This is a genomic window from Pseudomonas sp. 86_A, assembly GCF_017491705.1.
GTDB lineage: Bacteria > Pseudomonadota > Gammaproteobacteria > Pseudomonadales > Pseudomonadaceae > Aquipseudomonas > Aquipseudomonas koreensis.
Genome location: NZ_JAFGYS010000009.1, coordinates 1 through 57,528, shown reverse-complemented (window position 1 = coordinate 57,528; position 57,528 = coordinate 1). Strand labels below are relative to the sequence as shown.

General features: G+C 59.7%; 48 protein-coding genes (1 of these 48 only partly in view). 37 read left to right on the top strand and 11 right to left on the bottom strand.

Annotated elements, in window-relative coordinates; all coding sequences use genetic code 11:
• From J5M57_RS15070 to J5M57_RS15060, 3 genes are all read left to right on the top strand, one after another.
• Positions 1–958 carry the 3' portion of a 5-(carboxyamino)imidazole ribonucleotide synthase gene (locus tag J5M57_RS15070; RefSeq protein WP_207848625.1) on the top strand. Its footprint begins 125 nt before the window's first position, so only the last 958 of its 1,083 coding nucleotides appear in the window; its start codon lies beyond the left edge, outside the window; its stop codon occupies positions 956–958.
• Positions 959–1,075: 117 nt separating this feature from the next.
• A complete protein-coding gene (locus J5M57_RS15065) occupies positions 1,076–1,321 on the top strand; it encodes a GlsB/YeaQ/YmgE family stress response membrane protein (RefSeq protein ID WP_003229635.1) in 246 nt (81 codons plus the stop codon).
• Between the two features lie 101 nt (positions 1,322–1,422).
• Positions 1,423–1,959, top strand: a complete 537-nt coding sequence (locus J5M57_RS15060) for a DUF3299 domain-containing protein (RefSeq protein ID WP_027610367.1) — start codon at positions 1,423–1,425, stop codon at positions 1,957–1,959.
• 83 nt (positions 1,960–2,042) lie between these two features.
• Here the strand turns inward: J5M57_RS15060 and J5M57_RS15055 are convergent, their stop codons facing one another.
• Positions 2,043–2,942 carry a D-hexose-6-phosphate mutarotase gene (locus tag J5M57_RS15055; protein WP_207848624.1) on the bottom strand — a complete coding sequence of 300 codons (900 nt, stop codon included), beginning with the start codon at positions 2,940–2,942 and terminating at the stop codon, positions 2,043–2,045.
• Between the two features lie 58 nt (positions 2,943–3,000).
• On the bottom strand, positions 3,001–3,405 hold the full coding sequence (locus tag J5M57_RS15050) for an acyl-CoA thioesterase (protein WP_003229628.1): 405 nt from the start codon (positions 3,403–3,405) through the stop codon (positions 3,001–3,003).
• A 375-nt stretch (positions 3,406–3,780) separates the two neighbouring features.
• Here J5M57_RS15050 and J5M57_RS15045 point away from each other — a divergent pair, with 375 nt between their 5' ends.
• From J5M57_RS15045 to J5M57_RS15010, 8 genes are all read left to right on the top strand, one after another.
• Entirely contained in the window at positions 3,781–5,079 is a 1,299-nt protein-coding gene (locus J5M57_RS15045) for an MFS transporter (protein WP_064589860.1), read from the top strand.
• 234 nt (positions 5,080–5,313) lie between these two features.
• Positions 5,314–6,318 (top strand): phosphate ABC transporter substrate-binding protein PstS, encoded by a 1,005-nt coding sequence (locus tag J5M57_RS15040; protein WP_207848623.1) that lies wholly within the window; start codon positions 5,314–5,316, stop codon positions 6,316–6,318.
• 425 nt (positions 6,319–6,743) lie between these two features.
• The gene (locus J5M57_RS15035; RefSeq protein WP_169844055.1) at positions 6,744–8,777 is read left to right on the top strand and encodes an ABC transporter permease subunit; all 2,034 of its coding nucleotides are present in this window, start codon (positions 6,744–6,746) and stop codon (positions 8,775–8,777) included.
• 15 nt (positions 8,778–8,792) lie between these two features.
• Positions 8,793–10,463, top strand: coding sequence for a phosphate ABC transporter permease PstA (gene pstA, locus J5M57_RS15030; protein ID WP_064589857.1), 1,671 nt, complete (start codon positions 8,793–8,795; stop codon positions 10,461–10,463).
• 184 nt (positions 10,464–10,647) lie between these two features.
• Complete coding sequence (gene pstB, locus J5M57_RS15025; protein WP_007962289.1) at positions 10,648–11,481, top strand: phosphate ABC transporter ATP-binding protein PstB; 834 nt, start codon at positions 10,648–10,650, stop codon at positions 11,479–11,481.
• A gap of 72 nt (positions 11,482–11,553) precedes the next feature.
• Positions 11,554–12,315 carry a phosphate signaling complex protein PhoU gene (gene phoU, locus J5M57_RS15020; RefSeq protein ID WP_003229617.1) on the top strand — a complete coding sequence of 254 codons (762 nt, stop codon included), beginning with the start codon at positions 11,554–11,556 and terminating at the stop codon, positions 12,313–12,315.
• 178 nt (positions 12,316–12,493) lie between these two features.
• Entirely contained in the window at positions 12,494–13,450 is a 957-nt protein-coding gene (locus J5M57_RS15015) for a response regulator (RefSeq protein WP_064589856.1), read from the top strand.
• A gap of 204 nt (positions 13,451–13,654) precedes the next feature.
• Entirely contained in the window at positions 13,655–14,551 is an 897-nt protein-coding gene (locus J5M57_RS15010) for a M23 family metallopeptidase (RefSeq protein WP_064589855.1), read from the top strand.
• A 172-nt stretch (positions 14,552–14,723) separates the two neighbouring features.
• Here the strand turns inward: J5M57_RS15010 and J5M57_RS15005 are convergent, their stop codons facing one another.
• From J5M57_RS15005 to phoB, 3 genes are all read right to left on the bottom strand, one after another.
• Positions 14,724–16,064, bottom strand: coding sequence for a hemolysin family protein (locus J5M57_RS15005; protein ID WP_064589854.1), 1,341 nt, complete (start codon positions 16,062–16,064; stop codon positions 14,724–14,726).
• 123 nt (positions 16,065–16,187) lie between these two features.
• A complete protein-coding gene (gene phoR / locus J5M57_RS15000; RefSeq protein WP_222934968.1) occupies positions 16,188–17,474 on the bottom strand; it encodes a phosphate regulon sensor histidine kinase PhoR in 1,287 nt (428 codons plus the stop codon).
• 74 nt (positions 17,475–17,548) lie between these two features.
• Positions 17,549–18,238 carry a phosphate regulon transcriptional regulator PhoB gene (gene phoB, locus J5M57_RS14995; protein WP_003229608.1) on the bottom strand — a complete coding sequence of 230 codons (690 nt, stop codon included), beginning with the start codon at positions 18,236–18,238 and terminating at the stop codon, positions 17,549–17,551.
• A 151-nt stretch (positions 18,239–18,389) separates the two neighbouring features.
• Between phoB and J5M57_RS14990 the strand changes: the two genes are divergently transcribed.
• A complete protein-coding gene (locus tag J5M57_RS14990) occupies positions 18,390–18,767 on the top strand; it encodes a hypothetical protein (protein WP_207848622.1) in 378 nt (125 codons plus the stop codon).
• A 119-nt stretch (positions 18,768–18,886) separates the two neighbouring features.
• On the opposite strand, the gene ubiA is transcribed toward J5M57_RS14990, so the two are convergent.
• Together ubiA and J5M57_RS14980 are read right to left on the bottom strand one after the other, a co-directional pair.
• Positions 18,887–19,777, bottom strand: a complete 891-nt coding sequence (gene ubiA / locus J5M57_RS14985) for a 4-hydroxybenzoate octaprenyltransferase (RefSeq protein WP_207848621.1) — start codon at positions 19,775–19,777, stop codon at positions 18,887–18,889.
• Complete coding sequence (locus J5M57_RS14980; RefSeq protein ID WP_207848620.1) at positions 19,777–20,337, bottom strand: chorismate lyase; 561 nt, start codon at positions 20,335–20,337, stop codon at positions 19,777–19,779. Before J5M57_RS14980 ends, ubiA begins: the two co-directional genes overlap by 1 nt.
• A 201-nt stretch (positions 20,338–20,538) precedes the next feature.
• Here J5M57_RS14980 and J5M57_RS14975 point away from each other — a divergent pair, with 201 nt between their 5' ends.
• The 3 genes from J5M57_RS14975 to J5M57_RS14965 all read left to right on the top strand — a co-directional run bounded on the left by J5M57_RS14975 (position 20,539) and on the right by J5M57_RS14965 (position 22,342).
• A complete protein-coding gene (locus tag J5M57_RS14975) occupies positions 20,539–20,706 on the top strand; it encodes a rubredoxin (RefSeq protein ID WP_064589849.1) in 168 nt (55 codons plus the stop codon).
• A gap of 21 nt (positions 20,707–20,727) precedes the next feature.
• Positions 20,728–21,876, top strand: a complete 1,149-nt coding sequence (locus J5M57_RS14970; RefSeq protein ID WP_169842914.1) for an FAD-dependent oxidoreductase — start codon at positions 20,728–20,730, stop codon at positions 21,874–21,876.
• A gap of 190 nt (positions 21,877–22,066) precedes the next feature.
• On the top strand, positions 22,067–22,342 hold the full coding sequence (locus J5M57_RS14965; protein WP_003213368.1) for an HU family DNA-binding protein: 276 nt from the start codon (positions 22,067–22,069) through the stop codon (positions 22,340–22,342).
• 95 nt (positions 22,343–22,437) lie between these two features.
• Here the strand turns inward: J5M57_RS14965 and J5M57_RS14960 are convergent, their stop codons facing one another.
• The 4 genes from J5M57_RS14960 to tssI are packed head-to-tail and all read right to left on the bottom strand — an operon-like array spanning position 22,438 to position 27,522.
• Positions 22,438–22,794 (bottom strand): hypothetical protein, encoded by a 357-nt coding sequence (locus tag J5M57_RS14960; RefSeq protein WP_110718151.1) that lies wholly within the window; start codon positions 22,792–22,794, stop codon positions 22,438–22,440.
• Positions 22,795–22,807: 13 nt separating this feature from the next.
• Positions 22,808–23,512: a DUF2931 family protein gene (locus J5M57_RS14955; RefSeq protein ID WP_169842915.1), complete on the bottom strand. Its 705-nt coding sequence runs from the start codon at positions 23,510–23,512 to the stop codon at positions 22,808–22,810.
• Positions 23,499–24,170, bottom strand: coding sequence for a DUF2931 family protein (locus J5M57_RS14950; protein ID WP_207848619.1), 672 nt, complete (start codon positions 24,168–24,170; stop codon positions 23,499–23,501). Before J5M57_RS14950 ends, J5M57_RS14955 begins: the two co-directional genes overlap by 14 nt.
• Positions 24,163–27,522 (bottom strand): type VI secretion system tip protein TssI/VgrG, encoded by a 3,360-nt coding sequence (gene tssI, locus J5M57_RS14945; RefSeq protein WP_207848618.1) that lies wholly within the window; start codon positions 27,520–27,522, stop codon positions 24,163–24,165. Before tssI ends, J5M57_RS14950 begins: the two co-directional genes overlap by 8 nt.
• A 715-nt stretch (positions 27,523–28,237) precedes the next feature.
• On the opposite strand from tssI, the gene tssA reads away from it, so the two are divergent.
• From tssA to J5M57_RS14835, 22 genes are all read left to right on the top strand, one after another.
• Positions 28,238–29,800, top strand: coding sequence for a type VI secretion system protein TssA (gene tssA, locus J5M57_RS14940; RefSeq protein ID WP_003229588.1), 1,563 nt, complete (start codon positions 28,238–28,240; stop codon positions 29,798–29,800).
• Positions 29,801–29,832: 32 nt separating this feature from the next.
• Complete coding sequence (gene tssB, locus J5M57_RS14935) at positions 29,833–30,336, top strand: type VI secretion system contractile sheath small subunit (protein ID WP_003229587.1); 504 nt, start codon at positions 29,833–29,835, stop codon at positions 30,334–30,336.
• Positions 30,337–30,361: 25 nt separating this feature from the next.
• Positions 30,362–31,837 (top strand): type VI secretion system contractile sheath large subunit, encoded by a 1,476-nt coding sequence (gene tssC, locus J5M57_RS14930; RefSeq protein WP_064589845.1) that lies wholly within the window; start codon positions 30,362–30,364, stop codon positions 31,835–31,837.
• A 9-nt stretch (positions 31,838–31,846) separates the two neighbouring features.
• Positions 31,847–32,254 carry a type VI secretion system baseplate subunit TssE gene (tssE, locus tag J5M57_RS14925; RefSeq protein WP_064589844.1) on the top strand — a complete coding sequence of 136 codons (408 nt, stop codon included), beginning with the start codon at positions 31,847–31,849 and terminating at the stop codon, positions 32,252–32,254.
• An 11-nt stretch (positions 32,255–32,265) separates the two neighbouring features.
• Positions 32,266–32,778 (top strand): PAAR domain-containing protein, encoded by a 513-nt coding sequence (locus J5M57_RS14920; protein ID WP_169842919.1) that lies wholly within the window; start codon positions 32,266–32,268, stop codon positions 32,776–32,778.
• Positions 32,775–33,578, top strand: a complete 804-nt coding sequence (locus tag J5M57_RS14915) for a hypothetical protein (RefSeq protein WP_169842920.1) — start codon at positions 32,775–32,777, stop codon at positions 33,576–33,578. The genes J5M57_RS14920 and J5M57_RS14915 overlap by 4 nt, the downstream gene beginning before the upstream one ends.
• Before the next feature lie 342 nt (positions 33,579–33,920).
• Positions 33,921–35,708: a type VI secretion system baseplate subunit TssF gene (gene tssF / locus J5M57_RS14910; RefSeq protein WP_207848617.1), complete on the top strand. Its 1,788-nt coding sequence runs from the start codon at positions 33,921–33,923 to the stop codon at positions 35,706–35,708.
• On the top strand, positions 35,672–36,679 hold the full coding sequence (gene tssG / locus J5M57_RS14905) for a type VI secretion system baseplate subunit TssG (protein ID WP_064589840.1): 1,008 nt from the start codon (positions 35,672–35,674) through the stop codon (positions 36,677–36,679). The genes tssF and tssG overlap by 37 nt, the downstream gene beginning before the upstream one ends.
• A gap of 11 nt (positions 36,680–36,690) precedes the next feature.
• Positions 36,691–39,348, top strand: coding sequence for a type VI secretion system ATPase TssH (tssH, locus tag J5M57_RS14900; RefSeq protein ID WP_207848616.1), 2,658 nt, complete (start codon positions 36,691–36,693; stop codon positions 39,346–39,348).
• Between the two features lie 10 nt (positions 39,349–39,358).
• Entirely contained in the window at positions 39,359–40,879 is a 1,521-nt protein-coding gene (locus J5M57_RS14895) for a sigma 54-interacting transcriptional regulator (RefSeq protein WP_064589838.1), read from the top strand.
• Positions 40,880–41,194: 315 nt separating this feature from the next.
• Entirely contained in the window at positions 41,195–41,335 is a 141-nt protein-coding gene (locus J5M57_RS14890; protein ID WP_003229566.1) for a hypothetical protein, read from the top strand.
• Between the two features lie 18 nt (positions 41,336–41,353).
• Positions 41,354–42,547 carry a type VI secretion system-associated FHA domain protein TagH gene (gene tagH / locus J5M57_RS14885; protein WP_083367533.1) on the top strand — a complete coding sequence of 398 codons (1,194 nt, stop codon included), beginning with the start codon at positions 41,354–41,356 and terminating at the stop codon, positions 42,545–42,547.
• A 5-nt stretch (positions 42,548–42,552) separates the two neighbouring features.
• On the top strand, positions 42,553–43,053 hold the full coding sequence (tssJ, locus tag J5M57_RS14880; RefSeq protein ID WP_007962325.1) for a type VI secretion system lipoprotein TssJ: 501 nt from the start codon (positions 42,553–42,555) through the stop codon (positions 43,051–43,053).
• 2 nt (positions 43,054–43,055) lie between these two features.
• Positions 43,056–44,387 (top strand): type VI secretion system baseplate subunit TssK, encoded by a 1,332-nt coding sequence (gene tssK, locus J5M57_RS14875; RefSeq protein ID WP_007962327.1) that lies wholly within the window; start codon positions 43,056–43,058, stop codon positions 44,385–44,387.
• 5 nt (positions 44,388–44,392) lie between these two features.
• Complete coding sequence (gene icmH, locus J5M57_RS14870; RefSeq protein ID WP_207848615.1) at positions 44,393–45,268, top strand: type IVB secretion system protein IcmH/DotU; 876 nt, start codon at positions 44,393–44,395, stop codon at positions 45,266–45,268.
• A gap of 12 nt (positions 45,269–45,280) precedes the next feature.
• Positions 45,281–48,820: a type VI secretion system membrane subunit TssM gene (tssM, locus tag J5M57_RS14865; protein WP_169842923.1), complete on the top strand. Its 3,540-nt coding sequence runs from the start codon at positions 45,281–45,283 to the stop codon at positions 48,818–48,820.
• Positions 48,820–49,548: a PP2C family serine/threonine-protein phosphatase gene (locus tag J5M57_RS14860; RefSeq protein ID WP_027610389.1), complete on the top strand. Its 729-nt coding sequence runs from the start codon at positions 48,820–48,822 to the stop codon at positions 49,546–49,548. The genes tssM and J5M57_RS14860 overlap by 1 nt, the downstream gene beginning before the upstream one ends.
• Positions 49,545–50,546, top strand: a complete 1,002-nt coding sequence (locus J5M57_RS14855; RefSeq protein WP_169842924.1) for a serine/threonine-protein kinase — start codon at positions 49,545–49,547, stop codon at positions 50,544–50,546. Before J5M57_RS14860 ends, J5M57_RS14855 begins: the two co-directional genes overlap by 4 nt.
• A gap of 28 nt (positions 50,547–50,574) precedes the next feature.
• Positions 50,575–52,617, top strand: coding sequence for a type VI secretion system tip protein VgrG (locus J5M57_RS14850; protein WP_207848614.1), 2,043 nt, complete (start codon positions 50,575–50,577; stop codon positions 52,615–52,617).
• 51 nt (positions 52,618–52,668) lie between these two features.
• Positions 52,669–55,374, top strand: coding sequence for a hypothetical protein (locus J5M57_RS14845; protein ID WP_207848613.1), 2,706 nt, complete (start codon positions 52,669–52,671; stop codon positions 55,372–55,374).
• Between the two features lie 13 nt (positions 55,375–55,387).
• Positions 55,388–55,924, top strand: a complete 537-nt coding sequence (locus J5M57_RS14840) for a hypothetical protein (RefSeq protein ID WP_169842927.1) — start codon at positions 55,388–55,390, stop codon at positions 55,922–55,924.
• A 114-nt stretch (positions 55,925–56,038) separates the two neighbouring features.
• On the top strand, positions 56,039–57,394 hold the full coding sequence (locus tag J5M57_RS14835) for a lysozyme inhibitor LprI family protein (protein ID WP_207848612.1): 1,356 nt from the start codon (positions 56,039–56,041) through the stop codon (positions 57,392–57,394).
• The last annotated feature ends 134 nt before the right edge of the window (positions 57,395–57,528 follow it).

Genomic DNA, 57,528 nt, shown 5'->3' with positions numbered 1-57,528 from the left:
ACACCTGCGGGCCGATTACGGCGATCAGGATCATCTGCGCCAACTGGCTGACGAAGTCGACCTGGTGACGTTCGAGTTCGAAAGCGTCCCGGCCGAAACCGTGGCGTTCCTCTCGCAATTCGTGCCGGTCTACCCGAGTGCCGAAGCCCTGCGCATCGCTCGCGACCGCTGGTTCGAGAAGAGCATGTTCAAGGACCTGGGGATTCCGACCCCGGCCTTCGCCGACATTCAATCGCAAGCCGACCTGGACGCCGCCGTGGCGTCGATCGGTCTGCCGGCCGTGCTGAAAACCCGCACCCTGGGGTATGACGGCAAGGGCCAGAAAGTCCTGCGCAAGCCGGAAGACGTGGTGGGTACGTTCGCCGAGCTGGGCAGCGTGGCCTGCCTGCTGGAAGGCTTCGTGCCGTTCACCGGCGAAGTCTCGCTGATCGCCGTGCGTGCCCGCGACGGTGAAACCAGGTTCTATCCGCTGGTGCACAACACCCACGACAGCGGCATTCTCAAGCTGTCGGTGGCCAGTACCGATCACCCATTGCAGGCGTTGGCTGAAGACTATTCCAGCCGCGTGCTCAAGCAACTGGATTACGTCGGCGTGATGGCGTTCGAGTTCTTTGAAGTCGGCGGTGGCCTCAAGGCCAACGAAATCGCCCCGCGCGTGCACAACTCCGGGCACTGGACCACCGAAGGCGCCGAGTGCAGCCAGTTCGAAAACCATCTGCGCGCCGTTGCCGGCCTGCCGCTGGGTTCGACGGCCAAGGTCGGCGAGAGCGCGATGCTCAACTTCATCGGCGTGGTTCCGCCGGTGGAGAAAGTCATCGCCATCGAAGACTGCCATCTGCACCACTACGGCAAAGCCTTCAAGGCCGGGCGCAAGGTTGGTCACGCCAACCTGCGCTGCGCCGACATGGCCACGCTGCAGGCGCAGATCGTCAAGGTCGAAGCGCTGATCGCCGAGTAACGACAGTTTCATGTGGCCGCGGCGGAACCATTCAGGGGCCGCCGTTCTCTCATTGCAGGATGCCAAAGTCTGACTAGGCTTTGGCATATCTACTATTTAGCGTCAGAGGGAAATGCCATGGGAATTATCGGAACCATCTTTATCGGCTTGATCGTCGGCCTGCTGGCACGCTTCCTGAAACCGGGCGATGACAGCATGGGCTGGATCATGACCATCCTGCTCGGTATCGGCGGTTCGCTGGCGGCCACTTACGGCGGCCAGGCCCTGGGTATCTATCAGGCCGGTCAAGGCGCAGGCTTCATCGGCGCACTGGTCGGTGCGATCGTGCTGCTGGTGATCTACGGCCTGATCAAAAAGAACTGATCCAAGCGACCAAGCCCTCTCTGCCAATGCGGCAGGGAGGGCTAGAATGCTCGGCGATTCAACGTCCTTTCTTATCCGAGCATCTTTTACCGAGCACCTCCATGCGCCGTCTTTTGTTGACTCTCCTTTTGCTGGGCAGCGGTCTCGCCCACGCCGGCGAACTGCCGGAAACCGATTGGCTGGAACTGATGCCCAAGTCGGACCAGAAAGCCCTCGAGGCCATGCCCGAAATCGATCACAACTCTCCGGAGGCCACCGGCACCTTCACCGAGAAGGGCGGGATGAAACAGGCCAAGGGCCTGCCGGCGGTGATGTATTCGACCAAGACCGTGGCGTCGATGAACGACAAACACATCCGCATCGGTGGCTACCCGGTGCCGCTGGAGTCCGACGCCAAGGGCCGCAGCACGCTGTTCTTCCTCGTGCCGTACCCGGGCGCCTGTATCCACGTGCCGCCACCACCACCGAATCAATTGGTGCTGGTGCGTTATCCGAAGGGTTTGAAGCTGGACGATATCTACACGCCGCTGTGGGTAACCGGCACGCTGAAGATCGAGAAGGTCAGCAATGACCTGGCCGATGCGGCGTATGCGCTGGAAGCGGACAAGGTGCGGGTGGTGCAGGAGTCGGATCTCTAAAGCAAAAGATCGCAGCCTTCGGCAGCTCCTACAGGAAAATGCATTCCACTGCAGGAGCTGCCGAAGGCTGCGATCTTTTGATCTTAAAGCGGTTTGCTGCCGATGCTGACACCCATGGTATGGCTCGCGCCCGAGGCCAGGTTCACCACGTCATCCATCACATTCGCCGTCTCGATGCAGAGCATGCGCTGCCAGCCATCGTTGTCCATGTCGCTGAACGCCGCTGCGCGGTCGATCCACGGGTTCCAGATCACCGCAGTGCGTGAACCGCTGGCCTTCAGCACGATGCGCCGTTCCCAGCTCGGGTCGACAATGCTCAGTTGCTGCGGAGCGTCGAGGTAGATGCGGTCGGTTTCCCCGGCAAAGCGCAGTTCGCCTTGCTGGCTGTGGGTGTTCCAGTTGTCCAGGGTCTCGATGTAGTCCAGACCTTCAACACCTTCGACGTGCACGTTGCGCACATCGCTGACCGCAAAGTAACTGTGCAGCGCCTGACTGAGGCTGACCGCCTCGGTGCCCCGGTTATGGCTGGTCAGGCTGATGTGCAGTTGATCGTTCAGGTGCAGGGTCAGTGTCAGGTCGACCTGATGCGGCCAGCCCGGGAAACCACCTTCGGGGTAGGGCAGCTTGAATTCGACCCTGATCCCATCGCCCTCGGCTTCGATGCCGCCCAGTTCCCAATCCATCGCTCGGACAAAACCGTGGGCCGACGCCGGCTCGGCGCTGACGCGCATGGCTTTGACGCTCTGCGGGTTGCGTTCGAAGACGCCGAACCACGGCCAGCACACCGGCACACCGGCACGGATGCTCTTGCCGGTCTTGAACACGGCCTTGTCGTTGAGCCAGATGATGGGCGGCTGGCCGTCGACCTGATAACTGAGGATGTGCGCGCCTTGCTGGGCCACCAGCACTTCAGCCTGACCGTGGCGGATGCGCCAGCAGTTCAGTTCATCCAGTTTCACGGCTTCAACGTTGGGCGTGTTCATGGGACAGCTCTCGATCAGACACTTGGGACGACTATCGACCGCAAAACCGCGGCGAGGTTTAACGCGCGCGGGGCGGTACCGAACGGGTGCGACCGCTGCCGTCGATGGCGACGAAGACGAACACCGCTTCGGTCACTTTACGCCACTCGCTGGACAGCGGATCGTCGCTCCACACCTCGACCATCATCTGGATCGAGCTGCGGCCGATTTCCAGGGTCTGGGTGTAAAAGGACAATTGCGCGCCCACCGCCACCGGCACCAGAAAGGCCATGCGGTCGATGGCCACGGTCGCCACACGGCCACCGGCAACGCGGCTGGCCATTGCGGTGCCTGCCAGGTCCATCTGCGCCACCAGCCAGCCGCCGAAAATATCGCCGAAGCCGTTGGTTTCGCGGGGAAGTGCGGTGATTTGCAGGGCCAGGTCGCCTTGCGGGATCGGATCTTCTTGTTCGAGCTCTATCATGCCGGGGGTGCCTCTGACCCGTGACTCTTCGTTGGTATTGCTGGTGGTAGCCGTCTTCAGGAAAAACGATTGAGCACCGAACATACTGCGTTCGTCACGTTTTCCATAAGGCGCCTGAAGGGAAACTCTGCGAAACCGGCTGCTCCGTTCAAGGGCGGGCCAACGACGTTTTCGCACAGCAACCCCCTACAAACCGGAGCAAGGTTGCGAGTATATCGGTCGGTAGACTCCACGACGACCATCCGGTTCTGATTTTGACCGTCAAATACGCGCCTCTATGTGCTTTTTCGAACAATTTGCTATGGTGCCGAACCTGCCCGAGCCACAGCCAGCGTTGTTGTGGCGGCAGATCCGCCTATAAGAGAAGCCCTTGCCATGACCACAGCGCCTTCGAGCCTCGCGCAGCCCGAGCAACCTGCACGACCCCTGACCCGCAATGACTACAAGACTCTGTCGCTATCGGCCCTGGGCGGTGCGCTGGAGTTCTACGATTTCATCATCTTCGTGTTCTTCGCCACCGTGGTCGGCAAGCTGTTCTTCCCGGCCGACATGCCCGAGTGGCTGCGCCTGATGCAGACCTTCGGCATTTTCGCCGCCGGTTATCTCGCGCGGCCGCTGGGCGGCATCGTCATGGCGCACTTCGGTGACCTGCTGGGGCGCAAGAAGATGTTCACCCTGAGCATTTTCATGATGGCTGTGCCGACCCTGATCATGGGCCTGCTGCCGACGTATGCGCAGATCGGCCTGTGGGCGCCGATCCTTCTTCTATTGATGCGGGTCATTCAGGGCGCGGCGATTGGCGGCGAAGTGCCGGGCGCGTGGGTCTTCGTTTCCGAACACGTGCCGCAAAAACACATCGGCTACGCCTGCGGCACGCTGACCAGCGGCCTGACGGCGGGCATCCTGCTCGGCTCGCTTGTCGCCACCGCGATCAACAGCATTTATACGCCGGTGGAAGTCGCGGATTACGCCTGGCGGATTCCGTTCCTGCTCGGCGGCGTGTTCGGCCTGTTCTCGGTCTACCTGCGTCGCTGGCTGCACGAGACCCCGGTGTTCGCCGAACTGCAACTGCGCAAGGCGCTGGCCGAAGAAGTGCCACTGCGCGCGGTGTTGCGAGACCATCGCGGGGCGATTGCGATCTCGATGCTGCTGACCTGGTTGCTGTCCGCCGGCATCGTCGTGGTGATCCTGATGACCCCGACCGTGCTGCAGACGGTCTATCACTTCTCGCCGACAGTGGCCCTGCAATCCAACAGCCTGGCGATCGTGTTTCTGAGCGTTGGCTGCATCATCTCCGGCGCCCTCGCGGATCGTTTTGGTGCCGGCCGCGTGTTTGTCTTCGGTTGCCTGGGCCTGCTGATCAGCTCCTGGACCTTCTATCACAGCCTCGCCGATCACCCGAACTGGCTGTTCCCGCTGTATGCCCTGACCGGTTTCCTGGTCGGCACCATCGGTGCGGTGCCGTACGTGATGGTCAAGGCGTTCCCGCCGGTGGTGCGCTTCAGCGGGCTATCCTTCTCCTATAACGTTGCCTACGCGATCTTCGGCGGGTTGACGCCGATGGTGGTCAGCCTGCTGCTCAAAGAAAGCGCGATGGGCCCGGCCTATTACGTAGCCGTTCTTTGCACGATGGGGGTTCTGGTGGGGGCGTGGCTCTGGAAGAAGGGCCGCTGATCGGCAATTTCCTTCAGCACTATCGGCCCCTTCGCGAGCAGGCTCGCTCCCACATTTGCAATACATTTCAATTGTAGGAGCGAGCCTGCTCGCGAATCGGGGCGACTCGAATCATCCAGCAAAAACCCGAATGCTGGCCTTTCATCCAATTGTCATATTTCAGCCATAGAGTGTTCACACGGCCTGCTGATACTTGGCCCCGACTTAACACACCCTATCTGCTAGGAGTAAGGCATGAAACTGAAGCGTTTGATGGCGGCAATGACTTTTGTCGCTGCTGGCGTTGCGACTGCCCACGCGGTAGCCGCTGGCGTTGACCCGGCAATTCCGGCTTACACCAAGGTCACCGGTGTATCGGGCAACTTGTCCAGCGTTGGTTCCGATACTCTGGCCAACCTCATGACCCTGTGGGCTGAGAACTACAAAAAAGAATACCCGAACGTAAACATCCAGATTCAGGCCGCTGGCTCCGCCACTGCGCCACCTGCGCTGACTGAAGGCACCTCCAACCTGGGCCCGATGAGCCGCAAGATGAAGGACACCGAACTGGCGGCCTTCGAACAGAAATACGGCTACAAGCCAACCGCTATCCCGGTTGCCGTGGACGCCCTGGCTGTATTCGTACACAAGGACAACCCGATCCAGCACCTGACCATGGAACAGGTTGACGCGATCTTCTCGTCCACCCGTCTGTGCGGCGCCAAAACCGACGTGAAAACCTGGGGCGACCTGGGCGTGACCGGCGACTTGGCCAACAAGCCAGTGCAACTGTTCGGCCGTAACTCGGTATCCGGCACCTATGGCTACTTCAAAGAAGAAGCCCTGTGCAAAGGCGACTACAAACCAAACGTCAACGAACAACCAGGTTCGGCGTCGGTTGTGCAGTCGATCAGCTCCTCGCTGAACGGCATCGGTTACTCGGGCATCGGCTACAAAACCGCCAGCGTGAAGACTGTTGCCCTGTCGAAGAAAGGCAGCACCGAGTTCATCGAAGACACCGAAGAAAACGCCCTGAACGGCAAGTACCCGCTGTCGCGTTTCCTCTACGTGTACGTCAACAAAGCCCCGAACAAGCCTCTGGCCCCGCTGGAAGCCGAGTTCGTGAAACTGGTTCTGTCGAAACAGGGTCAGGAAGTGGTAGTGAAAGACGGCTACATCCCACTGCCAGCCAAGGTTGCTGCAAAAGCACTGGCTGACCTGGGTCTGCAGGAAGGCGGCGCTGAAGTCGCAAAAAAGTAACAAATTGAGTCCAGAGTGAACCCCACCGGACTCTTGTAAAAGGCCGGATCTGCCAGCAGACCGGCCTTTTACACACCTCAAATTTTCGATCCTCTGCCAGTCCCGCTGGCGGTGGATTTGCTGCGTCACTGCACTGTCATCTTTCTGTCATACAGGATCGCTAGGGTGAGCGCATGAATGATCTGGCCAATTCCCCAATGACTACGACTTCCCCTCCCAAGCGCATTGATTTCAATACGCCTGAGCTGCAACGCAAGCGCCGCATTCGCGCGCTCAAGGATCGCTTCACCCGTTGGTACGTCCTCGTGGGCGGGCTGGCGGTGCTGGCAGCCATCACCCTGATCTTCTTCTTCCTCGCCTACGTCGTTGCACCGTTGTTCCAGGGTGCGAGCCTGACCGCGAAAGATGCCATTACCCCGGCCTGGATGCAGGACGCGGGCAAGCCGCTGATGATTTCGCTCGAAGAGCAGAATCAGGTGGCCATGCGCGTTTCCGACAAGGGCCAGGCACTGTTCTTCGATATCGACAGTGGCGCTGAACTGAAGCGCGTCGATCTGCCGGTTCCTGCTGGCGCAACCGTAACCTCCATCGGCGAAGACCAGCCAGGTCATCCGCTGGTGGCCGTGGGCCTGTCCAACGGCCAGGCGCTGGTGTTCCGTCACACCTATAAAGTCAGCTATCCCGATGGCAAGAAAACCATCACCCCGGCCATCGAATACCCGTACGGCAACACGCCGATCGCGGTGAACGAAAGCGGCGGGGCGCTGGAGCACGTGAGCCTCAACGCCACCGATTCGACCCTGATGCTGGTGGGCTCGACCGGTTCGCAGCTCAACGTGTTGGCGCTGACCAGCGAAGAAAACATGATGACCGGCGAAGTCACCAACGAGCAGAAGCGTATCGAGCTGCCGCAGATGACTGAGCCGGTGAAAAACATCTTCGTCGACCCGCGCCAGCAATGGCTGTACGTGGTCAACGGGCGTGCCCAAGCCGACGTGTTCAGCCTGCGCGACAAGAGCCTCAACGGTCGCTACAAACTGCTGGAAAATGCTGACGCCGAAGTCACCGCAAGCACCCAACTGGTGGGCGGTATCTCGCTGATCATCGGTGACTCCAAGGGTGGTCTGGCCCAGTGGTTCATGGCCCGCGACACCGATGGCGAGTTGCGCCTGAAGCAGATCCGCACCTTCCAGATGGGCACCACGCCAATCGTTGAAATCACTGCCGAAGAGCGTCGCAAAGGCTTCGTTGCCCTCGATGCATCCGGCAAGCTCGGCGTGTTCCACAGCACCGCGCACCGCACTTTGCTGGTTGAGCCGGTCGCCGAAGGCCAGGGCATTTTCGGTCTGTCACCGCGCGCCAACCGGGTGATCGTCGAGGCCGGCGGCAAGCTGCAACCGTTGCTGCTCGACAACCCGCACCCGGAAGTGTCGTGGAGCGCGCTGTGGAGCAAGGTCTGGTACGAGAACTACGACGAGCCTAAATACGTCTGGCAATCGACTGCGGCCAACACCGACTTCGAACCGAAACTGAGCCTCTCGCCACTGACCTTCGGCACCCTGAAAGCCGCGTTCTACGCCATGCTGCTGGCGGCACCGCTGGCCGTTGCTGCGGCGATCTACACCGCGTATTTCATGGCCCCGGGCATGCGCCGCAAGGTCAAGCCGGTGATCGAGCTGATGGAAGCGATGCCGACGGTGATCCTCGGTTTCTTCGCCGGTCTGTTCCTCGCACCGTATGTGGAAGGGCACTTGCCGGGCATCTTCAGCCTGCTGATGCTGCTGCCGATCGGCATCCTGGTTGCCGGTTTCACCTTCAGCCGCCTGCCTGAGTCGATCCGCCTGAAAGTCCCGGATGGCTGGGAAAGTGCGCTGCTGATTCCGGTGATCCTGTTTGTGGGCTGGCTGTCGCTGTACATGAGCCCGTTCATGGAGAACTGGTTCTTCGGCGGTGACATGCGCATGTGGATCTCCCACGACCTGGGCATCACCTACGACCAGCGCAACGCTCTGGTGGTCGGTCTGGCCATGGGTTTCGCGGTGATCCCGAACATCTACTCGATCGCCGAAGACGCCGTGTTCAGCGTGCCGCGTGGCCTGACCCTCGGCTCCCTGGCCCTCGGTGCCACACCGTGGCAGACCATGACCCGCGTGGTGATCCTCACCGCCAGCCCGGGCATCTTCTCCGCGCTGATGATCGGCATGGGCCGTGCGGTCGGGGAAACCATGATCGTGCTGATGGCCACGGGTAACACCCCGGTCATGGAAATGAACCTGTTCGAAGGCCTGCGCACCCTGGCCGCCAACGTCGCTGTGGAAATGCCGGAGTCGGAAGTCGGCGGCAGCCACTACCGCGTGCTGTTCCTCTCGGCGCTGGTGCTGCTGTTGTTCACCTTCGTCATGAACACCCTGGCAGAACTGATTCGTCAGCGTCTGCGCAAGAAATACTCGTCGCTTTAAGAAAGGTAGAAGTCTGTGAAACAGAACTCCCTGAATGGATGGTTCAAGAGCGGCGCCCCGGGCGTCTGGATCAGCGGTGGCGCGGTGTCCATCGCGGTCATCATGACCATTGGCCTGCTGGCGGTGATTGCCGTGCGCGGCCTGGGTCACTTCTGGCCGGCGGACCTGATCCACGCCAGCTACGACGTGCCGGGCCAGGCCAATCACCTGGTCATCGGCGAAGTGGTGCAGAAAGAAGAAGTGCCGCGTGCCCGCCTGAAGAGCGCCGGCCTGCCGGTGCCCGATCAGGGCCCGGAATTCATGACCCGCGAGCTGATCAAGGTCGGCAACCGTGACCTGAATGGCAACGACTTCACCTGGGTGGTCGGCGAGTGGTTGACCAACCAGACCACGCCGCCAGAATTGATGGCCATCGAGCGTCGCGAGTGGGGCAACTTCTACGGCTACCTGGTCAACGTCAAACAGGACGGCAAGGTGATCGCCGAGGGCGAGGCTGCATGGCCCGAGCTGCAAGCGCGGATCAACCGTGTGAACGGCCTTGCTGCGCAGCTGAAGTCGCTGGAAAAGACCGATATCGGTGCGATCAACTCAGGACTTGAGCGCATCCGTCTGCACGGCCGCAAACTGGAACTGGAAGGCAAACTCGACGCCACCGCGCAAGCGGACATGGACGCCGAGCGTGCCGAACTCAATGCCCGTTATCAGGACATCGAAGCGCGTCTGAGCGATCTGCATGCGCAGTTCAACCGCGACGCCCTGACTGCCCGCGATGCCAACGGCAAAGAGATCGAAATCAGCCTGGGCAAAGTGGTTCACGCCTATCAGCCGAATGCCATGGGCACGATGACCAAGATCGGTTTCTACTTCAGCAAGGTCTGGGAGTTCCTGTCCGACGACCCGCGTGAAGCGAACACCGAAGGCGGGATCTTCCCGGCGATCTTCGGCACCGTGATGATGACCCTGATCATGGCGATGATCGTGACCCCGTTCGGCGTGCTGGCGGCGGTGTACCTGCGTGAATACGCCAAGCAGAACGCCCTGACCCGGATTATCCGCATTGCGGTGAACAACCTCGCGGGTGTTCCGGCCATCGTTTACGGTGTGTTCGGTCTGGGCTTCTTCGTCTACGTGCTGGGTGGTTCGGTCGACCGTCTGTTCTTCCCCGAAGCATTGCCGGCGCCGACCTTTGGTACGCCGGGCCTGCTTTGGGCCTCGCTGACCCTGGCGCTGCTGGCGGTGCCGGTGGTGATCGTGGCGACCGAGGAAGGTCTGGCGCGTATCCCGCGTACCGTCCGTGAAGGCTCGCTGGCACTGGGCGCGACCAAGGCGGAAACGCTGTGGAAGATTGTCCTGCCGATGGCCAGCCCGGCGATGATGACCGGCATGATCCTCGCCGTGGCCCGCGCCGCCGGTGAAGTGGCGCCGCTGATGCTGGTGGGTGTGGTGAAACTGGCACCGTCGCTGCCGCTGGACGGCAACTACCCGTACCTGCACCTGGACCAGAAGATCATGCACCTGGGCTTCCATATCTACGACGTCGGCTTCCAGAGCCCGAACGTCGAAGCCGCACGGCCACTGGTGTACGCCACGGCGCTGCTGCTGGTGCTGGTGATTGCGACCCTGAACCTGTCGGCAGTGTGGATTCGTAACCACCTGCGCGAGAAGTACAAAGCGCTGGACAGTTAACACAGACCTTGTGGGAGCTGGCTTGCCAGCGATGCAGGCGATGCGGTGTTTCAGTGACACAGCGGTGATGCAATCGCTGGCAAGCCAGCTCCCACAGGAGTCGCGACAGACACAGAATTTGAGTAACCCGCTGGCGTTTTCCAGCGGTTCAACGAACCGAATTTGTTAGCACAGGGAGCCTCCCATGCAGCACGAAACACATACCCACGGCATCAACATGTCTGCCCTGGGCCGCGACAAGCAGAGCCTGAGCCTCGAGCAGGAAACCGTCGCTATCGAAGTCCCGGGCCTGAGCCTGTTCTACGGTGAGAAGCAGGCGCTGTTCGACGTCAGCATGAACATCCCGAAACAGCGTGTGACCGCTTTCATCGGCCCGTCCGGCTGTGGCAAGTCCACGCTGCTGCGTACCTTCAACCGCATGAACGACCTGGTTGATGGCTGCCGTGTCGAAGGCGCGATCAACCTGTACGGCAACAACATCTACCGCAAGGGCGAAGACGTTGCCGAACTGCGTCGCCGCGTCGGCATGGTGTTCCAGAAGCCCAACCCGTTCCCGAAGACCATCTACGAAAACGTGGTTTACGGCCTGCGCATCCAGGGCATCAACAAGAAGCGCATCCTCGACGAAGCAGTCGAGTGGGCGTTGAAAGGCGCGGCACTGTGGGACGAAGTGAAGGATCGCCTGCACGACTCGGCCCTCGGCCTGTCCGGTGGTCAGCAGCAGCGCCTGGTGATTGCCCGCACCATCGCGGTTGAGCCGGAAGTGTTGCTGCTCGACGAACCGTGCTCGGCCCTCGACCCGATCTCGACCCTGAAAGTCGAAGAGCTGATCTACGAGCTGAAGTCCAAGTTCACCATCGTCATCGTCACCCACAACATGCAGCAGGCCGCGCGGGTTTCCGACTACACGGCGTTCATGTACATGGGCAAACTGGTGGAATTCGGCGACACCGACACCCTTTTCACCAATCCGGCGAAGAAGCAGACCGAAGACTACATCACCGGTCGTTACGGCTAGCAGACGCTGGTTGTCGCTCACTGAATTGACTGCGGCCCGCCGCACCTTACCGGACGCTCCAAGGACGCCAACATGATTAGTAAAGAAGGCCTTACCCACCACATTTCCGCGCAGTTCAACGCTGAGCTGGAAGAAGTGCGCAGCCACCTCCTGGCCATGGGCGGGCTGGTCGAGAAGCAGGTCAACGACGCAGTCACCGCGCTGATCGAGGCCGACTCCGGCCTGGCCCAGCAGGTGCGCGAGATCGACGACCAGATCAACCAGATGGAACGCAACATCGACGAAGAATGCCTGCGCATTCTCGCTCGTCGTCAGCCGGCGGCGTCCGACTTGCGCCTGATCATCAGCATCTCCAAGTCGGTGATCGATCTGGAGCGCATCGGTGACGAAGCGACCAAGATCGCCCGTCGCGCCATTCAGCTGTGCGAAGAAGGCGAAGCGCCACGCGGTTACGTCGAAGTGCGGCACATTGGCGACCAGGTGCGCAACATGGTCCGTGATGCGCTGGACGCATTTGCCCGCTTCGACGCCGATCTGGCCCTGTCGGTGGCGCAGTACGACAAAGTCATCGATCGCGAATACAAGACCGCCCTGCGTGAGCTGGCGACCTACATGATGGAAGACCCGCGCTCTATCTCGCGGGTTCTGAGCATCATCTGGGTCCTGCGTTCGCTGGAGCGCATCGGCGACCACGCGCGCAATATCTCGGAACTGGTGATCTACCTGGTGCGCGGCACCGACGTGCGTCACCTGGGCCTCAAGCGCATGAAAGAAGAAGTTGAAGGCACAAGCGGCGAAACCGCTAATGTTCCGGGCAATGCTGACGATAAGTAAGATTGCCTGAGAAAAGCGCCCGGCCCTTTGGCCGGGCGTTTTTGTTTGGGCGCTTGAATCAGGAAACCGAATTAAAAAGCAGCACCCGCGAACGAAAAGTCCCGGCGTGACTGAAGATTGTTGGCAATGTGCCATCAGCAAAGCGGTATGCTTGCCGGGATTTTTATAGGGGTGTTGGATGAGCAAGATCAGTGTGTTGGTCGTGGACGACGCTTCGTTCATTCGCGACCTGGTGAAAAAGTGCCTGCGTAACTACTTCCCGGGGATTCGTACCGAGGACGCCATCAACGGCAAAAAGGCCCAGGCGATGCTGGCCAAAGAAGCGTTCGACCTGGTGCTGTGCGACTGGGAAATGCCGGAAATGTCCGGCCTCGAACTGCTGACCTGGTGCCGCCAGCAGGACAATCTCAAGTCCATGCCCTTCATCATGGTCACCAGCCGTGGCGACAAAGAGAACGTGGTGCAGGCGATCCAGGCCGGCGTTTCCGGCTACGTCAGCAAGCCGTTCACCAACGAGCAACTGCTGACCAAGGTCAAGCAGGCGCTGAACAAGGTCGGCAAGCTCGACACCCTGATGAACAGCGCACCGACCAAGATGAACTCGGCGTTCGGCAACGACTCCCTGAGCGCATTGACCGGTGGCAAGCCTGCCGTGGTGGGTGGCGCGCCGGCAGCCGCTGCAGTCAATCCGTTCGCCAAGCCTGCTGCGGCCGCTCCGGCGCCTGCTGCTGCGCCGTCCCGTGGTTTGCTCAACAGTCCGCCGGTCCAGGCACCGGCAGCCTCGAAGGCCCCGGCTGCAGGTCGTGGCCAAGGCCAGTTGCGCCTGCCGAGCGGCACCCAGCAATGCGTGATCAAGGCCCTGAGCATCAAGGAAGCGCTGTTGGTGGTGAAGCGCACCGAGACCCTGCCGCAGATCCTCGACAGCGCCGTGCTCGATCTGGAGCAGGGCGACAACGCCGAAATCGCCCGTCTCAACGGCTACCTGCACGCCGTCGTCGCCCACGAGCCGAAGCCGGACAGCGAATGGCTGCAACTGACCTTCCGCTTTGTCGACCAGGACGCGCAGAAGCTCGACTACATCTCCCGCCTGATCGCCCGTGGCACGGCGCAGAAGCACTTCGTTCCGGGCGCTTGATCTTCGTCGCCTGACACACCGCTTTCGCGAGCAGGCTCCCACATTGGAATGCATTTCAAAGGTGGCAGCGAGCCTGCTCGCGAAGGGGCCATCACTTGCACCATCAATCTCCCAGACTGCCCAATTTGAAACATCTGTCGACTAGCCTGGTCTGTCTCAGCTGCTAGGCTCATTCCCAGGCCTTACTTCGACAGACTCTTGCCCATGCTCGCGCGCCTGCTGTTTTTCTGTGGTCTTTTCATGGCCTCCACCTCGGCTGTGGCCATGACGATCTACAAATCCACCGATGCCAACGGCGTGGTCTCGTACAGCGACCGGCCGAGCAAAGGCTCGCAGGTGTTCGTGTTTCAGGACCGTATGGTCGAGCACCTGGAGCGTCAGGTGTACCTCGACATCAAGAAGCAGAAGGGCACCGACGTGGTGTTCGTGCGCAACGACCTGTACGCGCCGGTCGAGGTGGCGCTGGCGTTTACCGGGATGAGCAACGTGCGTGGTGCACCGGCGCAGACGATCCGTCGGGTGCTGCCGGCGCGCAGCAACACGCGTCTGGCGCTGTTGACGGCGATTAGCGGCGGCCAGCCGCTGGTGTATACGCCGCAGTTCCAGTATTCCCTGGGCGACCCTGGCGGAGCTGCGCAGAGCTATCGCTATCCGTTGCCGTGGCGGGGTGGGCCGTTTCGTCTCAGTCAGGGTGCCAACGGCCAGTACAGTCACTACGGGCCGAAGAACAAATATGCGATGGACATCGCCATGCCGGTCGGCACCCAGATCATCGCAGCGCGGGCCGGAGTGGTGGTGAAAACCGAAAACGCGCAGAGCGGGCGCGGCAATGATGCCTCGGGCAATTTCGTCCGGGTACTGCACGATGACGGCACGATGGGCGTGTACCTGCACCTCAAGCAAGGTTCGGTGAGCGTGCGCGAAGGGCAGCGGGTGACGGTGGGCAGCCCGCTGGCGCTGTCGGGCAATACCGGCAACAGCAGCGGCCCGCACCTGCACTTTGTGGTGCAGCGCAATACCGGGCAGGGGCTGGTGTCGATTCCGTATCAGTTCAACCAGCCGCTGGGGGCGTTGCCCAACTTTGCGTTGGGCAAGCAGTAGAAGCGGTGGAGATCAACTGTGGCGAGGGAGCTTGCTCCCGCTGGGCTGCGAAGCGGCCCCACAACCCTGCAACCGCGTTCGATCAGAAACACCTTGCACATCGGCTCTGCGACTGCTGCGCAGCCGAGCGGGAGCAAGCTCCCTCGCCACAAAAGCTGTCCTGCAATCGCGATCAATCCAGCATCAACACCTTCGCCAACACAATCTTCGGCCCCTTCATCTTCTTGATGATGATTCGCAGGCCTTCGACTTCCAGCACTTCTTCCTCTTCCGGCACCCGTTTCAGGGTTTCGTAGACCAGCCCGGCGAGGGTTTCGGCTTCGATGTGGTCGAGGTCGATGCCGAGCAGGCGCTCAACCTTGAACAGCGGCGTATCGCCCCGTACCAGCAGCTTGCCCGGCTGATAGGCGAGGATTCCGCGTTCAGCCTTGCGATGTTCGTCCTGGATATCACCGACCAGCACTTCGAGCACGTCTTCCATGGTCAGGTAGCCGATGATGTTGCCGTCGGCTTCCTCGACCACGGCGAAGTGCGAACCGCCCTTGCGGAACTGTTCCAGCAGCTGCGACAGCGGCATGTGCCGCGACACGCGCTCCAGCGGGCGGGTCAGCTCGGCCAGGTTGAACGACTCGGGAATGTGGTCCAGCGCCGCCAGTTCCAGCAGCAAGTCCTTGATGTGCAGCAGGCCGACGAATTCCTGGCGCTCGCTGTCGTACACCGGGTAACGGCTGAACTTGTGACGGCGGAACATCGCGAGGATTTCTTTCAGCGGCGCGTTGAATTCCAGGGTGATCAGGTCTTCGCGGGAGTTGGCCCAGTCGACCACTTCCAGTTCGCCCATTTCCACCGCCGAGGCCAGTACGCGCATGCCCTGATCGCTCGGATCCTGACCACGGCTGGAGTGCAGGATCAGTTTCAGTTCTTCGCGGCTGTAATGGTGTTCGTGGTGCGGGCCGGGCTCGCCCTGGCCGGCGATACGCAGGATCGCGTTGGCGCTGGCGTTGAGCAGGTAGATCGCCGGGTACATCGCCCAGTAGAACAGGTACAGCGGCACCGCCGTCCACAGCGACAACAGCTCGGGTTTGCGGATCGCCCACGACTTGGGCGCCAGCTCACCGACGACGATGTGCAGGTAGGAAATGATGAAGAACGCGGTAAAGAACGAAATGCCCTTGACCACTTCCGGCGACTGCACGCCGACCGCGCTCAGCAGCGGCTCGAGAATGTGCGCGAACGCCGGCTCACCGACCCAGCCCAGGCCCAGGGAGGCGAGGGTGATACCGAGCTGGCACGCCGAGAGGTACGCATCGAGCTGACTGTGCACGGTGCGCAGGATGTGCCCGCGCCAGCCGTTTTTGTCGGCGATGGCCTCGACCCGGGTCGAGCGCAGCTTGACCATGGCGAATTCCGCCGCAACGAAAAAGCCGTTGAGCACAACCAGGATCAGAGCGAAAAGAATCATGCCGAAATCGGCGAATAGTGTTGCGAGGGACAAGCCAGGGGAAGGGTCCATGATGGAGTTTTGCGGGTTCCGTGTGATTCGTAAGAGAGAAAAAGTCGCGCCTGAAAGGCAGACGCAAGTCAGCCAATGTAGCGGCTGACATGGCGATTGCCTAGTGGCGCGTGCTGGCCGGTATCACTCGGCGGCGCTGATGGCCCGTGCATGAGCGACCTGGGCCGGGGCGAAATGGCAGGTGAACGTGCTGCCGTGACCGGGCACGCTGCTGATTTCCATCCGCGCGCGGTGGCGCAGCAGCACGTGTTTGACGATGGCCAGGCCCAGCCCGGTGCCGCCGGTGTTGGAGTTGCGGCTGGAGTCGACGCGGTAGAAGCGTTCGGTCAGGCGCGGCAGGTGTTTGCTGTCGATGCCGATTCCCGAATCCTGCACGCTCAGGTGCGCGCCCTGCTCGTCGCCCCACCAGCGGATGCGGATGTTGCCTTCGGCCGGGGTGTATTTCACGGCGTTGAACACCAGGTTGGAGAACGCGCTGCGCAGTTCCGCCTCGCTGCCCTTGAGCAGGATTTTTCCGTCGGCCTCCAGGGTAATGCGCTGGTTTTTCGAGCCGGATAATTGCTGCGCGTCGCTCTTGATCGACTGCAGCAGGGTGTCGATCTGCACCGGCTGGTTATCCGACGGATAATCGGTGGCTTCGAGTTTCGCCAGCAGCAACAGATCGTTGAGCAGCGTCTGCATGCGCCCGCCCTGTTGCTGCATCTGCTGCAGCGCACGGCTCCAGCGCGGGTTCACTTCCTCGACGTTGTCGAGCAGGGTTTCCAGATAGCCACAGATCACCGTCAGCGGCGTGCGCAGTTCGTGGGAGACGTTGGCGATGAAGTCTTTGCGCATCTGTTCCAGTTGATGGATGCGCGTGACATCGCGCACCAGCATCAGGTGTTCGTTGTTGCCATAGCGGGTCAGGTACAGCTGAATGCGCACGCGATCATTGGTCGGCGACGGGATTTCCAGCGGTTCGGCGTAGCTTTCCTGCTCGAAGTATTCCTTGAAGCGCGGATGCCGCACCAGGTTGGTCACCGGTTGGCCGCTGTCTTGCGGGGTCTTGAGGCCGAGCAGGGTTTCGGCGGCGCGGTTCCACCACTCCAGGTTGCCGTCGCTGTCGAGCATGATCACCGCGTCTTTCAGCGCAGCGGTGGATTCCTGCACCCGGTCGATCACCGCTTGCAGGCGCCCGCGCACCCGTTGGTCGCGGCGTTGCAGGTGGTAGATGCTGTCGAACACCTCACCCCACAGGCCGTAGCCGTCGGGCGGTGCTTCATCGGGTTGGTGCAGGCGCAGCCATTCGTGCAGGCGCAGCAGTTGCTTGAGCGTCCAGGCCAGGTAAAGGCCCAGGCCTGCAGCGAGGCTCCAGCCGTAATAGCCGGTGATCAGGCCGATCACCAGACACGCTGTGACCAGCAACAGCATGTGGCGAATCAGGGTGCCATGCCAGTTTTGATTCACGGAAAATACGGTCCTTGTCAGCGAGTCTGGCGGTCGGGTCAGGCCTTGGTGGAAAACCGGTAGCCAGTGCCGCGCACGGTTTGTACCAGATTTTCGTAAGCATCGCCGAGGGCCTTGCGCAGGCGCCGGATGTGCACGTCGACGGTGCGCTCTTCAACATAGACGTTGCCGCCCCAGACCTGATCCAGCAGCTGCCCGCGCGTGTAGGCGCGTTCTTGGTGGGTCATGAAGAATTGCAGCAGACGGTATTCGGTCGGGCCCATTTCCGCCGGACGGCCGTCGATGGTCACGCGGTGGCTGATCGGGTCAAGCAGCAGGCCGCCAACTTCGATCGGCGCTTCGCCATCGGTCGGGCCGGCGCGGCGCAGCACAGCCTTGAGGCGGGCGACCAGTTCGCGTGGCGAGAACGGCTTGGTGATGTAGTCGTCGGCGCCGACTTCCAGGCCCTGGATCTTGTTGTCCTCTTCGCCCTTGGCAGTGAGCATGATGATCGGGATGTCCCCGGTCAGCTCGTCACGCTTGAGGCGGCGGGCCAGCTCGATGCCGGAAGTGCCGGGCAGCATCCAGTCGAGCAGGATCAGGTCCGGTTTGCGGTCAACGATAATGGCGTGTGCCTGCTGCGAGTTTTCGGCCTCGAGGCAGTCATAGCCGGCCATTTCCAACGCAACGGCGATCATTTCGCGAATGGGCGCTTCGTCGTCGACGATCAGAATGCTCCTGCCAACCATGCCTTAATCCTCTTGTCATTTAACTGTCTTGCGCCGCATTAGATAACGGAATTATTGCAGTCGTGTGACAGTATTTTAGTCGCCCGGCGGATGGCGGGATCCTGGACTAAGCTCTAAGTCCGAATCCTGACAACCACAAAAGAAGGTTTCCATGACTCAAATGACTGTTTCTTTCAAAGCCCTGCTGCTTGCCGCTGCCGTAGCATTACCGTCGATGGCATTCGCCGCTGAGCCGGTCATGATGAAAGACGGCATGATGACCGACCACAAAGGCATGACCGTGTACACCTTCGACAAGGACACGGGCGGTAAATCGATGTGCAACGGCGATTGCGCGAAGAACTGGCCGCCGATGATGGCGCCGGCGGGTGCCAAGGCTGAAGGCAAATTCACCCCCATCAAGCGTGATGACGGCATGATGCAATGGGCATATGACGGCAAGCCGCTTTACACCTTCAAAATGGATGAAAAACCAGGTGACATGAAGGGGGAAGGCTTCAAGGACATGTGGCACATGCCTAAACACTGAGTCCTGCAGCAACTGCGCCCCTGTAGGAGTGAGCCTGCTCGCGATGACGGTGTATCAGTTAACAGCAATGTGGCAGATACACCGTCATCGCGAGCAGGCTCACTCCTACAGGCTTGTGTTCAGCGCAATGCGTAATCCAGCACGATCCCGACAAAAATCGCCAGCCCGGCCCAATGGTTGTGCAAGAACGCCTGGAAGCAGCGCATCCGGTCCTTGCTGCGGGTGTACCAGAACTCCCACGCATAACACCCGGCAGCCACCAGCAAGCCAAGATGGAACCAGATTCCCAGTTCAAACTTGGATCCCGCCAGCATCAGGCAACCCAGCGACAGCGCCTGCAAGCTCAGGATGATCACCCGATCCGCATCGCCGAACAGAATCGCCGTCGACTTCACGCCAATCTTCAAATCGTCATCGCGATCAGTCATCGCGTAATAGGTGTCGTAACCCACCGTCCACAGCAGATTGGCGATCCACAGCAGCCACGCCGCCGCCGGCAACTCGCCGGTTTCGGCGGTGAATGCCATCGGCATGCCCCACGAGAACGCTGCGCCCAATACCACTTGCGGGTAATAGGTGTAGCGCTTCATGAACGGGTAGGTGAATGCCAGCGCCAGGCCGCCCAGCGACAGCCAGATGGTCGGCGCATTGGTGCACAGCACCAGCAGGAAGCTCACGCCCATCAGCAGCGCGAAGAACACCAGCGCCTCTTTCGAACTGATCTTGCCGCTGGCCAGCGGCCGTTGTGCGGTGCGTTTGACGTGGCCGTCGACCTTGCGGTCGGCCCAGTCGTTGATCACGCAGCCGCCGGCGCGGGTCAGCACCACACCGAGGACGAAAATCACGATGTTGGCCAACGATGGCGAGCCCTTGCCGGCAATCCACAACGCCCACAGCGTCGGCCACAGCAGCAGGTAAATGCCGATCGGCTTATCCATGCGCGTCAGCTGAATGAAATCCCAGGCCCGTGGATTCAAACGGTTCAGGGACTTGAGCAGGCTCTGGTACATCAGCAGTTCTCCGGATGGGCGCGGGCGGCGGTCCACAGGCTCGGCAGGAAAATTTCCGCGACCAGTACGCTCAGCGCGCCACGGTCGAAGCGCGAACGGCGGCCCCACAGTTCAGGTGCTTTTGCGGCACGTGGCAGCCAGTGTTCAGGGTAGTGGCAAACTTCAATGGCACGGCGCTGGAACGCCTGATCGCAAAACAGCAGCTCGCCCAGCGAACGGCTGCCCAGTTCGTCCATGTGCAAGCCGTCGTCTTGCAACGCCGCACGCGACGCTACGCTGCGGGCGAATACCCAGGCCTCGCCGTGACCGCGCAGATAGACCTCGCGCACCCAGCCCTCGCTGCCTTCGGCCAGATCCAGCGCCACGCATTCGTCGTCGCGCAGGGTGTCCCAGCCTTCGAACAACGGCGTGACGCTGAAGCCGTCACTGGACAGCCGCGTCAGGCGGCGGGTCAGCGAGCCTTCGTCGAACAGCCAGTCGAGGGTCAACGAATCGGGAAGGGGCGTCAGTCGGCTTTGAGTCAGCCAGAGCGGGGCCGGGCAGGCATTTGAATGTTGCACAATGAGTCATTATTGGCCGCAAATGAGGCGGCGAGCTTAACATGGCGTGCTGCGATTTTGATTGATCCGGGTCGCCGTTGCGCCGAACAGGCTTGCATCTGCCCGGCACCATCAGTACAAAACGCCCTGAGCCGGATGGCAGCGCAACACCCATCGACCGTCCGTGCCGGCACACCGCCTGAACCCTGAGGAAGTACCTGAATGAAAAAGTGGCAATGCATCGTCTGTGGCCTGATCTACAACGAAGCCGACGGTTGGCCGGATGACGGTATCGCGCCGGGTACCGCCTGGCAAGACGTGCCGGAAGACTGGCTGTGCCCCGACTGCGGCGTCGGCAAGATGGACTTCGAAATGATCGAAATCAACTAAGCAAAACTGAAGGAGTAAGGCATGAGCGCACCTGTCGTAATCGTCGGCACCGGGCTTGCGGGCTACAACCTGGCCCGGGAGTTTCGCAAACTCGACAGCGAAACCCCGCTGCTGCTGATTACCGCCGATGACGGGCGCTCTTACTCCAAGCCGATGCTCTCCACCGGTTTCGGCAAGAACAAGGACGCCGATGGCCTGAGCATGGCCGAACCCGGCGCCATGGCCGAGCAGTTGAAGGCCGAGGTGCGCACCCACACGCGCATCAGCGGCATCGACGCCGGCCACAAACGCCTGTGGATCGGCGAAGAAGCAGTGTATTACCGCGACCTGATCCTCGCCTGGGGTGCAGAAACCGTGCGGGTGCCGATCGAGGGCGATGGCGCCGATCTGGTATTCCCGATCAACGATCTCGAAGACTACGCACGTTTCCGCGCGGCCGCCGAGGGCAAGCGTCGCGTATTGTTGCTCGGCGCCGGCCTGATCGGCTGCGAATTCGCCAACGACCTGATCCTCGGTGGTTACGAGGTGCAACTGGTGGCGCCGTGCGAGCAAGTCATGCCGATGCTGCTGCACCCGGCCGCTGCGGCGGCGGTGCAGGCCGGGCTGGAAAGCCTCGGTGCGCGCTTCCACCTCGGCCCGGTGCTGACCCGTCTGCAAAAAGTCGCGGATGGGCTGGAGGCGCATCTGTCCGACGGTCAGGTCATTGCCTGCGATCTGGTGGTGTCGGCCATTGGCCTGCGCCCGCGCATCGATCTGGCGGCGGCTGCCGGCGTGCAGGTCAACCGCGGCGTTGTCGTCGACCGCCACCTGAAGACCTCCCACGCCAATATCTACGCCCTGGGCGACTGCGCCGAGGTCGATGGGCTGAATCTGTTGTACGTGATGCCCCTCATGAGCTGTGCGCGAGCGCTGGCACAAACCTTGGCGGGCAACCCGACGGCGGTGAGCTACGGCCCGATGCCGATCACTGTGAAAACGCCGGTGTGTCCGCTGGTCGTTTCGCCTCCGCCCCGGGGCAGCGAGGGCGTGTGGACGGTCGAAGGGCAGGGCGCCGACATCAAGGCCCTGTGCCACAGCGCCGACGGCCAGTTGCTCGGTTACGCGCTGACTGGCGCGGCGGTGATGGAAAAACTCGCCCTGAACAAACAGCTTCCGGCCCTGCTGGCGTAAATACCGGTCGTTCTGTCGGAATCACCCCGCTTTTGCCCCTACAAAGGTCGCGGGGAGACTGGCGCAGCCGGTATCCGCGTGCCATTCTCACTCCCGTCTGCCGCAGAGTAGAGCCTGCGGCGCCTTGGGCGCTGTTCCAACGAGAACAGCACGGACATAACAACAAAAAACCGTCAAAGGGGCTTCACTAATGCGTAAACCAGAACTCGCCGCTGCAATCGCTGAAAAAGCGGACCTGACCAAAGAACAGGCCAACCGCGTTCTCAACGCCGTCCTCGAAGAAATCACCGGCGCTCTGCACCGCAAGGACAGCGTCACGCTGGTGGGCTTCGGCACCTTCCTGCAACGCCACCGCGGCGCTCGCACCGGCAAAAACCCGCAAACCGGCGAGCCGGTCAAAATCAAGGCCAGCAACACCGTGGCGTTCAAGCCAGGCAAGTCGTTGAAAGACAGCGTCAATCCATAATTGCGCCGAACTCCCTGAATCACGGGGAGCAGCGCAATAAAAAATGGGCACACCGATTGCGGTCGGGTGCCCATTTTTTGTGGCGGTAGATCGGGTTACTGACGTCGGAAGCAGGCTTTGCCGTTGCCAAAGTCTACGGCCAGGCAGTTTGGCTCGATCGCCAGTTGCAGATCCTGAAACAGGGCCGACAAATCGCCGTTCGACGCCGGTTTGGTTTCGCTCTTCAGCGTCACGGTGTTGTTTTCCACCTGCCAGGTACCCTTGGCAAAACCGTCTGCGCTGCCATACGCCACGCCGGCGTCAAACGTGCCGTCCTTGCGCAGCAGCAACTCGGCGCCCATTTCCATTGCGCCGTTTAAATAGTAATGACCGTCCAGTGGCGGGGTGTCTGCAGAGGCTTGAGTAACGGGAAGCCAGATCAATGCTGCGAACAGCAGGGGTTTCAATTCCATGAGGTAGTGCTCCTTACCAGCTCCCGAAGGGGATGCCGAATTTTTCGATGTAGGCTTTTGATTCCGGTGATAGAGGCAGGGCGTACCGTCCCTCGTTTTTTCCTTGATACGGGCCTTGCTTCACTACACTCCCTTCGACCCGGGCAATCTCTACAGACTTGAGGCAAGGCCCTCCAAGCCAGACCTTCACTATGCCGCCGGGAGCCAAGCCGATTCCAACGTCGTCGCGGTAGTCAGTGATCCATTTCCCATCAAGCCTGCAGAAAGCTTTCTCGGGTTTGCGCATGATTTCCCGAGCTAACTCGGGAATGAGGATATAGGCCTCATAAGTCTGAGGTTCGGCCAGTGATTGCCAGCGTACGTAGATCAAGCGGGGCAGGTCGGCGCCGGTGATATCCCGCCCTGCGCCACTTCCGGGGTTTTCTGGCCACCCTGCGGGCGTGCCTTTGTTATCAGCGGGAGCTCTTACCGAAGCAATCCCGGCTCCGGCACGTCGGAATACTCGCTCTCGAATATCCACCACATCGGCGGTTTCAATCCAGACCTCCATATAGTCTGGTGCTCCAAAACCAAGAAACCATGGCTTTTTATCCGCTGATTGAGCATAGGCTTGCGTGCAACCCGCAAGCAGTAATCCCAACAGCAAAACTGCGATCGTTTGGGTGCGGTCTCGCGGAATGCTCGGTGTGTTAGCCGCATTGTAGTTACCACGAGCCATAGGGAATTCCGAATTTTTCGATATAGGCTTTGGACTCAGGTGAAAGAGGTAGTGCATAGCGGCCCTGACTTTTTCCTTGATCCGGGCCCTGCTTGTTGACGGTCCCTTCAACCCGGGCAATCTCAACTGCCTTCAGGCAAGTCCCTCCAAGCCAGACCTTCACTATGCCCCCCGGCGCAAGTCCAATACCCATATTGTCGCGGGATTCGGTGATCCACTCCCCACCAAACCTGCAGAAAGCTTTTTCGGACTTGCGCATGATTTCCCGGGCGGATTCCGGAATGACGATGTAAGCCTCATAGGTTTGAGATTCGGCAAGTGATTGCCATCGCACGTAGATCAGGCGTGGCAAATCGGCGCCGGTTACATATCTGCCTTTGCCTCTGCCGGGGTTTTCTAGCCAACCAGCGGGCTTTCCTTTGAGGCCAACGGGCGTTTGTACCGACGCAATACCAGCTCCAGCACGCCGGAACACTCGTTCCCGAACATCCACGACATCGGCGGTTTCAATCCAGACCTCCATGTAGCTGGGTGCTCCAAAGCCAAGGAACCAGGATGTTTTTTCCGACGCTTGGGAGATATTTTGTATGCAGCCAGCCAGTACAAATCCTAAGAAAAGCCACGCACCTTTGATGATGGGTCGATTGAAGTCATTCATCCAGGTGCACCACCCGTTGGTTTTTTTTAGCCGGTCGATTTATGAACACAATGCTCATATCACTGCTGTTCAGATTTTTGGCCGCGTTCCAATGAGCGGAAAGATGTATATATCGGCTCCGTAGCAAAGCTCTTTCTTCAATAGTCAGTCCTTCAACGGAGGACTCACCTAAGGCGTAAGCCTGGAGTTTCTTATGGATGAGTACCAACTCTTCGGGCAGAGTAAGAGCGGATGTCTCAGGGATAACTTTCAATGGCACACCGTTTCTGAGCGCAAGTTCACGCATGATGCGCAGATACACCAGCGACAGCTCACCATGAACGGGACGCTCAATGCGGGCTGCCGCGTAAACCTGCTTCTGGGGATCCGGGTTGGTTCTTCCCTTTTCTGTTGTTTGCGCAACAGGTCTTTCCCACACAGCCACCTGTAACTGGTTACCCGAACCGTCATCATCGATAACACCCTTTGCATACCATGAAAACGCTTCCTTCTCAGCTGCGATATAGGCCCCACTACGGGTCGCTTCTTTGCCTTGACTGATGGTGCTGGTGATTGGGTCGCTCAGCAGAAGTTTTTCCTTGGCTCTGGGTAAGTATCCACCGCCGAGATCGGAGTGTGAGCCGGGCAATAACAGATCAATTTCGCCCAAGCTGTTAAGCGCGAAATTCTCACGGTATTCATCACGCGCCACTAGATGCACCACCTTGTTGGCTAAACCTTCCGGCAGCCTTAATTCGAGCCCGGGGTTCCGACTGTTAGCGCCGGTAAAATCCAGCAGCCATGGGTTGGCGATTGCTGCGACGGTGTCGAACAGCCCGATGAAGTTGATCTGCGTGTCGATTTTCGGACGCCAGCTAAAGCCGTTTACCAAACCTTCGATGCCATTTGGAAACGATTTGGCAAGAAGCCCCCCACTACCTTTGAACACCTCATTGGCAAAGTGCCTTGCCGCTGCAGCTCCTCGACTGAAACCAAAAATATCGAATTCGATCTGTTGAATTACTAACTGCGGATTTCGTTCCATAAGCAGGCTTATCTGCTCCTTGATAACCGCTGGGCATTGTTCGACGCGTGCTACTACTCCTGTCTCGCCTCGACCTGTTGCTTGTGAGTAGAGAGAGTCGGTGCCATTGCTTTTGGTACCAATGCCTTCGATGTAAACCGCTATCGATGCGTTTTTAGTGGTATCCGGTAAAGCTTCGTACGTATGGTCGGTATACAACTCATACAACCGCACAATATTGCTCACATCATTTCCATAACTGTTATCCGGCGAGTTTCCATCCCCGTCGTAACCGTAAGCAGCGCAGTGTTTCTGTATCTCTTCGGCCGCCTCCGCGAGATTGGCATCCGGCGCGTAACAAGCGGCGACTGTTTCGCTGTTGGCCTTATTGTTCCCTGTCCCATCGAAAAACACTCCGATACGCAAAGTAATTCCCCCTGGCGTCTCATCGTCCAGCTCGACTTCTTCCTCCTCTTCTTCGAGTTCGTCGTCTGCGCGTGCGTGCACCGCTGGCGCAACGGGTAATGCGCCATCCAGTCCAGGCAGCAGCAGGTGGGGGACTTCACTGTCGTGTGGCTTGCGTCCCGTTTCAATTTCCGTGCTGCTGAAAATGCCGCCCGCGTCGATTACGAGGTGATGACCGCCGGCTTTCAGCGTGATGCTGGCGCCGGCATCCAGCACCACACTGGCGCCGGCCTTCAGATGCATTTGCTGGCCGGCCTCCATGTCGAGAGACCCTCCAGCGTGGGTGTAACTGTTGCCGCTGATGGTTTCGCGGCGCTCGTTGCCCACTTCGAGTTGAAGGCTGTTGCCGACTTTCTGCGCCATGTCACGTTGCGCACGCAGGTAGATCAGTTCCTGCCCCGCGCGATCTTCAATCGACAGTTCGTTGTAGCCGCCATTGCGCGGCGAGCTTTCACTGCGCAAGACGGTTCTGGTCTTGTGGTCGGGTAAAGAGTAGGGCGGCGCGGTCACCCTGTTGGCCACACAACCGGTGATCAGCGGCTTGTCCGGATCGCCCTCCAAAAAGGACACCACGACTTCCATGCCGACCCGCGGAATGGTCACGGCTCCAAAATGATCGCCGGCCCAACTGCTCGCTACGCGTACCCAACAACTGCTGCGCTCACTGTTGAGTTCGGCGCGATCCCAGGGGAGTTCTATTTTCACGCGACCGAATTCATCGCAGTAAATCTCTTCGTCTTCGGGGCCGGTAACCCGTGCGGTCTGAGTCACCAGCGGACGGCGTGGTGCAGGCAGCGGAGGCCGAAAAACCACCTCGGCGGGAATCACGCTAAAGCGATTTCGGTAGCCCTGGGTAAAACCATCGGCGGTTTTGACGTCGCTGGGGCCGGACTCCTCGAGCACTTGTGGCTGTCGGCCTTCATGGGCAACGCTGAGCAGAAGCCACAGGTCGTTGCACTTTTTACGCGGGTGTCCGGTCAGCTCAAACAGGTGACCGCAACGCAGATTCGTCTGATCGCTTTCGCCGTCGCCCAGTTCGTAGTCGCTACGGTGGCGCTCCAGTGCCTGCCGGGCAATTTGCTTGCCGCGCCTTTCGTTCTCGATCAGCAGTGGATAGCGGTAATCTTCGAGCGTTGGCGTGAACCCGGCGGTGAGGCGGCTTTCGAGCAACAGACTCGGGCGCTTCAGGTCGTAGTCACGGCGGGTGACGGAGCTGGTGCGCGTACTGTTACGCGTACTGTTACGCACACCAAATCGGCTGATCACCTGATGCTCGGCCACCATGCCGGATTCCTGCTTATACGGTGTCGCAGCCAATCTGGGGAGAAACACCTGGTCATCGGTGAACACCAGCCAATGGCCGTCGATCGAATGCTGGTGATGCCAGGCGATACCGTCCTCGGCGCACAGCCGCTGGATAAATTCAAAATCGCTTTCCGCGTATTGAGTGCAATAGTCGCGAGGCGGGTTCGGGGTGACATGAAAGGTGAACGCATCACCTTGAATACCGTGCCCCTTGAGCACCTGCGCGATGATCTGCGGCACCGTGCGCTGCTGAAAAATCCGTTGGTCATGGCTGAACTGCAAGTAGTACAACGCCGGCACCAGCGTCAGTTGGTAATCGGTAAGGCGATTTCCGCTTTCACCCATCCGCACATCTTCAATGCGTCCGTGAATACCTTCTTGGTTAAACCCGAATTGCAGAAACGCCGGCTGACTGAGCAGGCCCTCCAGATCGATATCCGCTCGTTCGCTGACCAGCTCGATGCGGATGGCGTACAGGCAGCTGATGGCTTCATCACCCTCAAATGCGAGCACCTTGAAGTCGTGGCGAACGCCGGGAATTTGCAGGTTAAAAGGCGCGCAATTGCCCGTACTGAACATACGCTTGTCCGTAAGCAAGGTGAGTCGATGCGCGGTGTTCGATCGTCCCTGATCGCCACGCGAAAAGAATCTGCCAAGGCAAGCTAGCAACGCGGGAAATAAATTGATGTAAGAAGTATCTCTGACATTTGTCAGAGTATTCCGGGGGTGAAAGTGTTGTGCAGATTGAAGGAAATGACTGTAGGACGTCACTTCGATAATTATTGAGTTGGTACTGAAGTACACCATTCACGAGGTGAATAAAGTTTCAAAAGAATGAATTGCCATCAAATTGATGGCACTTTTGTTGTTGAACGTTGTCACCGGCCAATTGTTTGTAAAATTCGGCAAGTTTTCAGAAGAATCCTACTTCTATTTTTTTCAAGAGTTGTCATGCTTGCCGCCGTGTAATGGGGCGAACGCTCGAGGCTAAACGCTTCGTTCGGACCGGGGCGCTCTGGATCAAGGGTTCTGAGGGGGTTGGGCAAATGCGTGCAATATAAATCGCCATCAGGGATTCCCCTGTCACATATAGGGCGATCTCCTACACGGCCCAATGAACACTTCGTCTTGTTGTTTAATCAGATGCTTGCTAGTGGCCATCATAGTGATTACGATGCGCCCACTTGAAAGAGCACATCTCAATTGGATGAGTCGCTTTACTGCTCTTCGATACTGTCCCGCGCCGTGGCAACTCCAATAGGCGCATGACTGTAATCCTAAATAAAGGCCATGGATGTCCTACTCAAGCAAACTTTCCGCCCATTACCTCGAACTCGCAAAAGTCTCTGTTTCCAAAGAGAATTTCGCGGGCGAAGACGTTCGTTTCTCGAGCGAATTCGAGGCGCTGGAAAGCGAGCTGGCCAAAGCTTCGTCGATGCACGAAAGCGGGCAGATCGACTGGCTGAAAATCCGTGAAAACAGCGAAAACCTGCTGCGTACCCAATCCAAGGATTTGCGGGTCGGCGCTTGGCTGACCTGGTCGTTGTACCAGCGCGAATCCTTCCCCGGGCTGCTGGCCGGCCTCGGCTTGCTGCACCATCTGTCGGAAAACCACTGGGCCGACGTTCACCCGCTCAAACCTCGCACCCGTGCCGCCGCCATCGGCTGGCTGGTACCGCGCCTGGAGCAGGTGCTCACCGAAAACATTGCGATCAAGGAACAGCTGCCGATGTTCCGGCAGTTGTCCGAGCATCTGGCCGGCCTCGATGCCGCGTGCACCGAGCACCTGGGCGACGACGCGCCGCTGCTGCTGCCGCTGTCCCGTCGCCTGAAAACCATGATCCAGCGTGCGGCCGATAACCAGCCCGCTCCCGGCGTGGTCGGCGCGGCGGTGGCGCAGGTCAAGCAGGCCGCGAGCCAGTTGCTCACCCCCGGCGCACCGATCGACAACGAAAAAGACGCCTACAAGGCCTTGCGCGCCCAGCAGGAAAGCGCGCGCCCGTTGTGTGCCTGGTGGCTCAAGCAGAAAGCCACTGACCTGCGCGCCCTGCGCCTGAACCGCACCTTGCTCTGGCTGCCGATCGACGCGGTGCCCGAGCGCAACGCCGAGCAGATCACCGTGCTGCGCGGCCTGCCTGTCGACAAACTCAAGCAGTACCAGGATCGCTTCGATCAAGGCAAATACGCCGACCTGCTGGTGGAACTGGAGGCGAGCCTGGCGAAGGCGCCGTTCTGGTTCGATGGCCAGAGGATGGTCTGGGAATGTCTCCAGAACCTCAACGCCGAGATGGCAATGCGCGAAGTGGAAATCCACTTCGCGCTTTTGGTTCAGCGCCTGCCCGGCATCATCGAATGTCGTTTCCATGACGGCGCACCGTTTGCCGATCCGTCCACCCGGGCGTGGATCGCCGGCAACGTCATGCCGCACCTGCAAAGCGCCAGCGCGCCGCGCAAGGTCGAAACCGATGACGTCGAAACCCAGCCCGCCTGGGAAAAGGCCCTGCAGGAAGTGCTGCCGCTGCTGCGCAAGGAAGGCCTCAAGCCTGCCGTGCAGATTCTCAAGCAGGGGCTGCAATCGGCCCATGGTGGCCGCGAGCGGTTTTTCTGGCAGTTCGCCCTCGCGCGGCTGTGCTTCATGGCCAAGAAGTACGAACTGGCCAAGAACCAGCTGGAAACCCTCGATCAGACATTACAGGACTCAGGCCTGCACGCCTGGGAGCCCGATCTTGCATTGGAAGTGCTGCACCTGCTGCACAGTTGCTGCGAGTTGTTGCCGCAGAACCATGCAGTGCGTGAACGCAAGGAAGAGATTTATCGCAGGCTGTGCCACCTCGACCTCGAAGTGGTACTCGAATAGGCCCCAGGGCCACAACCGCAAGGAGAAAAGCCATGGCCAAAGAAGGCTCGGTAGCCCCCAAGGAACGCATCAACGTCACCTTCAAACCCGCCACCGGCGGTGCTCAGGAAGAGATTGAACTGCCGCTGAAGCTGCTGGCAATCGGTGACTACACCCACCGCAAGGACGATCGCAAAATCGAAGATCGCAAGCCGATCAGCATCGACAAGATGACCTTCGACGAAGTGTTGGCCAAGCAAGAACTGGGTCTGACGCTGAGCGTGCCGAACCGTCTGCAGGAAGATGGCGAGGCCGACGAGCTGGCTGTGCAACTGCGCGTCAATTCGATGAAGGACTTCAACCCGGCCAGCCTGGTCGAGCAAGTGCCTGAGCTGAAAAAACTGATGGAACTGCGCGATGCGCTGGTGGCCCTCAAAGGCCCGCTGGGTAACGCACCTGCGTTCCGTAAAGCGATCGAAGGCGTGCTCGCCGACGACGAATCCCGCGGTCGCGTACTCGGTGAGCTGGGCCTGAACGCCGCAGCCCCGGACGCCTGAGACTCCAGCCAAGGAAGCCAACACAATGAGCACTAGCGCAGCACAAGAGAAGAGCGCCGCCAGCGGCGAGTACAGCATTCTCGACAGCATCATCGCCGAAACCCGTCTGACTCCGGACGACGAAGCCTACGACATCGCCAAGCGTGGCGTGTCGGCGTTCATCGAAGAACTGCTCAAGCCGCAGAACAACGGTGAGCCGGTCAAGAAGGCCATGGTTGACCGCATGATCGCCGAGATCGATGCCAAGCTCAGCCGTCAGATGGACGAAATCCTGCACCACCCGGACTTCCAGGCCCTGGAATCGTCGTGGCGCGGCCTGCAGTTGCTGGTCGATCGCACCAACTTCCGCGAAAACATCAAGATCGAAATCCTCAACGTCTCCAAAGAAGACCTGCTGGACGATTTCGAAGACTCGCCGGAAGTCATGCAGTCGGGCCTGTACAAGCACATCTACACCGCTGAATACGGCCAGTTCGGTGGTCAGCCGGTGGGCGCGATCATCGCCAACTACTACATGTCCCCAAGTTCGCCGGACGTGAAACTGATGCAGTACGTGGCCAGCGTATCCTGCATGTCCCACGCGCCGTTCATCGCCGCGGCCGGCCCGAAATTCTTCGGTCTGGAAAGCTTCACCGGCCTGCCGGATCTGAAAGATCTGAAAGACCACTTCGAAGGCCCGCAATTCGCCAAATGGCAGAGCTTCCGTACTTCGGAAGACTCCCGCTACGTTGGCCTGACCGTGCCGCGTTTCCTGCTGCGTAACCCGTACGACCCGGAAGAAAACCCGGTCAAGTCGTTCGTGTACAAGGAAACCGTTGCCAACAGCCACGAGCACTACCTGTGGGGCAACACCGCTTTCGCGTTCGGCACCAAGCTGACCGACAGCTTCGCCAAATTCCGCTGGTGCCCGAACATCATCGGCCCGCAGAGCGGTGGCGCGGTTGAAGACCTGCCGCTGCACCACTTCGAAAGCATGGGCGAAATCGAAACCAAGATCCCTACCGAGGTTCTGGTTTCCGACCGTCGTGAATACGAATTGGCCGAGGAAGGCTTCATCTCCCTGACCATGCGTAAAGGCTCCGACAACGCGGCGTTCTTCTCCGCCAGCTCGGTGCAGAAGCCGAAGTTCTTCGGCATCAGCGCAGAAGGCAAGGCGGCAGAGCTGAACTACAAGCTCGGTACCCAACTGCCGTACATGATGATCGTCAACCGCCTGGCTCACTACTTGAAAGTGCTGCAGCGCGAGCAACTCGGTTCGTGGAAAGAGCGTACCGACCTCGAGCTGGAACTGAACAAGTGGATCCGCCAGTACGTGGCCGACCAGGAAAACCCGAGCGCCGAAGTGCGTGGCCGTCGTCCGCTGCGCGCTGCGCAAGTGATCGTCAGCGACGTTGAAGGCGAGCCGGGCTGGTACCGCGTCAGCTTGAACGTGCGTCCGCACTTCAAGTACATGGGTGCCGATTTCACCCTGTCGCTGGTTGGCAAGCTGGACAAAGAGTAAGAGCGACTCATGGACGGATACGGCAGCCTGTTCGAACGCCTCAACGGCGACGCGCAACAACGCAAGGGCAACAGCCTTGAGGCTTGTGCCATGGCGTCGGTGGCTGCCCATCTGGCCAAAATGCTCAGCACCCGGGCCGGCAGCGTGCAAACGCTGTCCGACTACGGGTTGCCCGATCTCAATGACATGCGCCTGAGCCTGCACGACTCCCTGAGTCAGGCCCGCCTGGCCATCGAAAGCTTCATCGAAGCCTACGAGCCGCGTCTGAGCAACGTGCGTGTCATTTCCCTGCCGCGTGACCACGACCAGCTGCGGCTGGCCTTCAGCATCGAAGGCCTGCTGGAAGTCGAGGGTTTCAAGCGTCAGGTCAGTTTTTCCGCGCGCCTGGATGGCAGCGGTCAAGTGAAGGTCAACTAAGGAGAATCCCGATGTCTGGCAAACCAGCAGCACGCGTATCCGACCCCACCGCTTGCCCACTTCCAGGCCACGGCACCAACCCGATCGCCGCCGGTTCCGGCGACGTGTTCTTCGACGGCCTCGCGGCCGCCCGTGAAGGCGATGCCTCTGCGTGTGGTGGTGCGATGGTCGGCGGTTTGGCCACGACGGTGAAAATCAACGGCAAGTCTGCTGCCACTGTTGATTCCGTGGGCTCCCACGGCAACAAGGTTACGGCTGGGTCTTCGACGGTGATTATCGGGAACTCGCATACTCCGGCGCCGTTTGTGCCGCCGTTGCCATTAATGCTTTTCTCCCACACGCAGCATGTAGTAATGGAAGATCAGGATGGAAATCCTCTTCAAGATATTCCCTATCAAATTACGACAGCTAAAGGGAAAGTTATTACTGGGCAGAGCGACGCAATGGGTAGAACCCAGTTGGTCGGAGGAGAGGCAGGAGAAACCTTCGACTTTCATGCGGCTACTGATGGGGCAGTGGTATGAGTGCAGAAGTGTTGTCGACGTTAATGGCTCGTTCAGTTGCATTAACGCCTAAGGCGGATAAAACTCCAAAAAAAGTGACATACAAGGTTTTTTGGAAAACAACAGCTTTTTGGACGGAAGCGCATATTGCGGATTACCACAAAGAAGCCCCTGAAATTGCAGAGCGCTTAATCGTCGAGAAGTACTGGGCGAAGGATGGAGATATTAAAGGAAACAAATTCACCTGTGAGGACTTTGCTATAAGGTTGCTCTGTGAATTTGCTTCTAAGCGAGGGTTACCGGTTAAGCTTAAAACTGGGGTGAGAACATACCGGAATATGGAGAACTATACCGCTGCGGAGCATGATCGCTACGTTTCGCATATGTATGGTTTTTGCGAGATGGTTATGTTGACTTATGGTGCACCAGATATGCAGCGTGTCGGCGTTAACACAACGTCGATCGAAACGGCTGAAGCTTTGCTGCCTGGAGACATCCTCGCACAAGCCTTAGATCGCCCAAAAGACATAGCGCACCATATTCAAATTGCCATAGCTGTCAGCGATTCGAAAATCGAAATCAGACAGGGGAACACTGGTGGCATAAGCGTTCGTCCTTTCACCACGGTTCAAAAGTGGTTTGGGTCGAATATGGCTGACCCTCAAAACTCTGGTTACGCAGGGATGCCTATAGAAAAGGGCAACTACACAAAGTCAGGTATAGGGTGGACGTACCGAAATGAAAGTACAGGCTCAATGGCGGAAGACTTCTTGAAAAAATTCCTGTTCTATCGCTGGAATTTTTTGGAGTTTAATAAATGACTATCCAAGACTATTTCGCAAGTGTCGCTGATAGTGATCTATTTGGTCTTCTGGCAATCGTTTGCCTGTTGGTTGCCTTCCTTGGTTGCTTTTCAAAGTTTCGGCAGTCACGTTTTCATAAGATCATGATGTATGTTTGTGTGTTGATAGTACCTGTTATGCATTTGTTGGGTACTTATTTTTTGAATCAAACACCGGCATGAGCAAGCTTAGCCTTAGCTTTGGTCGGAATTGCGGCGTTGGAAGTTTCGCTCGCTTGGCTATTGGTCAGTTGATCATCAGTCGTAGTTGTTCACGTACTGCGGCAAATACACTTTAAATTCATGATCAGGCAGTTAGTCCATGTCCTTTAACCACTACTACCAAAGCGAACTCACCGCACTGCGCCAACTGGGCCGCCGTTTCGCCGAGCGTAGTCCGGCGTTGGCGCCGTTCCTGGGCCAGGCCGGGCGGGATCCGGATGTGGAGCGGTTGCTGGAAGGTTTTGCGTTCCTTACCGGGCGGCTGCGGCAGAAGCTCGATGACGAGCTGCCAGAGCTCAGCCACTCGCTGATGCAGCTGCTGTGGCCGAACTACATGCGCCCGCTGCCGGCGTTCAGCATTCTGCAGTTCGATCCGTTGAAGCGTTCGGGCCCGGCGCTGGTGGTCGAGCGCGATACGCCAGTTGAAAGCAAACCGATCGAAGACGTGCGCTGCCGTTTCCGCACCTGCTACCCGACTGAAGTGTTGCCGCTGGATCTGGCTGCGCTGAATTACTCGGTGAAGGGCGATGGTTCGCTGCTCAGCCTGCGTCTGGAGATGAGCGCCGACGGCCACCTCGGTGAGCTGGAACTGAGCAAGCTGCGCCTACACTTTGCCGGTGAGCGCTACATCAGCCAGATGCTCTACCTGAGCCTGCTGCGCAACCTGGAAGGCATCGAACTGATCCCGCTCGACGGTGCCGGCAAGCCAATCGATGGCGTGGCCGGCAAACCGATGGCGTTCAAGATTCCGGGTGACCGGGTCAAGCCAGTGGGCTTTGCCGAAGAGGAAGCGTTGATCCCGTATCCGCTGAACACCTTCCGTGGCTATCGCTACCTGCAGGAATACTTCGCCTTCCAGGACAAGTTCCTGTTCGTCGACGTCAACGGTCTGGACATCCTCAAGGCGCTGCCGGAAGACACCCTCAAGCAAATGCGCGGCCTGGAGTTGCGTTTCGATATCCGCAAGAGCGGCATCATGCGCATGCGTCCGACCCTGGATAACGTGAAGCTGTTCTGCACGCCGATTGCCAACCTGTTCGCGCACGACGCCCTGCCGATCCGCCTCGACGGCAAGCAGGATGAATACCTGCTGCTGCCGGCGGAATACGATCTGGAAAACTGCGGCGTGTTCTCGGTGGAAACCGTCACCGGCTGGAAGCCTGGCGGCCTCGGTTATCAGGAATACGTGCCGTTCGAATCGTTCGAGCACGACCCGAGTTTTGACGTGCCCAACAGCCGTCCGCATTACAGCATCCGCCAGCGTTCGTCGCTGCTGCACGACGGCCTCGACACCTACCTGAGCTTCGGCATCCGCCACACCGAAGCCCACGAAACCCTGTCGATCGAGCTGATGTGCACCAACCAGAACCTGCCGCGCAAGCTCAAGCTTGGCGACATCTGCATGGCCTGCGAAGACACCCCGGAGTTCCTCTGTTTCCGCAACATCACCCCGGCTACGTCGAGCTTCGCGCCGCCGCTGAACCGTGACTTCCTGTGGAAGCTGATCAGCAACATGTCGCTCAACTATCTGTCGCTGGCCGACGTCAATGCGTTGAAGGTGATTCTCGAAACCTACGACCTGCCGCGCTACTACGACCAGCACGCGGAGAAGGTCAGCAAGCGCCTGCTCGGCGGCCTCAAGCACATCAAGCACCACCACGTTGACCGGCTGCATCGGGGTTTGCCGGTGCGCGGTCTGCGCACCGAACTGACCATCGATCCGGAAGGGTATATCGGCGAGGGCGACCTGTTCGTGTTCGCCTCGGTTCTTAACGAGTTTTTCGCGCTTTACGCCAGTCTCAATTCGTATCACGAGCTGCGGGTAAAAAGCACACAGGGAGAGGTGTACCAATGGACACCACGTATGGGCCTGCAGCCCCTGCTTTAAGCGGGCTGACGAAGGTAATACGCGAGTACTCGCTGTTTCAGGCCGTGCTGCTGGTGATCGATCGGCTGCGCGATGCTCACCCGTACCTGAGCGAAGACGATTTGTACGATCAGGTCGAGTTCCAGGCCAACCCGAGCCTGGGCTTTCCGCGCAGCGACGTCGATCGTGTGGAGTTTTTCGAAGAGCACGGGCAGATGCGTGCGCGCATCCGTTTCAACCTGATCGGTCTGGTCGGTTCCGGTTCGCCGCTGCCGGCGTTCTATGGCGAACAGGCGTTGGGCGACAGCGAGGATGGCAACCCGACGCGCAACTTCCTCGACCTGTTCCACCATCGCCTGCAACGGTTGATGCTGCCGATCTGGCGCAAGTATCGCTATCGCGCCAGCTTCCAGAGCGGCGCGATCGACCCGTTCTCCTCGCAGTTGTTCGCCCTGATCGGTCTGGGCGGCGACGAGATCCGCAAGGCCAAGGAGCTGAACTGGAAACGCCTGCTGCCGTACCTCGGCTTGCTCAGCTTGCGGGCGCACTCCGCGGCGCTGATCGAAGCCGTGCTGCGTTACTACTTCAAGCACGAAGACCTGGTCATCGAGCAGTGCATCGAGCGTCGCGTGGAGATCCTCGACGAGCAGCGCAACCGTCTCGGTCGCGCCAACAGCCTGCTCGGTGAAGACCTGGTCCTGGGCGAGCGAGTGCGCGACCGCAGCGGCAAATTCCGCATTCACATCACCGAACTCGACTGGGAGCGATTCCACGAATTCCTGCCCATCGGTTTCGGTTACCAGCCGCTCTGTGCGCTGGTGCGGTTCACCTTGCGTGACCCGCTCGATTACGACATTCGCCTGGTGCTGCGCCCGGAAGAAATCCGCGAACTGCGCATTGGTGAGAAGAACGACTGTCGCCTGGGTTGGACCAGTTGGCTGGGCTGCGAGAAAGCAGACGGCGTGGTGACCCTGGGCAGCAAAATTCATTAAGGACGTGAGCCATGATCAACGTAGACCTGCAACAACTCATCCAGGCGCTGGACGCCGAAACCCGTCGTGACCTGGAGCGTTCGGCCGAACGTTGCGTGGCCCGTGGCGGCAGCAAGATCCTCGTCGAAGACCTGCTGCTGGGTCTGCTGGAACGTCCGAACGGCTTGCTGTCGCGCGCGCTGCAGGATGCAGACGTCGACGCCGGTGAACTGAGCGCCGCGCTGCAATCTCGCGTTGAACACAGCGCCTCGCGCAACCCGGTGTTCGCCCCGGAGCTGGTGCAGTGGCTGCAAGACGCGCTGCTGGTGGCCAACCTTGAACTGGGCCAGACCCAGGTCGAAGACGCCGCGCTGATCCTCGCCTTGCTGCGCAACCCGATGCGCTACGCCGGCAGCCGTTATCAGCCGCTGCTCGCCAAGTTGAACATCGATCGCCTGAAAGAATTTGCCCTGTCGCAACAGGAGCAACCGGCGGCCAATGGCAAGCCGGCAGCCCAGGGCGAATCGCTGCTGCAGCGCTTCACCCACAACCTGACCCAGCAGGCCCGCGACGGCAAACTCGACCCGGTGCTGTGCCGCGATGGCGCAATCCGCCAGATGGTCGACATCCTCGCCCGCCGCCGCAAGAACAACCCGATCGTGGTCGGTGAGGCCGGCGTCGGTAAAACCGCCATTGTCGAAGGCCTGGCCTCGCGCATCGCTGCCGGTGAAGTGCCGCAGGTGCTCAAGGGTGTTGAACTGCTGTCGCTGGACATGGGCCTGCTGCAGGCGGGTGCCAGCGTCAAAGGTGAATTCGAGCGTCGTCTCAAAGGCGTGATCGACGAAGTCAAAGCCTCGCCGAAACCGATCATTCTGTTCATCGACGAAGCCCACACCTTGATCGGCGCTGGCGGCAATGCCGGCGGTTCCGACGCAGCCAACCTGTTGAAGCCGGCACTGGCGCGTGGCGAACTGCGCACCATCGCCGCCACCACTTGGGCCGAGTACAAGAAATACTTCGAGAAAGACCCGGCACTGGCCCGTCGTTTCCAGCCGGTGCAACTGCACGAACCGACCGTCAGCGAAGCGGTGACCATCCTCCGGGGTCTGGCCCAGGTTTACGAAAAAAGCCACGGCATCTACCTGCGTGATGACGCGGTGGTCTCGGCGGCCGAATTGTCCGCGCGTTATCTGGCCGGTCGGCAACTGCCGGACAAAGCCGTCGACGTCCTCGATACCGCGTGCGCCCGCGTGCGCATCAGCCTCGCCGCCGCGCCGGAAAGCCTTGAGCGTCTGCGTGGCGAACTGGCCGAAGGTGGCCGTCAGCGTCAGGCCCTGCGCCGCGACGCTGAAGCCGGTCTGTTGATCGACCACGAAGCGCTGGAAGCACTGGAAGCGCGGCTGGACGAAGCCGAAAACGAACGGGTCGCGCTGGAAAGCCTGTGGACCGAACAGAAGCAACTGGCCGAGCGCCTGCTGGAACTGCGTCAGCAACTGGCCAAGGCCCGCGAAGCCGCCGCCGTCGAGCCGACCGTCAGTGTTGAAGAAGACGCCGAAGGCACGGTGATCGAAACTCTCGTTGCCGAGGTCGAGGAAGGCCAGAGCGTCGAAGCGCTGGAGGCCGAGCTGAACAAGACCCACAGCGAGCTGACGGCCGCGCAGGTCAAAGAGCGTCTGGTCAGCTTCGAAGTCTGCCCGCGTCTGGTGGCTGAAGTGATCAGCGCCTGGACCGGCGTGCCACTGGCGCAACTGGCCCGCGAGCACAACGCCAAGGTCGCCAGCTTCGCCACCGACCTGCGCACGCGGATCCGCGGTCAAGAGCAAGCCGTGCACGCACTGGACCGCTCGATGCGCGCCACCGCCGCCGGCCTGAACAAGCCTGATGCACCGGTCGGCGTGTTTCTGCTGGTCGGCCCGAGCGGCGTCGGCAAGACCGAAACCGCGCTGGCCCTCGCTGACCTGCTGTACGGCGGCGACCGTTTCATCACCACCATCAACATGTCCGAGTTCCAGGAGAAGCATACCGTTTCGCGTCTGATCGGTGCGCCACCGGGCTACGTCGGTTACGGCGAGGGCGGCATGCTCACCGAAGCGGTGCGCCAGAAGCCGTACTCGGTGGTGTTGCTCGATGAAGTCGAAAAGGCCGATCCGGACGTGCTCAACCTGTTCTACCAGATCTTCGACAAGGGGGTGGCCAACGACGGCGAAGGTCGCGAAATCGACTTCCGCAACACCTTGATCCTGATGACCTCGAACCTGGGCAGCGACAAGATCAGCGACCTCTGCGAAGACGGCGCCCGTCCGACCGCCGAGCTGCTCGAAGAGACCATTCGCCCGGTGCTGAGCAAACACTTCAAACCGGCGCTGCTGGCGCGGATGAAAGTGGTGCCGTATTACCCGGTCGGCGGCCCAGTGCTGCGCGAGCTGATCGAGATCAAACTCGGTCGTCTTGGCGAGCGCCTCAACCGTCGTCAGCTGGATTTCAGCTGGTGCCAGAACCTCGTCGATCACCTGTCCGAGCGCTGCACGCAAAGCGAGAGCGGCGCACGCCTGATCGACCATCTGCTCGACCAGCATGTGCTGCCGCTGGTGGCCGACCGCTTGCTCGATGCGATGGCTACCGGTGAAAGCCTCAAGCGTGTGCATGCCACGCTCGACGGCAACGCCAGCGTGACGTGCGAGTTCGCCTGAGGTGGGTGTGATGTTCACTCAAGTGCCGCAGCCACTGGTCTATGCCGAAGCCTTGCTGGCGCAGTTCGCCAGCCTGTCGCGCGCGGCGGACGGGGCTGCGCTGCTGGGTGACTTCGTGCGTGGACTGGCCGAGCTGAGCGGTTGCGAATTGACCCAGCTGTACCTGCTCGACGCCACCCACACCTGCCTGGGGATGAACGCCGAATGCCTGGACGGCGCGCTGCAACCGCGCGCCGCCACCAGCCTGCCGGCGGACTACAACGGTGAGCAACTGCTGCAGTTTGCCCTGTGCCAGAACCGCGTGGTCTGCCTCGACGATCTGGGCGCCAGCCTGCACGAAACCAGTTTTCTGCCGGCCACTGCTGGTGCCTGGCAATCGCTGCTGTGCGTGCCGCTGGTCAATCAGCACAAAGCGGTCGAAGGCTTGTTGCTGTGTGCCAGTCGTCGTCGCGTGGATCTGCAAGGCTTTGCCGATTCGCTCGGTCAGCTGGGTTCGTTCGTGCTTGGGCAACTGCACTTGCTGCAGCGTCTGCGCCAGCCGCTGGCGGAATCGGCCACGGTGGCGCGCAGTGTGCCGAGCATCAACGGCTATGGCCTGATCGGCAAAAGCGCGGCGATGCGCCAGACCCATTCGTTGATCAGCAAAGTCCTGCATAGCCCTTACACCGTGCTGTTGCGCGGCGAAACCGGCACCGGCAAAGAAGTGGTCGCGCGGGCGATTCACGATTGCGGCCCGCGTCGCTCTCAGGCGTTCATCGTGCAGAACTGCGCAGCAGTCCCGGAAAACCTGCTGGAAAGCGAACTGTTCGGCTATCGCAAAGGTGCTTTCACCGGTGCCGACCGTGACCGTGCGGGTCTGTTCGATGCGGCCAACGGTGGCACGCTGTTGCTCGACGAGATCGGCGACATGCCGCTGTCGTTGCAAGCGAAGATATTGCGTGTGTTGCAGGAAGGCGAGATTCGCCCGCTGGGTTCCAACGACACCCACAAGATCGACGTGCGCATCATCGCCGCGACGCACCGCGATCTGTCGACGCTGGTCAGCGAAGGCAAATTCCGCGAGGACCTTTACTACCGCCTCGCGCAGTTCCCGATCGAACTGCCGGCCCTGCGTCAGCGTGAGGGCGACATCCTCGAACTGGCCCACCACTTCGCCGAGAAGACCTGCGCGTATTTGCAGCGTGATCCGGTGCGCTGGTCGAGCGCGGCGCTGGAACATCTGTCCGGGTACAACTTCCCCGGCAACGTGCGTGAACTCAAGGCCCTGGTCGAGCGCGCCGTGCTGTTGTGCGAGGGCGGTGAGTTGCTGGCCGAGCATTTCTCTCTGCGTATGGAGCCGATGCCCGAAGACCACAGCGGCCTGAATCTGCGCGAACGCCTGGAAAAGGTCGAACGCACGCTGTTGCTCGACTGCCTGCGCAAGAACGACGGCAACCAGACCCTCGCCGCCCGCGAACTGGGCTTGCCACGACGCACGCTGCTGTACCGCCTCGGGCGCCTGAATATCAATTTGGGTGACTTCGATGGTTGATCTGCAGAAGTGTCCTGAATCGGAATATTCCTCTGTGGCGAGGGAGCTTGCTCCCGCTCGGCTACGCAGCAGTCGCAACCCGATGAACTCGGTTTCCCTGAGGCATCGCAGTGTCTGGTTTTGGGGCTGCTGCGCACCCCGGCGGGAGCAAGCTCCCTCGCCACAAATTGCTCACTTGCCACAAGAGGTACTTGTACCTCGATGGTCTGGCTCAAGGCCCCGATGTAGAGCCTTCGAGACCACCCAAAGAATTAATTTCAGCGCCGCCCGCAAGGGTCGGCGCTTTGTGCTTTGTCTACCCCTGGAGACCCTCTGATGTCTGTTCGTCACTGGCACGCTGTCCTGCTGACCCTCGTCGTTCTATGCGGCCTTGGCGGCTGTAGCGGCAATTACAAATTCAACGACAACGACTATCGCCCGTTGGGTGATCCGCAAGCGGTCAATCGCGGCAAGTGACCGCAAGGAGCATCAAACATGGAACTGGTTTTCGAAATGCTGAACACCAAGCAGTTCGTGCCCACCGAGCTGTGCCAGAAGACCTTCAAACAGGCCGGCGGCGTGATCGGGCGGGGCGAGGACTGCGACTGGATCATTCCTGACCGCAAGCGTCATCTGTCCAATCACCACGCGATCGTCAGCTACCGCGAAGGTACGTTTTTCCTGACCGACACCAGCAGCAACGGTGTCCAGGACGGTGACAGCGGCGCGCGCCTGCACAAGGGTGAACCGGTGCGCATCGAGCACGGCAGCACCTACGTGCTCGGCGACTTCGAGATCCGTGCACGGCTGGTGCGTGACCCGGCGACCTTCGACGGTGAAGTCGGCCGTCCGCGTGCCGCCGGCAGCATCATTCCGGACGACGCGTTTCTCGACCTCGATCCGCTCAACGCCCTCGAACAGCAAGAGCGCGTGTACTCGGAAATCGACGAGCTGCTGGCACCGAACACCAAGCCGGAAGACACCCGCCAGCGCGCCGACTACGCGCGCATCGACATGGAAAGCCTGATGGTGCCGGAGCTGATTGCCCCGGTTGAACCCGAGCCAGCTCCGGCCCCGAAAGCCGTCGAGCGTCAGAGCGAAGGGTTCTGGGAGCATTTCGGCGCGGCGCTGGGTGTGGATGTCAAAAGCCTCGATCACGACGCCCGCGAAGCCTTGGCGCTGAACGCCGCGCGTCTGCTGCGCCAGAGCATCGGCGGTTTGCAGCAGAGCCTGCGCACTCGTTCGGAGCTGAAAAACGAACTGCGTCTGGCCCAGACCACCGTGCAAGGCACCAACAAGAACCCGCTGAAATTCGCCGTCGATCCGAGCGAAGCGCTGGAGATTCTGTTGCAGCCGCACAAGCCCGGTCATCTGCCGGCCGAACAGGCGATCTCTCGGGCGTTCCGCGATCTGCAGGCGCATCAGGTGGCTTTGCTCACCGCCAGCCGGGCCGCCGTACGCGGCACTCTGGAGCACTTCTCGCCAGAGCAACTGACCCTGCGTTTCGAGCGCGACAACAAGCCGTTGATCGCCACCTCGGGCGGACGCTGGAGAGCGTTCGGCCGTTACCACCAGGCACTGCGTCAGGACGATGACTGGAGCGAGCGTCTGCTGGCCCGCGACTTCGCCCAGGCCTACGAAGAACAGATCCGCCTGATCTCCACCCTCCACACCGACCACCAAGGATGATGCGCATGTCTCGCCGCTCGACCGCTTTTTTCAAGACGCTGACTGCGCTCACCGTGCTGGTGCTGCTGGCCGGATGCTCGTCGCTGTCGCCGTACTCGAAAGTGACCAAGATCAACCTGAAGCTGACCGGCAGCGATCAGCTCAACCCGGACCTCAACGGTCGCCCGTCGCCGATCGTCGTGCGCCTGTTCGAGCTCAAGCACCCGGTGACCTTCGAGAACGCTGATTTCTTCAGCCTTTACGAGCGTGCCAAGGAATCCCTCAACCCGGATCTGGTGGCCAGCGAAGAACTCGAACTGCGCCCGGGTGAAACCGTGGAAATGAAGCTCAGCGTGGAGGAGGGCAGCCGCTACGTCGGCGTTCTCGCCGCCTACCGCGATCTGCCGGAAACCAAGTGGCGCTATACCGTGCAGGTCACGCCGCTGGAGCTGACCGAAGCTGATCTGACCCTGGATCAGGCGGGTATCCGCAACACCCATGAAGCGCTCGCCAAGGCGGATGACTGAACATGAATACCCATAAAGTCATTTGGCAGGAAGGCATGCTGCTGCGGCCGCAGCACTTTCAGCACAACGATCGCTATTACGATCACCAGATGAAAACCCGCACCCAATTGCTGGGTGGCTACACCTGGGGTTTCCTCAATCTGGAGATCGACCTGCAGTTCCTCAACATGGGCAAACTGGTGATCAGTGCCGCGTCGGGGATCCTGCCGGACGGCAGCCTGTTCGAACTCGGCGGCAACACCGAACCGCTGGCGCTGGATGTGCCGCCGAACACCGGCAACACCCCGATCTACCTGGCGCTGCCGTTGGTTACCGGTAACCACATCGAAGCGCGCCGTCCGGAGCAATCCGACGTGCTGGCGCGTTACACCGCGTATGACGCCGAAGTGGCCGACTCCAACGCCGGCGACGACTCCGCCAGCCAGGTCAGCTGTGGCCGCCCGGACTTCAAACTGCTGCTCGGCGAGCAGCAGAGCGATCAGGCCTACGTGAAGCTGAAGATCTGCGACGTGCTCGACACCACGCCCGACGGCGTGATCAGCCTCGATCCGGACTTCGTGCCGACCTACATTCAGGCCCACGCGTCCAGCTATCTGCTGTCGTGCCTGAAAGAAGTCATCAGCATGCTCAACCATCGGGGCGACACGATTGCCGAGCGGATTCGCTCCAACGGCAAGGTTGGCGGCGCGGAAGTCGGTGACTTCATGATGCTGCAACTGATCAACCGCACCGAACTGCTGCTGCGCCATTACCTGGGTCTGGAGCAGGTGCATCCGGAAGAGTTGTACCGCACGCTGCTGACCATGCTCGGCGATCTGGCGACCTTCTCCAGCGACAGCAAGCGTCCGCGTCTGGACAGCCGTTATTCCCACGCCGATCAGGGCGCGAGCTTCCGCAAACTGATGGAAGCGATTCGTCAGGTGCTGTCGATGGTGCTGGAACAGCACGCCATCGAGCTGATCCTGCAAGCGCGCCAGTACGGCATCATCGTTTCGCCGTTGCACGACCACAAACTGCTGGGCTCGGCTTCGTTCGTGCTGGCGGCGAGTGCCAACTGCGACTCCGAAGAACTGCGCCACCGCTTGCCGGCGCACCTCAAGGTCGGCCCGGTGGAGCGCATCCGCCAACTGGTCAACCTGCACTTGCCGGGGATCAAGGTCAAACCGTTGCCGGTGGCCCCGCGGCAGATCGCGTTCCACTCGAACAAAACCTACTTCATCCTCGAACTCAGTTCCGAAGACCTGGCGCAACTCGAGCGCTCCGGCGGCTTCGCGTTCCACGTGTCCGGCGAATTTGCCGAGCTTGAACTGAAATTCTGGGCCATCAGGAACTGACCGACATGATCAAGGAAACGGATTACAACCAGGACGACAAAACCGTCCTGCTCGATCGTCAGGGCCACGGACCGGCAGCGAGTCCGCTGACCGACTTCGCCGCGCCACCGCGCTTCGAGCAACTGGAAGAACGGATGATCTACGCCGCGCGCCTGCGCCCGGCGGAGGCCTTCAACATCAGCCTCAATTCGCTGGTGGCGGCGTCGTCCGAACTGCTCTCGGAAGTGGTGCGCCTCAAGCACAGCGAAACCCGCGAAGACCTCTACGCGCTCAACGAGCGTCTGACCGTCGGGCTCAAGCTGTTTGAAGTGCGCGCCCTGCACAACGGCGCCGAAAGCAGCCAGGTGATGGCCGCCCGTTACGTGCTCTGCACCGTGGTCGACGAAGCGGTCGTGACCACGCCGTGGGGCAACGAAAGCGAGTGGTCGCAGATGAGCCTGCTCAGCAGCTTCCACAACGAGACCTTTGGTGGCGAGAAGTTCTTCCAGCTGCTCGATCGCCTGTCGAAGAACCCGGTCAAACACCTGCCGATGCTCGAGCTGATGTACCTGTGCCTGTCCCTCGGTTTCGAGGGCAAGTACCGCGTGCAGGCGCGTGGCATGCTCGAACTTGAAGGCATCCGCGACGCCCTGTACCGGCAGATCCGTCAGTTGCGTGGCGACGTGCCGCGCGAGTTGTCGCCGCACTGGGAAGGCCTCAACGATCAGCGCCGCAACCTGGTGCGCATCGTGCCGGCGTGGATGGTGGTGCTGTTCACGTTGGTCTGCCTGGTGGTGATGTATTCGGGCTTCGCCTGGGTCCTGGGCGAGCAGCGCGACACCGTTCTGCAACCTTATCAGCCGCTTGATCCGGCCGCGGTTCAACCGCAGTCGCAGCCGTAACAGGGACGTGTGATGAAAAAGTTTTTCAAGAAAGTCGGCGCCTTCCTGCGCCAGACCTGGGTCTGGACCCTGCTGCTGGTGCTGTTCGTGGCGCTGCTGGTGTGGTTCGTCGGCCCGTTGTTGGCAGTGGATGACTACAAGTTCTGGGAGAGCGCGACCTCGCGTCTGCTGACCATCAGCGTGCTGTTCCTGATCTGGGGCCTGACCATGGTCTTCGTCAGCTGGCGCGCGGGTATCCGCAAGAAAGCCGTCGAAGAAACCGAAGACGGCCAGGATCGCATTCGTCGTGACGAGCTGATCGAAGAAGAGCAGAAAGAGTTGAAGGCGCGCTTCAAGGACGCGCTGAAAACCCTGAAGACTTCGAGCCTGTATCGCGGCCGCAGCGAACGCTGGCGCAACGACTTGCCGTGGTACCTGCTGATCGGTCCGCAGGCTTCCGGCAAGACCAGCCTGCTGGACTTCTCCGGGCTGGAATTCCCGATCAACAAGATCGACCGCAAGCTGACCCGCGACACCCTCGGCACCCGTCATTGCGACTGGTACTTCGCCGACCACGGTGTGCTGATCGACACCGCCGGGCGCTACACCACCCAGCCGGACGCGGAAGTCGACGGCAGTGCCTGGACTACCTTGCTCGAGTTGCTGCGCAAGCGCCGTCGCGGGCGTCCGTTGAACGGTGTGCTGGTGACCATTCCGGTGGAATCCCTGATCGGTGGCAGCGAGCAGGACATCGATACCCTGGCGCGCCAGGTGCGTGGTCGTCTGCAAGACGTCTATCAGAAACTGCACGTCGATGTGCCGGTGTATCTGGTGCTGAGCAAGGCTGACAAGCTGCTCGGTTTCGACGAGTTCTTCGATCAACTGACCCGCGAAGAAAGCGATCAGGTGTTGGGCACCAGTTTCCGCAAGGATCAGATTGGCACCGACGTCGCTGTACTGCGCGGCGAGTTCGAAGAGCTGCTGCGGCGCCTGAACAATCAGGTGATCATGCGCATGCACTCCGAGCGCGATACCCAGCGCCGTGGCCGCATCCTCGACTTCCCGCATCAACTGGGGCAGATCGGCGAGCGTTTGTGCCTGTTCGTGGATATGGCGTTCACCGGCAACCGTTACCAGCGCGCCTCGCTGCTGCGTGGTTTCTACCTGACCAGTGCCCCGCACCTGACTCAGGAAATGGACGCGACCACCGCCGGCATCGGCGCCAATCTGGGCATGAATGCCGGCGTGCTGCCGACCCTGCGCAGTGGCCGTTCACGTTTCATCCATCATCTGTTCAGCCGGGTGATTTTCCCGGAGTCGGATCTGGCCGGCCTCGACAAGCGCGAGCGCAGCCGCATTCATTGGGGCCAGCGTGCGCTGTACGTCGGCGCACTGGCGGCACTGGCGCTGTTCGGCATGCTCTGGGCCGGTGGGTTCTCGGCCAACTACGAACGTCTGGAAAACCTGCGCACACTGGCGCAGAACTGGACTCAGCAGCGTTCGGCGCTGACCCCGCGTGATGATGCGATGGGCGTGCTGAAAACCCTCGACACCAGCTACGCCGCAACTCAAGTGTTCCCGAAGAAGGGTGACGTCTCGTACCACGAGCGTGGCGGTCTGTATCAGGGCGAAGACGTCAATCCGGTGGTCAAGCAAGCCTACGAGCACGAGCTCGAAGCGCAGCTGCTGCCACGGGTCGCGACCACGCTCGAAGGGCAGATCCGCGCCAACATGAAGGACCGCGAAAAGCTGCTCAACAGCCTGCGTGCGTACCTGATGCTGAACATGAAAGACCGTCGTGACGCCGCGTGGCTCAAGGACTGGGTTGCCACTGACTGGTCGCAGCGCTACACCGGCAACACCGCGGTGCAGAACGGCCTGAACACCCACCTTGAGCGCCTGCTGAAGCAGCCGTTCATCTACCCGCTGAACGATCAGCTGGTGACACAGGCACGTCAGGTCCTGCGCGCCGAATCGCTGGCCACCGTGGTCTACCGCATGCTCCGCGAGCAAGCGCGCAACCTGCCGGAATACCGTTTCAGTCAACACCTCGGCCCGCAGGGCTCGCTGTTCATCGGCACCGAATACGTGATCCCGGGGTTCTACACCCAGCAGGGTTATCAGCAGTATTTCTCGGTGCAGGGTTCGGCGCTGGTCACCGACATTCTGCGTGATAACTGGGTGCTGGGCGAAGGCGCGGGCATCAGCGACATGGACTTGCGTCGCCTGATGGTCGAGCTGGAGCAACTGTACTTCCGCGACTACGCCAACTACTGGAGTGAAGCCGTTGGCCAGGTGGCCTTGCCGCCGATCAGCGACGCCGGTGAAGGCGCCGAGCAACTGGCGGGCCTGACTTCGGCCAACTCGCCGGTGCTGGCATTGCTCACTGAAGTACGCGAGAACACGCGCTTCCCGGCCGCTGCCGATCCGGTGGATGAAGCCGGTGATGCTGCTGATGCGCTCGCTGGGCAGAAAGGCAAACTGGGCAAGGTCGGCAAACTGGCCTCGGCTGTCGCCGACAAGGCTTCGGCGATGGCCGTGGCGAAAAGCCTGCCGGACACCGCGAAGAAGTCGCTGCAACGCCGCTTCGAGCCGCTGCATCGTTTGCTCGATGACAACAACGGCCCGGCCGCTGACCTGACCCCGGCCCTCAGCGCGCTCAACGACCTGCAACTGCAACTGTCCGGTCTGGCCCGCTCCAGTACACCGGAACAAGCCGCGTTCGAACTGGCGAAAACCCGCATGAGCGGCCAGCGTGATGCGCTGACCAATCTGCGTGCCGCCTCGGGTCGCCTGCCGCGTCCGCTGAGCGTGTGGTTCAACGTGCTGGCCGAGGACTCGTGGCGCCTGGTGCTCAACGATGCCTACCAATACCTGAACGGCCGTTATCAGAACGAGCTGTACAGCGTGTATGGCAAAACCATCAGCAAGCGTTATCCGTTCAGCGCCAGCAGCACCAGCGACGTGGCGATCAGCGACTTCCGCGAGTTCTTCCGGGCTCAAGGCACCGTCGACCGCTTCTTCGACAGCTACATGCGTCCGTTCGTCAGCGGTGATCCGGGCAACTACAGGATGCGCAGCGTCGACGGTCACAGCCTGCCGGTGTCGAAGATGTATCTCGACCAGATGGCGGCAGCCCTGACCATTCGCCAGAGCTTCTTCTCGATCAACCCGGCCGAGCCGACCGTGCAGTTCAAACTGGAACCGTACACCCTCGACCCGGCGGTGAGCCGTTCCGAGTTCAAGTTCGGCGACAAGACCATCGAATACCGTCACGGCCCGATTGTGCCGGTATCGTTCAAGTGGCCGACCGATGCTGAAGACGGTCGCACCAGCCTGGTGATGGACAAGATGGCCGGGCGTCCGATCGGTATCGAGAAGAACTCCGGCCCATGGTCGCTGTTCCGTCTGTTCGACCTGATGCAGACCGAGTACCTGAGCGGTCGCGACGTGCTGGTGCTGAAAGCCGACGTGGGTGGCCTGCGCGCCAACTACTTGCTGACCAGCCAGCGCACGCCGAATCCGTTCGACATGGGCGTGCTGCGCACCTTCCGTATGCCGGTGCAGCTCTGATGCTGGTGGCCAGTCCCTGGCGTAGCGCGGCGCGTACCGACCCGGGCAAGGTGCGGGCGCGCAACGAAGATGCCTTCCTCGACTCGCCGCAGCAGGGGCTGTGGGTGGTCGCGGACGGCATGGGCGGTCATCAGGGGGGCGACATTGCCAGCCAGTTGATCGTCGCCAGCCTGGCTGAACTGCCGCAACACGAGGACTTCGACGAACGCCTCAAAGCCATCCGCCAGTGCCTGCACTGGCTGAACCGGCGCCTGGGGCAAGAGTTGACGGTCACCGCCGGACGCCACGACAGCATCATGGGCAGCACCGTCGTGGCGCTGTTGGTGGAAGGCAATCGCGCGGCCTGCATCTGGGCCGGCGACAGCCGTTGCTACATGTGGCGCGGGCAGCGGCTGTATCAGCTGTCCAAGGACCATTCGCTGCAACAGCAACTGATCGACGAACAGCAAATGAGCGTTGAACAGGCGGCGGCGCACCCGGCAGCTCAGGCCTTGACCCGAGCCGTCGGCGCCGCTGAGCAGCTGACCCTGGATGTCCTCGAACTCGAGGTCTATCCGGGCGATGCGTTCTTGTTGTGCAGCGATGGTTTGTATCAGGGCCTGAGCAGCGATGCCCTTGGCAACGCGCTCAGCCTGAGTGCGCCGCACGTGGCGCTGGAACGTCTGTTCGACGGTGCCCTGCGGGGCGCCGCCCGGGACAACCTGACTGCCGTGGTGATCCGCCAATGACCAATATCGAATCGCCAATCGATGACGTGCTGATGAGCGAAGAGCAGGCCAACAACCTGACCTACTTCGCCTTCGCCAAGGCAAACAACGCCGAGCCGTTGCTGGCGCCAACCAAGGCCAGCATCGGTGCACTGCCGGACGTACTCGCCGGCCGCTACCACCTCGAGCGTCTGCTCGGGGCGGGCGGCATGGGTGCGGTCTATCGGGCGCGGGACCTGCTGCACGAGCAGTTCGGCGATCCCGACCCTTACATTGCGCTGAAAATCCTCAGCGAAGAATTTGCCGAGTCGCCGGACGCCAGTGCCTTGCTCTACAGCGAGTTCGCCCTGACCCGACGCCTGCGCCACGACAACGTCGTGCGTGCACACACTTTTGAAGTCGACACCGACTGCCAGCGGGCCTTCATCACCATGGAATACATGCGTGGTCTGACCCTGGACAAATTGCTCTGCGAGCGGCCCCTGGGCCTGCCGTGGAAAGAAACGCGCGACATCGCGCTGCCGCTGCTCGATACGCTGGCCTACGCCCACCGTCGCGGCGTGCTGCACGGTGACATGAAACCTAGCAACGTCATGCTCAGCGAAGACGGCCTGCGCCTTTTTGACTTCGGCTTGGGCCAAGCAGAAGAGGGCACCTTGCCCGGCCTGCCGCACCTGAGCCGCGAGCGTTTCAATGCCTGGACCCCGGGCTACGCCGCCCCCGAACTGCTTGAGGGCCAACCGTTGTCGGCCAGCGCGGACGTGTACGGCGTGGCCTGCGTGATCTATGAACTGGCGAGCGGCAAACACCCGTTCCGCCGCTTGCCCTCGACCCAGGCTCGCGACGAGCACCTGGAGCGCGAGCTGCAAGCCCCGGCGAACTTACCGAAACACGGCTGGCCAGCGCTGCGAACCGCGCTGAGCTTCAATGCGGCAGAACGCACCATCACTGCCGAACAATTGCGTGACGCCTTGGGCGCCACTTCGTCCTGGCTGCAACGGTTGCGACTTCGGGCGTAACGGACGACATTCGAACAGGGAGCACTTTATGTTCAACCCAGCTAACGAAACCCACTTCAGCCTCAAGGTCGAAGACTACGTGGGCGACCTGCAAGTGCTGTCGTTCACCGGCACTGAAGGCATCAGCCAGCCGTTTCGTTTCGACCTCGAACTGGTCAGCGAAAACCCCGATCTGGACCTGGAAAAACTCCTGCACAAGCAGGCGTTTCTCGCATTCGATCCGCAGGGCTCGGGCATTCACGGCCAGATCTACCGCGTCGCCCAGGGCGATGCCGGCAAGCGCCTGACCCGCTACAAGGTCTCGCTGGTGCCGCAACTGCAATACCTGCATCACCGCACCAACCAGCGCATCTACCAGCAGATGTCGGCGCCGAAAATCATCGCGCTGATCCTCGACGAACACGGGATCAAGGGCAACGCCTACAGCTTCCAGCTGAGCCAGCCGTGCCCGGATCGCGACTACTGCGTGCAGTACGACGAAACCGATCTGCACTTCGTCCAGCGCCTGTGCGAAGAGGAGGGTATTCACTACCACTTTCAGCACAGCGAAAAAGCCCATCTGTTGGTGTTCGGCGACGACCAGACCGTGTTCCCCGACCTCGGCCAGCCGACTGCCTACATACAGGGCAGCGGCATGGTCGCCGAAGAACCGGTGATCAAGGGCTTCAAACTGCGCCTGGAAACCCGCACCAGCCGCACCACGCGTCGCGATTACGACTTCGAAAAACCGCGCCTGCAAATGGAAGCGGCGTACAAGCCGGATGGCGAGAGCACTGAACCGGATCTCGAAGACTACGACTACCCGGGCCGCTTCATCGACCGCGCGCGCGGCAAGTTCCTCAGCCAGCGCGCCCTCGAACGCCACCGCGCCGACTACCGCCAGGCCGAAGGTCGCGGCGACCAGACCAAACTGGTCAGCGGCCACTTCATGGCCATGTCCGATCACCCGCGCAGCGAGTGGAACGACCTGTGGCTGCTCACCGAAATCTTCCACGAAGGCAAACAGCCGCAAGTCCTCGAAGAAGGCGTGACCAGCGACACCACCGACAACAAGGACGACTTCCACCAGGGCTACCGCAACACGTTCCTCGCCACCCCGTGGGACGTGTTCTACCGCCCGGCCCTCGAACACCCGAAACCACGCGTGCTCGGCAGCCAGACCGCCATGGTCACCGGCCCCAAAGGCGAAGAAATCCACTGCGACCAATACGGCCGCATCAAAGTCCAGTTCCACTGGGACCGCGAAGGCCTCGCCGACGACAAAACCAGCTGCTGGCTACGCGTCTCCAGCTCCTGGGCCGGCGACCGCTACGGCGCCATCTCCATCCCGCGCGTCGGCATGGAAGTCCTCGTCACCTTCCTCGAAGGCGACCCCGACCAACCCCTCGTCACCGGCTGCCTGTACCACAAGGAAAACCCGGTGCCGTACGCCCTGCCGGCCAACAAAACCCGCAGCGTCTTCAAAACCCTCAGCTCCCCGGGTGGCGGCGGCTACAACGAATTGCGCATCGAAGACAAAAAAGGCGCCGAGCAGATCTACATCCACGCCCAGCGCGACTGGGACGAAAACATCGAGCACGACCAGAAAATCCGCGTCGGCAACGAACGCCACGACACCGTGGTGAAGAACACCTACACCGAACTCAAGGCCGAAGAACACCGCACCACGATCTCCGACCGCAAGGTTGAAGCGAAGCTGGATGATCACCTGACGGTGGGGCAGAACCAGCATGTGAAGCTGGGGACTGCGCAGCTCACCAGTGTGGGGAAAGAGATACATCTCAAGGCTGGGGACAAGATTGTTATCGAGGCGGGGACGGAGCTGACCATTCTTGGGGGTGGGAGCTTTATCAAGCTGGATGGCGGTGGGGTTACGGTGGTTGGGCCGGTGATCAAGATCAATGCTGGCGGCTCGGCTGGTTCCGGCACGGGGATCGGGATTAAACCGCCGGTGCTGCCGGGGGCGGCGGATAAGGATAAGGCGGGGAGTTTGATGGATCAGGCGTTGGGGAATGCGCCTGAAGAACAGGTCAAACGCAAACCGAAACGAATGCTCAACTTTTCCGGGTAAGACATTGACGGCAATCCAAGCCACCAGGGATCAGAATTCAGGTAATTGGTAATGACAGAGACAACCAAGAAAGTAGAAAAATGGTCGTATCCATTAAAAGTTGGAGCGGCAGGGGCGACTGATCCGCAGCAGTTTTACAAGGCTTTAGCCAAGGCCAAAGATGGTTTCTACCCGTTGGGTGCTAATGGCCTTTGGCATGGTGGTGTTCATTTCGATGAAGCCTCGGGTCTAGTGCCGGACTTGGCAGAAGTTAAATGCATCGCTGACGGTGAAGTAGTCGCTTATCGCATTGATAGCACGTACCCGAAATCCGCCTACGGTACGGCTGAGGCTGAGTTTTCGACTGGTTTTGTATTGGTTAAGCATCGTTTGGAAGTGCCGGTACAACCCGCAACCCCAGCTCCTGCAGGATCGTCTGCTTCGCCGTCAGCACCTGGTCCAAGCCTGATTTTTTTCAGTCTTTATATGCATTTGTTGCAGTGGAAGAACTATGAGGAAACTGCAGCATTGTCGCGGCCGCCCTTTTGGGGAGGTGGTACGTTGCAAGTCAAAGCAACGGCCGACGACGAAATCCTCGGTTTGCGCGTTCGTCAGGAACCGCGTGGTAAGCCAGGGTACGCAACCGTGCTAACGGTTTTGAGCCGCGGTACGGTCGTCGAGACGGGGGAAGAGCAAAATGGTTGGCTCAAGGTGGTCAGCGTCACGCCGGCTAATACCGATCTCCAACCCGGAGCAGGCTGGGTTTTCAAGAGAGAAATGACGGCGGGCCCGACACCCAACACTTACGTCATTGGCGCCGCTGCAAAAGACCCGATGAACCCACCTCAGAAAGGTTTGGTCGTTCGCGCTTCTGCAAGCCGATCTGGCGCTGAAAAAGCCATTTTGCCCCACGGCACGCAAGTCAGAATCGGGAGCGACGGGACGCGTGGCAAGTACCAAAAACTTCTGGAGATCGTCAGCGGGAATGCTATTCCTCCGCTGGCATCTGCTGAGGTGCTCGGGTATGTCTGGGAGGGGAACCTTGAAGCTAAAAGTGAGCCAGCCGAGAAGGACTCGGTACATGTTTTGGCGACCCCATTCCCGATTACGGCTGGGAGTCTGATCGGTCACGTGGGCAAATATCAAAACCATTCGGATTCGGCGCCAAAGAATCTGCTGCACGTTGAGGTATTTAGCTGCGAAGACGTAAAGGCATTCACCGAACTGAGTAAAGAGAAAGCTGCGGGGATGCCCGCCGCTGGAAAAACGCTCGTAAAAATTCCAAAAGACAGCGTGTTGGTCACTCACACGCAAGGAATGAGCGCAACAAATCCTCCGAGAGTGACCGATCCCCACAAAAAGGTTGGCTATGACTTCTTTATCCCTGTCGGGGTATTGGAAGCGCTACCCGCGGAAAAAAAGATAAAGGTTCCTGTTGTCATGGGTGGAACCACTACCTATACGCTTTGGTGGCGTCTGGACGGGTTGCTGGGGGATGCCGAAGGGAATGAAATCAGCGGTTGGTTTGCAGAGCCGGATACTGCGTTGTCACGCCATTCACCATTTGAGTGGGAGGGTTTCAGCTTTATAGATGAGGCTGGAAGTAACGTGGATCATTTGGCCGCGTTTCTTCATGCACAGGAAGGTCTTAGTGAGGAAGAGCAAGCTAACTACCAGCCTAATATCGGCAACGCCGAAGAGGGATCTACAAAGCAAAATCTTTACAAAATTCTAGACAGAAACGGCGATAAAAAACTCACGCCTTCGGAAATAAAAGAGGCTTTGAGTAAACCTTGGTTCGCACAGCCGATTTCTCAGATGGTTACACGCTATGAAAATGAGTGGCAATTCAAACAAGAAAAATGGGATTCTCTGGATGAATTGATGGGCCATAGTGAATCAGAGCCACATGGTGAATGGATTGAAGAAAAGGCAAGAATTAAGAAATTGAGCTGGTGGGACAAGCTTGTCGGGCAGCATGGAATTACCAGTGATACTAATGTTCGGCATATTCACCCTATTGCGCTTATCGGGAATTTTACTGCGCCACGTGATCTTATTACCTTAGAGATGCTTCGGGCTGCTAATCCAGCAGGGGCGGAAGCACATCACTCGAATATTTTGCCGTATCTTAATAAGTATGCTGCGGCGTATAAGCTTGAGCAACCTAAAGCTATTGCACATTTTCTCTCCCAAGTTGGCCACGAAAGTCAATTCAGGATTATTGAAGAAGGCCTGAATTACAGTGCCCGACAAATGAAGAAAACCTATGGGTGCAGACGGCATAACAATGTGAATGGCTATAATGAGCAAACGGATAGTTGCGATTTTGGTGTGTTGAGAAGCAAGCTTTGGTCGGAAACAAGTCATTACGCGATGAACGCTGAAAATCTTGCCAGTTATGTTTACGCGGATCGAATGGGTAATGGCAATGAGGCTAGTCGAGACGGTTATCGATATCGTGGCCGTGGAATGCTACAGGTAACCGGAAAGTCCGAGTATCAACGGTTTACTAATGTGCATAATCAGCGAAATCCTTCAGATATTCAGGATTTCGTGGCCAATCCAGATCTCTTGATTTCCTCAACCGAATACGGTGTTGAGTCCGCCTTCGTCTTCTGGTTTACCAAAACTGGTCAGGGAGGCACAAAATTGTGCGAAGTTGCAAAGACGGGTAGCGTGGTCGATGTAACGCAAATGGTGAATGGCGGCCAAAACGGGTATACGGACAGGAACAACAGATACCAAGCCCTTGCTGCACTAATGAATATAAACTAAGAGGTCATTTACTATGCTCCGTTTTTTCATGTTTGCTTTCGTTTTTCTTATAGCAAACTCCAGCAATGCGCAAGATGTAGATTACCTTCAGGGACGAGTGATTCAGGGCCCGTTTAAAACTAATGTTGTAAAGGGAGGGGAGCTTTCCTTTTTGCAGACAGGGAGCGCGGAGTTTCCGGTTTCCTTGGTTTTGGATGTTGTTGATACCGATAATAAAAAAAATAGAAGTCTTGTCGATAAATACGATGTAGCTGGGTCAGATCCAAAAATTGAGTCGATTTTCTTCTATCCGGTAAAGGGTAAAAAAAATGTGCTTGTTTTGGTTTCTTGGGAAATTACGAGCAGAGGAATCGGGACGTACGGAACCCTTTATCAAGTTTATGGGTATGAAAAGAGTGCGGACAATAAACTGGTTGTGAATAAGCTTGTCAGGTTTGATAAGAACTTGAGTGGGATGGAAGGGTATCAGGAAGGTGAGGAGCAACATTTTCCTTATGTTAATGCAGGGTTGATAAAATCTTATATAAAGAAAATAAATGGTGCTAAATAGCGATGGCTGCCAATGCTTTGCGTTTAATAGGGCAGGCCACGCTTTATTATGCGTGAACGTGGTTTGGCCCCGGTTCGCCAAGCGCAAAACCTGAATGACTCAAGGATGAACACAGTGAACCGTTTCGTTTTTACCCTTCTGGCCGTTCTGCTGCCTGTTTCTGCGGTCTATGCGCAGGACGACTGCAGCCATGTCTCCTCAAGCCTGGAAATGGTGCCCTGCTCGGAGGCGGCGAAGAAGGCTGCCGATACGCAGTTGAATGTCAGCTACAAGCAGCTGATGACGCGACTTGAGTCTGACTATCGAGCAGATCCGGCATTGGGCGCGGAGTACGCCGCGAAGGTCAAAGAGTCGCAGCGTGCGTGGTTGAAGTTGCGCGATGCTAACTGCCCTTTGGAAGCATTCGAGATCGAGGCGGGGATGCCGGCGCATGTGTTCGCGGTCAACTCGTGTATCGCCAGAATGAGCCGCGAGCGCTCGGCGTATCTGGACAAGATCGTCCCTGCGCTTGCATCCGATAAGAGCGCTTCGACGGCTCCCACCAGCGACGCTTGCCCCTCGGAGGAGTTCGCCCCTTTCCTGACTGCGTTTTCCGCCAACAGCGAATCACAACGCCGGCTCACTGCGATGACGGTCAAGTCGCTGGTGTTGAAACCGGTAGCGGGAAAGGAGCGAAGTACTTTTGAGCCTTCGACCTCGGGTGTCAGTGGAGCTACTTTCACCTATCCGCTGATGGCTGCAATCACACCCGGCAAGACACCAGGGGTCGAGATCGAAGAGGTCGACGACAGTCACGTCAATGTGGTGGATAAACGGGCGGGCAACAGCAATATCAAGATCTTCAACTTCTCTCGTCAGGCGTGCTGGGTGCTTGAGGGGATTGAGGATTGGTCGATCAGTGAGAAGGATCTTGTCGCAACAGAGAACCCGGGAATGAGCCGCGCCGAGAACTTCTGTTATCAGCGTGCCGAAGCGTTGGGTGGGCTGGGGTTTCTTGAACAATACCCGCTGACGGTGGAGTTGATTGAAGCGTCGCTGGAAAATTTCGTGTGTGCTGCAGAGTCGGGTGACGCGCAGGCGAGCCTGTCGGCGGCACGCTTGAGTCTTTCGCAGATGGCCTCTCAGCTGGAAACCAGCAAGGTTGAGGCGCTGTTCAAAGCGGCCTCGAAAATACCAAGTGGCGCGCTGGGCTATGCCACGTTTCTTTGTTCAGGAAACTCCACCGACTATAACGGCCCTTGCCTCCATCCCAAGCAGGCAGAAGAGCAGGTCATTCGGGCGATCACCATGGGTTCCACAGACGCGATGAATTATCTGGCTTCTACCTTTGAGGGTGGTGAGTTGGGAACGAAGGATATGTCTCGGGCGTTAGCCTGTTATCAGATGGCGGCTGACAAAGGTGATGAGTCGAGCATCAACAGTTTGAAGCGATTGGGGTCGCAGCCGATCAAGGCCAGTCACTGCATTTGAAGTTCGGGGTGATGTTTGATGCGCTTCCGCAAATGTTAAGTCTGAGTCCGTCACGCTTAAACGTTTAATACTTGAGCATCTGACGACAGCGATTTTCCTTTAAGCTCCCCACCCCCCCCCCAAGGAATGCGCTC

What these genes read in the sequence shown, in the direction of transcription:
- J5M57_RS15065 (WP_003229635.1), top strand. Translation starts at nt 1,076, where the DNA reads ATGGGAATTATCGGAACCATCTTTATCGGCTTGATCGTCGGCCTGCTG.
- J5M57_RS15060 (WP_027610367.1), top strand. Translation starts at nt 1,423, where the DNA reads ATGCGCCGTCTTTTGTTGACTCTCCTTTTGCTGGGCAGCGGTCTCGCC.
- J5M57_RS15055 (WP_207848624.1), bottom strand. Translation starts at nt 2,942, where the DNA reads ATGAACACGCCCAACGTTGAAGCCGTGAAACTGGATGAACTGAACTGC.
- J5M57_RS15050 (WP_003229628.1), bottom strand. Translation starts at nt 3,405, where the DNA reads ATGATAGAGCTCGAACAAGAAGATCCGATCCCGCAAGGCGACCTGGCC.
- J5M57_RS15045 (WP_064589860.1), top strand. Translation starts at nt 3,781, where the DNA reads ATGACCACAGCGCCTTCGAGCCTCGCGCAGCCCGAGCAACCTGCACGA.
- J5M57_RS15040 (WP_207848623.1), top strand. Translation starts at nt 5,314, where the DNA reads ATGAAACTGAAGCGTTTGATGGCGGCAATGACTTTTGTCGCTGCTGGC.
- J5M57_RS15035 (WP_169844055.1), top strand. Translation starts at nt 6,744, where the DNA reads ATGCAGGACGCGGGCAAGCCGCTGATGATTTCGCTCGAAGAGCAGAAT.
- pstB (WP_007962289.1), top strand. Translation starts at nt 10,648, where the DNA reads ATGCAGCACGAAACACATACCCACGGCATCAACATGTCTGCCCTGGGC.
- phoU (WP_003229617.1), top strand. Translation starts at nt 11,554, where the DNA reads ATGATTAGTAAAGAAGGCCTTACCCACCACATTTCCGCGCAGTTCAAC.
- J5M57_RS15015 (WP_064589856.1), top strand. Translation starts at nt 12,494, where the DNA reads ATGAGCAAGATCAGTGTGTTGGTCGTGGACGACGCTTCGTTCATTCGC.
- J5M57_RS15010 (WP_064589855.1), top strand. Translation starts at nt 13,655, where the DNA reads ATGCTCGCGCGCCTGCTGTTTTTCTGTGGTCTTTTCATGGCCTCCACC.
- J5M57_RS15005 (WP_064589854.1), bottom strand. Translation starts at nt 16,064, where the DNA reads ATGGACCCTTCCCCTGGCTTGTCCCTCGCAACACTATTCGCCGATTTC.
- phoR (WP_222934968.1), bottom strand. Translation starts at nt 17,474, where the DNA reads ATGCTGTTGCTGGTCACAGCGTGTCTGGTGATCGGCCTGATCACCGGC.
- phoB (WP_003229608.1), bottom strand. Translation starts at nt 18,238, where the DNA reads ATGGTTGGCAGGAGCATTCTGATCGTCGACGACGAAGCGCCCATTCGC.
- J5M57_RS14990 (WP_207848622.1), top strand. Translation starts at nt 18,390, where the DNA reads ATGACTCAAATGACTGTTTCTTTCAAAGCCCTGCTGCTTGCCGCTGCC.
- ubiA (WP_207848621.1), bottom strand. Translation starts at nt 19,777, where the DNA reads ATGTACCAGAGCCTGCTCAAGTCCCTGAACCGTTTGAATCCACGGGCC.
- J5M57_RS14975 (WP_064589849.1), top strand. Translation starts at nt 20,539, where the DNA reads ATGAAAAAGTGGCAATGCATCGTCTGTGGCCTGATCTACAACGAAGCC.
- J5M57_RS14970 (WP_169842914.1), top strand. Translation starts at nt 20,728, where the DNA reads ATGAGCGCACCTGTCGTAATCGTCGGCACCGGGCTTGCGGGCTACAAC.
- J5M57_RS14965 (WP_003213368.1), top strand. Translation starts at nt 22,067, where the DNA reads ATGCGTAAACCAGAACTCGCCGCTGCAATCGCTGAAAAAGCGGACCTG.
- J5M57_RS14960 (WP_110718151.1), bottom strand. Translation starts at nt 22,794, where the DNA reads ATGGAATTGAAACCCCTGCTGTTCGCAGCATTGATCTGGCTTCCCGTT.
- J5M57_RS14955 (WP_169842915.1), bottom strand. Translation starts at nt 23,512, where the DNA reads ATGGCTCGTGGTAACTACAATGCGGCTAACACACCGAGCATTCCGCGA.
- J5M57_RS14950 (WP_207848619.1), bottom strand. Translation starts at nt 24,170, where the DNA reads ATGAATGACTTCAATCGACCCATCATCAAAGGTGCGTGGCTTTTCTTA.
- tssI (WP_207848618.1), bottom strand. Translation starts at nt 27,522, where the DNA reads ATGTTCAGTACGGGCAATTGCGCGCCTTTTAACCTGCAAATTCCCGGC.
- tssA (WP_003229588.1), top strand. Translation starts at nt 28,238, where the DNA reads ATGTCCTACTCAAGCAAACTTTCCGCCCATTACCTCGAACTCGCAAAA.
- tssB (WP_003229587.1), top strand. Translation starts at nt 29,833, where the DNA reads ATGGCCAAAGAAGGCTCGGTAGCCCCCAAGGAACGCATCAACGTCACC.
- tssC (WP_064589845.1), top strand. Translation starts at nt 30,362, where the DNA reads ATGAGCACTAGCGCAGCACAAGAGAAGAGCGCCGCCAGCGGCGAGTAC.
- tssE (WP_064589844.1), top strand. Translation starts at nt 31,847, where the DNA reads ATGGACGGATACGGCAGCCTGTTCGAACGCCTCAACGGCGACGCGCAA.
- J5M57_RS14920 (WP_169842919.1), top strand. Translation starts at nt 32,266, where the DNA reads ATGTCTGGCAAACCAGCAGCACGCGTATCCGACCCCACCGCTTGCCCA.
- J5M57_RS14915 (WP_169842920.1), top strand. Translation starts at nt 32,775, where the DNA reads ATGAGTGCAGAAGTGTTGTCGACGTTAATGGCTCGTTCAGTTGCATTA.
- tssF (WP_207848617.1), top strand. Translation starts at nt 33,921, where the DNA reads ATGTCCTTTAACCACTACTACCAAAGCGAACTCACCGCACTGCGCCAA.
- tssG (WP_064589840.1), top strand. Translation starts at nt 35,672, where the DNA reads ATGGACACCACGTATGGGCCTGCAGCCCCTGCTTTAAGCGGGCTGACG.
- tssH (WP_207848616.1), top strand. Translation starts at nt 36,691, where the DNA reads ATGATCAACGTAGACCTGCAACAACTCATCCAGGCGCTGGACGCCGAA.
- J5M57_RS14895 (WP_064589838.1), top strand. Translation starts at nt 39,359, where the DNA reads ATGTTCACTCAAGTGCCGCAGCCACTGGTCTATGCCGAAGCCTTGCTG.
- J5M57_RS14890 (WP_003229566.1), top strand. Translation starts at nt 41,195, where the DNA reads ATGTCTGTTCGTCACTGGCACGCTGTCCTGCTGACCCTCGTCGTTCTA.
- tagH (WP_083367533.1), top strand. Translation starts at nt 41,354, where the DNA reads ATGGAACTGGTTTTCGAAATGCTGAACACCAAGCAGTTCGTGCCCACC.
- tssJ (WP_007962325.1), top strand. Translation starts at nt 42,553, where the DNA reads ATGTCTCGCCGCTCGACCGCTTTTTTCAAGACGCTGACTGCGCTCACC.
- tssK (WP_007962327.1), top strand. Translation starts at nt 43,056, where the DNA reads ATGAATACCCATAAAGTCATTTGGCAGGAAGGCATGCTGCTGCGGCCG.
- icmH (WP_207848615.1), top strand. Translation starts at nt 44,393, where the DNA reads ATGATCAAGGAAACGGATTACAACCAGGACGACAAAACCGTCCTGCTC.
- tssM (WP_169842923.1), top strand. Translation starts at nt 45,281, where the DNA reads ATGAAAAAGTTTTTCAAGAAAGTCGGCGCCTTCCTGCGCCAGACCTGG.
- J5M57_RS14860 (WP_027610389.1), top strand. Translation starts at nt 48,820, where the DNA reads ATGCTGGTGGCCAGTCCCTGGCGTAGCGCGGCGCGTACCGACCCGGGC.
- J5M57_RS14855 (WP_169842924.1), top strand. Translation starts at nt 49,545, where the DNA reads ATGACCAATATCGAATCGCCAATCGATGACGTGCTGATGAGCGAAGAG.
- J5M57_RS14850 (WP_207848614.1), top strand. Translation starts at nt 50,575, where the DNA reads ATGTTCAACCCAGCTAACGAAACCCACTTCAGCCTCAAGGTCGAAGAC.
- J5M57_RS14845 (WP_207848613.1), top strand. Translation starts at nt 52,669, where the DNA reads ATGACAGAGACAACCAAGAAAGTAGAAAAATGGTCGTATCCATTAAAA.
- J5M57_RS14840 (WP_169842927.1), top strand. Translation starts at nt 55,388, where the DNA reads ATGCTCCGTTTTTTCATGTTTGCTTTCGTTTTTCTTATAGCAAACTCC.